Source organism: Micromonospora sp. NBC_01699 (assembly GCF_036250065.1).
GTDB lineage: Bacteria > Actinomycetota > Actinomycetes > Mycobacteriales > Micromonosporaceae > Micromonospora_G.
Genome location: NZ_CP109199.1, coordinates 7,085,923 through 7,143,593, shown reverse-complemented (window position 1 = coordinate 7,143,593; position 57,671 = coordinate 7,085,923). Strand labels below are relative to the sequence as shown.

General features: G+C 71.7%; 42 protein-coding genes (2 of these 42 only partly in view). 32 read left to right on the top strand and 10 right to left on the bottom strand.

Going from position 1 to position 57,671, the window contains the following annotated elements:
* Positions 1-167, top strand: partial view of a (deoxy)nucleoside triphosphate pyrophosphohydrolase gene (locus OG792_RS29325; protein WP_442932515.1) — the 3' end only. It extends 310 nt beyond the left edge of the window; only the last 167 of its 477 coding nucleotides appear in the window; its start codon lies beyond the left edge, outside the window; its stop codon occupies positions 165-167.
* A 187-nt stretch (positions 168-354) separates the two neighbouring features.
* On the opposite strand, the gene OG792_RS29320 is transcribed toward OG792_RS29325, so the two are convergent.
* The 6 genes from OG792_RS29320 to OG792_RS29295 all read right to left on the bottom strand — a co-directional run bounded on the left by OG792_RS29320 (position 355) and on the right by OG792_RS29295 (position 7,907).
* Positions 355-1,395, bottom strand: coding sequence for a succinate dehydrogenase/fumarate reductase iron-sulfur subunit (locus tag OG792_RS29320; RefSeq protein WP_329104311.1), 1,041 nt, complete (start codon positions 1,393-1,395; stop codon positions 355-357).
* Positions 1,395-3,350: a fumarate reductase/succinate dehydrogenase flavoprotein subunit gene (locus OG792_RS29315; RefSeq protein WP_329104309.1), complete on the bottom strand. Its 1,956-nt coding sequence runs from the start codon at positions 3,348-3,350 to the stop codon at positions 1,395-1,397. Before OG792_RS29315 ends, OG792_RS29320 begins: the two co-directional genes overlap by 1 nt.
* Positions 3,351-3,359: 9 nt before the next feature.
* Positions 3,360-4,166, bottom strand: coding sequence for a hypothetical protein (locus tag OG792_RS29310; RefSeq protein ID WP_329104307.1), 807 nt, complete (start codon positions 4,164-4,166; stop codon positions 3,360-3,362).
* 288 nt (positions 4,167-4,454) lie between these two features.
* On the bottom strand, positions 4,455-5,840 hold the full coding sequence (locus OG792_RS29305; RefSeq protein ID WP_329104305.1) for a TldD/PmbA family protein: 1,386 nt from the start codon (positions 5,838-5,840) through the stop codon (positions 4,455-4,457).
* 49 nt (positions 5,841-5,889) lie between these two features.
* Entirely contained in the window at positions 5,890-7,326 is a 1,437-nt protein-coding gene (locus OG792_RS29300) for a TldD/PmbA family protein (protein ID WP_329104303.1), read from the bottom strand.
* A 26-nt stretch (positions 7,327-7,352) separates the two neighbouring features.
* Entirely contained in the window at positions 7,353-7,907 is a 555-nt protein-coding gene (locus tag OG792_RS29295) for a Uma2 family endonuclease (protein ID WP_329111505.1), read from the bottom strand.
* A gap of 441 nt (positions 7,908-8,348) precedes the next feature.
* Here OG792_RS29295 and OG792_RS29290 point away from each other — a divergent pair, with 441 nt between their 5' ends.
* The 5 genes from OG792_RS29290 (at position 8,349) to OG792_RS29270 (ending at position 14,282) form a co-directional block, all read left to right on the top strand.
* Positions 8,349-9,413 (top strand): ABC transporter ATP-binding protein, encoded by a 1,065-nt coding sequence (locus tag OG792_RS29290; protein ID WP_329104301.1) that lies wholly within the window; start codon positions 8,349-8,351, stop codon positions 9,411-9,413.
* Positions 9,410-10,390 carry an ABC transporter ATP-binding protein gene (locus OG792_RS29285; RefSeq protein ID WP_329104299.1) on the top strand — a complete coding sequence of 327 codons (981 nt, stop codon included), beginning with the start codon at positions 9,410-9,412 and terminating at the stop codon, positions 10,388-10,390. Before OG792_RS29290 ends, OG792_RS29285 begins: the two co-directional genes overlap by 4 nt.
* Complete coding sequence (locus OG792_RS29280; RefSeq protein ID WP_329104297.1) at positions 10,387-11,400, top strand: ABC transporter permease; 1,014 nt, start codon at positions 10,387-10,389, stop codon at positions 11,398-11,400. The genes OG792_RS29285 and OG792_RS29280 overlap by 4 nt, the downstream gene beginning before the upstream one ends.
* A 12-nt stretch (positions 11,401-11,412) precedes the next feature.
* Positions 11,413-12,408, top strand: coding sequence for an ABC transporter permease (locus tag OG792_RS29275; protein WP_329104295.1), 996 nt, complete (start codon positions 11,413-11,415; stop codon positions 12,406-12,408).
* A gap of 116 nt (positions 12,409-12,524) precedes the next feature.
* Positions 12,525-14,282 (top strand): ABC transporter substrate-binding protein, encoded by a 1,758-nt coding sequence (locus OG792_RS29270; protein WP_329104293.1) that lies wholly within the window; start codon positions 12,525-12,527, stop codon positions 14,280-14,282.
* Positions 14,283-14,327: 45 nt separating this feature from the next.
* Here OG792_RS29270 and OG792_RS29265 read toward each other — a convergent pair whose 3' ends face one another.
* Positions 14,328-16,505: a S9 family peptidase gene (locus tag OG792_RS29265; protein WP_329104291.1), complete on the bottom strand. Its 2,178-nt coding sequence runs from the start codon at positions 16,503-16,505 to the stop codon at positions 14,328-14,330.
* Between the two features lie 96 nt (positions 16,506-16,601).
* On the opposite strand from OG792_RS29265, the gene mshB reads away from it, so the two are divergent.
* The 3 genes from mshB to OG792_RS29250 all read left to right on the top strand — a co-directional run bounded on the left by mshB (position 16,602) and on the right by OG792_RS29250 (position 18,588).
* Positions 16,602-17,549 carry an N-acetyl-1-D-myo-inositol-2-amino-2-deoxy-alpha-D-glucopyranoside deacetylase gene (gene mshB, locus OG792_RS29260; protein WP_329104289.1) on the top strand — a complete coding sequence of 316 codons (948 nt, stop codon included), beginning with the start codon at positions 16,602-16,604 and terminating at the stop codon, positions 17,547-17,549.
* A 35-nt stretch (positions 17,550-17,584) separates the two neighbouring features.
* Positions 17,585-18,052 (top strand): hypothetical protein, encoded by a 468-nt coding sequence (locus tag OG792_RS29255; RefSeq protein WP_329111503.1) that lies wholly within the window; start codon positions 17,585-17,587, stop codon positions 18,050-18,052.
* Between the two features lie 71 nt (positions 18,053-18,123).
* Positions 18,124-18,588, top strand: coding sequence for a hypothetical protein (locus tag OG792_RS29250; RefSeq protein ID WP_329104287.1), 465 nt, complete (start codon positions 18,124-18,126; stop codon positions 18,586-18,588).
* A gap of 13 nt (positions 18,589-18,601) precedes the next feature.
* Here the strand turns inward: OG792_RS29250 and OG792_RS29245 are convergent, their stop codons facing one another.
* Positions 18,602-19,618, bottom strand: a complete 1,017-nt coding sequence (locus tag OG792_RS29245) for a GNAT family N-acetyltransferase (RefSeq protein ID WP_329104285.1) — start codon at positions 19,616-19,618, stop codon at positions 18,602-18,604.
* 80 nt (positions 19,619-19,698) lie between these two features.
* Between OG792_RS29245 and fdxA the strand changes: the two genes are divergently transcribed.
* From fdxA to OG792_RS29200, 9 genes are all read left to right on the top strand, one after another.
* Positions 19,699-20,025 carry a ferredoxin gene (fdxA, locus tag OG792_RS29240; RefSeq protein WP_170208586.1) on the top strand — a complete coding sequence of 109 codons (327 nt, stop codon included), beginning with the start codon at positions 19,699-19,701 and terminating at the stop codon, positions 20,023-20,025.
* A gap of 77 nt (positions 20,026-20,102) precedes the next feature.
* Positions 20,103-21,188 carry a succinyldiaminopimelate transaminase gene (gene dapC / locus OG792_RS29235; protein ID WP_329111502.1) on the top strand — a complete coding sequence of 362 codons (1,086 nt, stop codon included), beginning with the start codon at positions 20,103-20,105 and terminating at the stop codon, positions 21,186-21,188.
* A 326-nt stretch (positions 21,189-21,514) separates the two neighbouring features.
* Entirely contained in the window at positions 21,515-25,471 is a 3,957-nt protein-coding gene (locus OG792_RS29230; protein ID WP_329104282.1) for a ThuA domain-containing protein, read from the top strand.
* Between the two features lie 120 nt (positions 25,472-25,591).
* Positions 25,592-26,731, top strand: coding sequence for a serpin family protein (locus OG792_RS29225; protein WP_329104280.1), 1,140 nt, complete (start codon positions 25,592-25,594; stop codon positions 26,729-26,731).
* A 50-nt stretch (positions 26,732-26,781) separates the two neighbouring features.
* Entirely contained in the window at positions 26,782-27,933 is a 1,152-nt protein-coding gene (locus OG792_RS29220) for an acyl-CoA dehydrogenase family protein (RefSeq protein WP_329104279.1), read from the top strand.
* Positions 27,934-27,986: 53 nt separating this feature from the next.
* A complete protein-coding gene (locus OG792_RS29215; RefSeq protein WP_329104277.1) occupies positions 27,987-28,658 on the top strand; it encodes an SIMPL domain-containing protein in 672 nt (223 codons plus the stop codon).
* A gap of 11 nt (positions 28,659-28,669) precedes the next feature.
* Entirely contained in the window at positions 28,670-29,308 is a 639-nt protein-coding gene (locus tag OG792_RS29210) for a nucleoside/nucleotide kinase family protein (RefSeq protein WP_329104274.1), read from the top strand.
* 201 nt (positions 29,309-29,509) lie between these two features.
* Positions 29,510-32,617: a putative bifunctional diguanylate cyclase/phosphodiesterase gene (locus tag OG792_RS29205; RefSeq protein ID WP_329104272.1), complete on the top strand. Its 3,108-nt coding sequence runs from the start codon at positions 29,510-29,512 to the stop codon at positions 32,615-32,617.
* Positions 32,618-33,197: 580 nt separating this feature from the next.
* On the top strand, positions 33,198-36,545 hold the full coding sequence (locus OG792_RS29200; RefSeq protein WP_329104271.1) for a S8 family serine peptidase: 3,348 nt from the start codon (positions 33,198-33,200) through the stop codon (positions 36,543-36,545).
* Positions 36,546-36,605: 60 nt separating this feature from the next.
* Here the strand turns inward: OG792_RS29200 and dapD are convergent, their stop codons facing one another.
* On the bottom strand, positions 36,606-37,565 hold the full coding sequence (gene dapD, locus OG792_RS29195; RefSeq protein ID WP_329104269.1) for a 2,3,4,5-tetrahydropyridine-2,6-dicarboxylate N-succinyltransferase: 960 nt from the start codon (positions 37,563-37,565) through the stop codon (positions 36,606-36,608).
* 127 nt (positions 37,566-37,692) lie between these two features.
* On the opposite strand from dapD, the gene dapE reads away from it, so the two are divergent.
* Entirely contained in the window at positions 37,693-38,766 is a 1,074-nt protein-coding gene (gene dapE / locus OG792_RS29190; RefSeq protein ID WP_329104267.1) for a succinyl-diaminopimelate desuccinylase, read from the top strand.
* A 46-nt stretch (positions 38,767-38,812) separates the two neighbouring features.
* On the opposite strand, the gene OG792_RS29185 is transcribed toward dapE, so the two are convergent.
* Positions 38,813-38,995: a hypothetical protein gene (locus tag OG792_RS29185; protein ID WP_329104265.1), complete on the bottom strand. Its 183-nt coding sequence runs from the start codon at positions 38,993-38,995 to the stop codon at positions 38,813-38,815.
* 170 nt (positions 38,996-39,165) lie between these two features.
* On the opposite strand from OG792_RS29185, the gene OG792_RS29180 reads away from it, so the two are divergent.
* From OG792_RS29180 to nudC, 13 genes are all read left to right on the top strand, one after another.
* Complete coding sequence (locus OG792_RS29180) at positions 39,166-40,011, top strand: TIGR00730 family Rossman fold protein (RefSeq protein ID WP_329104263.1); 846 nt, start codon at positions 39,166-39,168, stop codon at positions 40,009-40,011.
* A 4-nt stretch (positions 40,012-40,015) separates the two neighbouring features.
* Positions 40,016-40,561 (top strand): TIGR00730 family Rossman fold protein, encoded by a 546-nt coding sequence (locus OG792_RS29175; protein ID WP_329104261.1) that lies wholly within the window; start codon positions 40,016-40,018, stop codon positions 40,559-40,561.
* 96 nt (positions 40,562-40,657) lie between these two features.
* The gene (locus OG792_RS29170) at positions 40,658-44,248 is read left to right on the top strand and encodes an ATP-dependent helicase (RefSeq protein WP_442932321.1); all 3,591 of its coding nucleotides are present in this window, start codon (positions 40,658-40,660) and stop codon (positions 44,246-44,248) included.
* Entirely contained in the window at positions 44,245-47,658 is a 3,414-nt protein-coding gene (locus OG792_RS29165; protein WP_329104257.1) for a UvrD-helicase domain-containing protein, read from the top strand. Before OG792_RS29170 ends, OG792_RS29165 begins: the two co-directional genes overlap by 4 nt.
* A 225-nt stretch (positions 47,659-47,883) precedes the next feature.
* Positions 47,884-48,087 carry a transcription antiterminator/RNA stability regulator CspE gene (cspE, locus tag OG792_RS29160; RefSeq protein WP_326562658.1) on the top strand — a complete coding sequence of 68 codons (204 nt, stop codon included), beginning with the start codon at positions 47,884-47,886 and terminating at the stop codon, positions 48,085-48,087.
* 192 nt (positions 48,088-48,279) lie between these two features.
* Entirely contained in the window at positions 48,280-49,590 is a 1,311-nt protein-coding gene (locus tag OG792_RS29155) for a DEAD/DEAH box helicase (RefSeq protein WP_329104255.1), read from the top strand.
* A 300-nt stretch (positions 49,591-49,890) separates the two neighbouring features.
* Complete coding sequence (locus tag OG792_RS29150; RefSeq protein WP_329104253.1) at positions 49,891-50,100, top strand: hypothetical protein; 210 nt, start codon at positions 49,891-49,893, stop codon at positions 50,098-50,100.
* Positions 50,101-50,265: 165 nt separating this feature from the next.
* Entirely contained in the window at positions 50,266-51,189 is a 924-nt protein-coding gene (locus OG792_RS29145; RefSeq protein ID WP_329104251.1) for a hypothetical protein, read from the top strand.
* A gap of 174 nt (positions 51,190-51,363) precedes the next feature.
* A complete protein-coding gene (locus tag OG792_RS29140; protein ID WP_329104249.1) occupies positions 51,364-52,890 on the top strand; it encodes an FAD/NAD(P)-binding protein in 1,527 nt (508 codons plus the stop codon).
* A 179-nt stretch (positions 52,891-53,069) separates the two neighbouring features.
* Positions 53,070-54,200, top strand: coding sequence for an LLM class flavin-dependent oxidoreductase (locus OG792_RS29135; protein WP_329104247.1), 1,131 nt, complete (start codon positions 53,070-53,072; stop codon positions 54,198-54,200).
* A gap of 9 nt (positions 54,201-54,209) precedes the next feature.
* The gene (locus OG792_RS29130) at positions 54,210-55,520 is read left to right on the top strand and encodes a M16 family metallopeptidase (RefSeq protein ID WP_329104246.1); all 1,311 of its coding nucleotides are present in this window, start codon (positions 54,210-54,212) and stop codon (positions 55,518-55,520) included.
* Positions 55,517-56,872: a M16 family metallopeptidase gene (locus OG792_RS29125; RefSeq protein ID WP_329104244.1), complete on the top strand. Its 1,356-nt coding sequence runs from the start codon at positions 55,517-55,519 to the stop codon at positions 56,870-56,872. Before OG792_RS29130 ends, OG792_RS29125 begins: the two co-directional genes overlap by 4 nt.
* Before the next feature lie 11 nt (positions 56,873-56,883).
* Positions 56,884-57,671: the 5' portion of an NAD(+) diphosphatase gene (gene nudC / locus OG792_RS29120; RefSeq protein WP_329111499.1), read on the top strand. Its footprint extends 148 nt past the window's final position; only the first 788 of its 936 coding nucleotides appear in the window; the start codon lies at positions 56,884-56,886; its stop codon lies off the right edge, out of view.

Genomic DNA, 57,671 nt, shown 5'->3' with positions numbered 1-57,671 from the left:
GGGTCTACCGGGCCCGCCTCCTCGGCCCCGACCGCCCGCAGCGGCTGGAGCACGCCGAGCTGCGCTGGCTCACGGCCGACGAACTCGACCACGTCCCCTGGCTCCCCGCCGACGAACCCCTCATCCCATCCCTACGCCCCCTCCTCCTCCCCTCCCACCCCCGCTAGCCCCCTCTAGCCCCGCCTAGCCCGCGATCTAGGGCAAATACGTGCTAGTGGATCTCCATCCACCACCATTTGCCCTAGATCGCGGGCTAGAGGGGGCGGCGCGGGGCGCGGGGGAGGGGGCGGGGGAAAACACGAGGGATCGGCGGGTTGGCGCCGATCCCTCGTGACGTGCGAGTTGCTGGGTGGGTTAGTCCTTTTGGTCCGGGTGGGCGTAGTTGAGGTGGTCGGCCGGCAGGGGGAAGGTGATGTCGTCGCCGAAGGGGGACGGGGCGGCCGGCCGGTCGAAGGTGAACTCGCTGAGCGGCATTTTGCCCCGCTCGTCCACCATGGGGGTGGTCGGGTGCGGCACCTGCCGGTGCCAGTTCACCCCGCGCAGCCCCTGCTCCTCGGCGGCCACGTCACCGGACGCGCCCCCGTGGGAGTTCGCGTCGGGGACGGCCGGGTCGGTGCGTGCACCGCTCTCGTCGCCGTCCGTCTGACCTCGTCGGAAGATCTTGCTACCTAGCCACACAAGAGGATCGTACCTGCGATCGACCACGCGTTCCTTCATCGGGATGATCGCGTTGTCTGTGATCTTGATGTGCTCGGGGCAGACCTCCGAGCAGCACTTGGTGATGTTGCAGTAGCCGAGGCCCTGTGACGCCTGGGCGTACTCCTTGCGGTCGGTCTTGGCGTCGAGCGGGTGCATGTCCAACTCGGCGGCCCGGATGAAGAACCGGGGACCGGCGAACGCCTTCTTGTTCTCCTCGTGGTCACGTACCACGTGGCAGGTGTTCTGGCACAGGAAGCACTCGATGCACTTGCGGAACTCCTGCGACCGCTCGACGTCGACCTGCTTCATCCGGTACTCGCCGGGGGCGAGGTCGGCCGGCGGGGCGAACGCGGGGGTCTCCCGGGCCTTCTCGTAGTTGAACGAGACGTCGGTGACCAGGTCCCGGATCACCGGGAACGTACGCAGCGGGGTGACCGTGACCGTGTCGGTCTCCTCGAACGTCGACATCCGGGTCATGCAGCCCAGCCGGGGCATGCCGTTGATCTCCATCGAGCAGGAGCCGCACTTGCCGGCCTTGCAGTTCCAGCGGCAGGCCAGGTCGGGCGCCTCGGTGGCCTGGAGCCGGTGGATGACGTCGAGGACAACCTCGCCCTCGTTCACCTCGATCTGGTAGTCCTGTAGGTCGCCGCCGGTCTCGTCGCCCCGCCAGACCTTGAAGTGGCGCTTCGTACCCATTACTTGCCCGCCTCCTGCGCGTGCACGCCGCCGGTGTGGACGCCCTCGCTGAGGGCGTCGAAGTCGGCCAACTCGTCTTCGGTCAGGTACTTGGACAGCTCCGTGCGGTCGAAGAGCTGGATCAGCTCGGCCCGCATCTTCGGCAGGGGCTTGTGCTCCAGCCGTACCTTGTCGCCGTCGAGCGAGCAGACCAGGTTGACCATGCGCCAGTCCGGCGCCATCTTCGGGAAGTCCTCCCGGGTGTGCCCGCCGCGCGACTCCTCCCGCTCCAGCGCCGCCTTCGCGGTGCACTCCGAGACGACCAGCATGTTGCGCAGGTCGAGCGCCAGGTGCCAGCCCGGGTTGTACCGCCGGCCACCGGTCGCCCCGACCTTCGCCACCCGTTCGCGCAGGTCGGCCAGGCGGACCAGGGCGTCCTCCAGCTCGCCCTTGCGCCGGATGATGCCGACCAGGTCGCCCATCACCGCCTGGAGGTCCTGCTGGAGCTTGTACGGGTTCTCGCCGTCGGGTCGCTCCAGCGGGGCCAGCGCCCGGTCCACCGAGGCCGCGACGTCGGTCGCCGACACCTTCGGGCGCGCGGTCAGCCCATCGGCGTACGCGGCCGCGTGGCCGCCCGCGCGCCGGCCGAAGACCAACAGGTCGGACAGGGAGTTGCCGCCGAGCCGGTTGGACCCGTGCATGCCGCCGGAGACCTCACCGGCGGCGAACAGCCCCTGGATGTGCCCGTGTGCCGCCGCGGTGTCCGGGTCGACCTCGACCCCGCCCATCACGTAGTGGCAGGTCGGACCGACCTCCATCGGCTGCTTGGTGATGTCGACGTCGGCCAGCTCCTTGAACTGGTGGTACATCGACGGCAGTCGGCGCTTGACCTCCTCGGCTGGCAGTCGGCTGGCGATGTCCAGGTAGACACCGCCGGCCGGGGTGCCGCGACCCGCCTTCACCTCGCTGTTGATCGCGCGGGCGACCTCGTCGCGGGGGAGCAGTTCCGGCGGGCGGCGGTTGTTGTCCGGGTCGGAGTACCAGCGGTCGGCCTCCTCCTCGGTCTCCGCGTACTGCTTGCGGAAGACGTCGGGGACGTAGTCGAACATGAACCGCTTGCCGTCGGAGTTCTTCAGTACGCCGCCGTCACCCCGGACGGACTCGGTGACCAGGATGCCCTTCACCGAGGGCGGCCAGACCATGCCGGTCGGGTGGAACTGGAGGAACTCCATGTTGATCAGGGTGGCGCCGGCGCGCAGGGCCAGCGCGTGCCCGTCGCCGGTGTACTCCCAGGAGTTCGAGGTGACCTTGTACGACTTGCCGACCCCACCGGTCGCCAGCACCACCGACGGCGCCTCGAACAGCACGAACTCGCCGGACTCCCGGTAGTAGCCGAACGCACCGGCGACCCGGGGCCCGTCCGGACCGGAGGAGTCGAGCAGCAGCTCGGTGATGGTGGTCTCGGCGAACACCTTGATCCGGGCGTCGTAGTCGCCGAACTCCCGCTTGTCCTCCTGCTGCAACGAGACGATCTTCTGTTGCAGGGTACGGATCAGTTCCAGCCCGGTCCGGTCGCCGACGTGCGCCAGCCGCGGGTACTCGTGGCCGCCGAAGTTGCGCTGCGAGATCTTGCCGTCCTTGGTGCGGTCGAAGAGCGCACCGTACGTCTCCAGCTCCCAGATTCGCTGCGGCGATTCCTTTGCGTGCAGCTCGGCCATCCGGAAGTTGTTCAGGAACTTGCCGCCGCGCATGGTGTCCCGGAAGTGGACCTGCCAGTTGTCCCGGCTGTTCACGTTCCCCATGGCCGCTGCCGCGCCGCCCTCGGCCATCACCGTGTGCGCCTTGCCGAACAGGGACTTGGAGATGATGGCGGTGCGCTTGCCGGCCATCCGAGCCTCGATCGCCGCCCGCAGGCCGGCGCCGCCGGCCCCGATCACGACGACATCGTAGTGGTGCCGTTCGATTCGCGTAGTCATGTCAGGCCCTCAGTTGATGAACCGCAGGTCGCCGAACCAGCCGGCGGACAGCGCCATGATGTAGAAGTCGGTGAACGCCAGCGTGCCCAGCGTGATCCAGGCGAGTTGCATGTGCCGGACGTTGAGCTTGGACACGAAGGTCCAGAAGCGGTAGCGCACCGGGTGCTTGGAGAAGTGCTTGAGCCGACCACCGGCGATGTGCCGGCAGGAGTGGCAGGAAAGCGTGTACGCCCACAGCATGATCACGTTTACCCAGAGAATCACGTTGCCCAGACCGAAACCGAAGCCCTCGGGGCTGCGGAAGGCGAGCACGGCGTCCCAGGTATTGATCAGCGAGATGACTCCGGCGGCGTAGAACGCGTACCGGTGCGCGTTCTGGAAAATCAGCGGGAACCGGGTCTCGCCGCTGTAGGTCTTGTGCCCGTCCGGGACCGCGCAGGCCGGCGGGGAGAGCCAGAAGGCCCGGTAGTAGGCCTTGCGGTAGTAGTAGCAGGTGAGCCGGAACAGCAACAGGAACGGCAGGGTCAGCGCGGCGTCCGGGATGATCCACCAGCCCGGCAGCACCCGGCCGAAGTGCGCCGCTTCGGGCAGACACCGTTCGGTCACGCACGGCGAGTAGAACGGGGTAAGGTAGTGATAGTCGTCGACCCAGTAAAAGTCGTGCATGAACACCCGGACCGTGGCGTAGGTGACCCAGGCGCCGAGCCCGATAACCGTGATCAGCGGTGCGAGCCACCAGCGGTCGGTACGCAACGTCCTCGCCGCAATGGCGGCGCGCGTGCGCGCACCCCCCGGCCTCGTTGCCGTCGTAGTCATTCCTATGTCTCCCTGACAGGGCCCTGTCTGGCTGACGGGCACGGATGGTGTTCCGGCGGGGGCGCGCGGAGGCAGCGATGCGAACCCACAACCGCGCCACCCGCGCGTAGTACACCAGGACCTATGCCTTCCGGCGCAGTTCGGCGTACACGTTACGCCGCACGCCGAGCGCACGATGCGCAAGGGAGTCTCGCGTGTGTCCTACCGGTTACGAAAGTCCCAGCCCCTATTCCGGCCATGGTTGTGCAGAACTTCACTCATGGTCGTGAGCGTGGGTGACGCCGCTGGTCAGCCGGAGGCGCCGCCGGTGAAGTTCCACGAGGCGAGCCGCAGGGCCGGCGCCGACCACCAGGAGGCGTCCCAGCTGTCCGGCAGCAGCGACGCGTACCGGCCGACGCCGAGCACTCCACCGGGGGCGAGCGCCTGTGGGTACGACTGGGTGAAGCGGAAGTTCCGTACCGCCGTGGTCACCTCGCCGTCCTCGACCAGCCACACCCCGTTGCGGGTCAGACCGGTGACGACCAGGGACTTCGGGTCCAGCACGCGGGTGTACCAGAAGTCGGTGACCAGCAGTCCACGCCGTACTCCGACGATCAGGGCGGCGGTGTCGGAGTCGACGACGGGCCCGGCGACCTCGGTCGGCCCGCTGCCGTTCTCGTCCTGCCCGTCGGGCAGCAGGCGCAGGTTGGTCGGCACCGCGCCGAAGGACGGGCCACCGGCGAGCGCGTGCCCGGTCGAGGTCGCGCCGGCCTCGGCCGCGGTCCGGCGGTCGTGCGTGACCGTACGCGTGACGCCCCGCTCGACCAGCGCGACCCGGCGCTTGGGCGTGCCCTCGGTGTCGTACGGCAGGCCGAGCGTGTCGAGCGCGTCGTCGACCAGCGTGATCGCCGGGTCGAACTGCGCCACGCCCGGTTCGGCGAAGGACCGACGCTCGTTGTACGCCTTGCCGTTGAAGCCGAAGATCGCCAGGTTTTGCAGGATGTCGACCACCGCGGTCGGTTCCAGCACGACCTCGTAGCGTCCCGGTGCCAGCTCGATCGGTGCCGCCCCGGCGCGGGCCTTCGCCGCGGCGCGGGCGCCGAGCACCGCACCGTCCAGATCGGATAGGCGGCCGGTGTTGCGCCTGGCCACCCCGTCGATGCCGCCGGTTCGGGCGATCCCGTCCATCGCCGCCTCGGCCGACCGACCGGTCACCGCCTGCCCGGCACTGTTCGCGAACGCGCCGGCCCAGTTCACCGTACGGCAGTAGCCGGCCGTCTCCAGTCCGCCGGCCGCGTCGACGAACGCCCGGACCCGGTCGGCCCGCTCGTCCGGTGACGCGTGCGCGGTGGCGGAGTCCCAGTTGCCCGGTGCGACCGGGGATGCCGGGGCCAGTCCCGGCCAGGCCGGGTCGGGCGGGCAGAGCCGGGCGGCGGCCACGGTCCGCTCCACCAGGACGCGCAGTCCCTCGTCGGTGACGACGGTGCTGGAGCCGGCGGCGGTCCGGCCGTCCACGTGCAGCCGCAGCCGGAGCCCGGTGGTCTCGTCGGCCACGTTCTGGTGGATCGACGAGTTGGCGAACCGGGTCAACGCCCGGTCGGTGTACGTGGCGGCGGCTTCGGCCTCGGCCTCCGGGCCGGCGATCTCCCGGACCAGTTCCACCACTCGACCGGCGAGATCGAGTTCCCGGCTCATCGAGACAGTTCCCTTCGCTTGTCGCGTACCGCCGCTGGTGCCGTGCCGGTCATCCGCGCACCCCCACCCGTACGTTCGTGAAGCGGGCCGGTGCGGCCGGGTGGCCGGTGTGGCCGATCTGGCCGGGCTGGCCCTTGCCGCAGTTGGGGGTTCCCCAGGCGATCGACTCGCCGGAGAGCATGTCCATCGAGCGCCAGAACTGCGGCCCGATGCCGGTGTAGGTGGGGTTGCGCAGCATCCGTCCCCGTCGACCGTTCTTGACCTCCCAGCCGACCTCGCAGCCGAACTGGAAGTTGAGCCGTTTGTCGTCGATCGACCAAGATCGGTTGATGTCCATCAGGATGCCGTCGTCGGTGGCGTCGATGATCTCGTCCAGGCTGTGCGGTCCCGGCTCCAGGCCGACGTTCGTCATCCGTACCATCGGCAGCCGCGACCAACCGTCGGAGCGCACGCTGCCGGCGTAGTCGAGACCGGCGACGGCGGCCGAGTCGCGTCCGGCCAGGACACCGACCCAGCGGCCCTCGCGGACCGCGTCGCGTTTCGCCGCCGGGGTGCCCTCGTCGTCGAAGCCGAAGCTGCCCAGCGCGCCGGGGATGGTCGGGTCGATGGTGATGTTCATCAGCTCGGAGCCGTACCGCAGGCTGCCGAGCTGGTTGAGGTCGAGCCACGAGGTGCCGGCGAAGGCGGCCTCCCAGCCGAGGATCCGGTCGAGTTCGATGGCGTGTCCGACCGACTCGTGGATCTGCAACGCGAGCTGTTCGCCGCCGAGGATCAGGGTCGTCTCGCCGGACGGGCACATCGGCGCGGTGAGCAGCTCGCGGGCCTCCTCGGCGATCCGGGCGGCGTGCGCGCCGAGGTCGAGCGAGTCGATCAGCTCCCAGCCGCTGGTGCCGTACTGGCCGCGGTAGCTGGGGTAGGAGCGGCGCTGGGTCTCGCCGTCGCCGATCACGGTGGCGGAGATGCCCGCGCCGCACTCGCGGATGCGCTGGTCGATCCGGTGTCCCTCGCTGGAGACGAACCACTTGCTGGTGTCCCAGATCTGGTAGCGCCCCTCGGCGAGGTCCGCGCCGTGCTCGTGCGAGAGCTTGGTCGCGTGCACCAGCAGGTCGCCCTTGTCGGCGAGGGCGACCGAGAGCGGGTCCGCCTCGCAGGCCGAGGCCCAGGTGCCGCTCTGCCCGCCGGTCGGGACCAGGTCGACGGCGGGACCGGGCACGCGGGCGCTGGCCGTGGCGATCCGCGCGGCGCGGGTGCCGGCCGCGCGGGCGGCGGCGTCGGAGAGTTCGGGTACGGCGAAGAAGCCCCAACTCGACCCGACCAGTGCGCGTACGCCGATGCCCGCGTCCTCGTCCTGGGTGAGTTGCTCGATCTCGCCGTTGCGGGCGGACATCGACTCGTAGCGCCGGTGCATCACCCGTGCGTCGGCGTAGCGCGCGCCCGCGTCCAGCGCTGCCTGCACCGCGGCCGTGGCCACGTCGAAGTGGGTCATGACCCGACCCTAAACGAGATTGCCGATCAGTGGCGGGGCAGCAGTGCGGTCGGGTTGATCTCGGCGATCACCGGTTCGGTGAGGTGCAGGATGTCGCCGGGCTTGGTCACCGACTGCTCGACGTAGTGGCTGCCCCGGAGCCGGTACAGGTGCAGTGCGCCGGTGTCCTGCTCCACCAGCAGGTACCAGGGGATGGCGGCGGTGGCGTAGTAGTGCATTTTCAGCACCCGGTCGGTGGACGCGTTGCTCGGCGAGAGGATTTCGCAGACCAGGTGCACGGCCGCGGCGTCGACAACCGGCTCGTCGAAGTCGATCTCCCCGGTGATGACCAGGTCCGGGATGGGCATCCGGCCCGGCCGGAGCCGGACGTTGACCGCTTCCAGCACGTGCAGGCCGGCGGTTTCGGCGCCCGGATCGAGGGCGCCGGCCAACCGGCGGGACAGGTGCTGGTGGCGGGGGGTGGGTGCCGGGGTCACGTAGAGGCTCCCGTCGAAGAGTTCCACCCGTTCCGGGGTTTCGCCGAGTGCCAGGTAGTCCGCCTCGGTCCATGGCCCGCCGTGTCCGAACAGTGCCGAGGTCATGGTCACCTCCGACTTCTCCCGGCGATCGGCGCCGCGTAGCGACGTTTCGCTGCCAGTCTCGCACAGGCGCCCGGCCGGTTACGGCATTACGTACGGTAGCGATCAAGCATAGGTCGGGGACGTCGTGGAGTTGGTGTGGGTCGATCCGATCCCGTCCGCGCGATCCCGTTTACGGGTGGTTCGGCGGCCGGTTCGGTCGGGGGTTGTCAGCAGGTCAGCCACTTATGTTAACGGTTTAATTTAGGTTGAATTAGGACGGTGATCGAAGACCGTCCTCGATGCAGAGTCGTTACTGTTTGCCGGCTGACAGTCCTCTATCCGTAGCTTAGTTTCGCCCTCTGACCCCGTCACGGGTTTCCCTCGGGGACGCGCACATGGTTCACCGGCTGTGACGAACGGAGATCCAGTGCCGGCGGGGGTGGAGAGAGGCGGTCGAGGAGCATGTCCGGATCACCCCGGCAGCGCGCGGACGACGGTCCATACCTGCGGGTTCACGACCTCAGGGTGAGCTTCGATACCCCGGACGGGGTGGTACGCGCCGTGGACGGCGTCTCGTTCGCCGTCGACCGTGGCCGCACGCTCGGCATCGTCGGCGAGTCGGGCTCCGGCAAGAGCGTGACCAGCCTCGCCGTACTCGGGTTGCACGACCCTCGGCGGACCACGGTCGGCGGCGAGATCCGGGTCGGCGGGCGGGATGTCGTCGGCCGACCGGAGGAGGAGATCCGCCGACTGCGCGGGCGGGACATGGCGATGATCTTCCAGGATCCGCTTTCCGCGCTGCATCCCTACTACTCGATCGGCCGGCAGATCGGCGAGGCGTACCGGGTGCACCATCCGGGCGCGAGTCGGCGGGAGGCCCGCAAACGGTCGGTCGACCTGCTCGGCCGGGTCGGCATTCCACAGCCGGACAAGCGGATCGACCAGTATCCACATGAATTCTCCGGCGGCATGCGCCAGCGTGCGATGATCGCGATGGCGCTGGTCAATGACCCGGACCTGCTGATCGCGGACGAGCCGACCACCGCACTCGACGTCACCGTGCAGGCCCAGATCCTCGACCTGCTGGCCGATCTCCAAGCCGAGTTCAACTCCGCCATCATCCTGATCACCCACGATCTCGGGGTGGTCAGCCAGGTGGCCCACGAGGTGCTGGTGATGTACGGCGGACGGGCGGTCGAGCACGGCAGCGTCGAGCAGGTGCTCCGCCGGCCGCAGCATCCGTACACCTGGGGGTTGTTGGGCAGCGTGCCGTCGTTGCGCGGTGCGGCGGACGCGGACCTGGTGCCGATCGCCGGCAACCCGCCGAGCCCGATCAACCTGCCGCCGGGCTGTGCATTCCATCCGCGCTGCCGCCACGCCGACCGCACCGGGGACCGGTCCCGCACCGAGGTCCCCGAGTTGCGGCAGGTCGCCGAGCGCGGCCACCTGGTCGCCTGCCACCTGGCCGAGCCCGAGCGCCAACGGCTGTACGCCGAACAGCTCGCCGCCGTGGGGGCCGACCGATGACCGAGCCGTTGCTGCGGGTGGAGGGCCTGACCAAGCACTTCCCGGTACGCGGCGGCTGGCGCTCCCCGGCGTCGGTCCGCGCGGTCGACGGCGTCGACTTCGAGGTACGCGCCGGCGAGACGCTCGGCCTGGTCGGTGAGTCCGGCTGCGGCAAGACCACCACCGGTCGGATGCTGGTCCGGCTGACCGAGCCCAGCGGTGGCCGGATCACCTTCGAGGGGCGGGACATCACCCACCTCCGACGGGGTGCGCTGCGCCCGCTCCGCCAGGACCTCCAGATCATCTTCCAGGACCCGTTCGCCTCGCTGAACCCCCGGCACACGGTCGGTCGGATAGTGGCGATGCCGTTGCAGGTCAACCGGATCTCCCCGCCCGGCGGGATCCGCAACCGGGTACGCGAACTGCTGGAACTGGTCGGGCTGAACCCGGAGCACTACAACCGCTACCCGCACGAGTTCTCCGGCGGGCAGCGGCAACGGATCGGAATCGCCCGAGCACTGGCCCTGCGACCGAAGCTGATCGTCGCCGACGAGCCGGTCTCCGCGCTGGACGTGTCGATCCAGGCGCAGGTGATCAACCTGCTCCGGCGGTTGCAGCGGGAACTGGACCTCGGCTTCGTCTTCATCGCCCACGACCTCGCCGTGGTCCGGCACTTCTGCCAGCGGGTAGCGGTGATGTACCTCGGAAAGATCGTCGAGATCGGCGACCGGGCCGACATCTACACCCGGCCGCAGCATCCGTACACGCGGGCGCTGCTGTCGGCCATCCCGGACGTCAACCGGCTGGGCCCGACCGGGCGGATCCGGCTCACCGGTGACGTACCGACCCCGCTGGACCCGCCGTCGGGGTGCCGGTTCCGGACCCGGTGCTGGAAGGCGCGGGAGATCTGCGCGTCGACCGAACCCGAACTCGTCGAACGCGACGGCGGCCGGCAGCTCACCGCCTGCCACTTCCCGGAGCAGGGGGACCTGGCATGAGCGAGCAACCGGTGGTCGCACAGGCGGCCGTGGTCGAGGGGGCCGGCGGGCTGGAACCGGGTGCCGTACGGGCCGGGGCGAGGGAGTTCGTCGGTCGCTCGCCGGGGCAGCTCGCCTGGCTGCGGCTGCGCCGCGACCGGGTCGGCATGGCCAGCGGCGGCGCGCTGCTCTTCTTCGTCCTGCTGGCGCTCGCCGCGCCGCTGGTCGAACGGCTGTATGGCAAGGGCCCGCTGGAGCGGTTCCCGGAACGGCTGGACCGCAACGGCTTCCCGCTCGGCTACGCCGGGGTGGACGCCGAACACTGGCTCGGGATCCAGCCCAACGTGGGCCGGGACATCTTCATCCAACTCGTCTACGGGCTGCGTACGTCGCTGCTGGTGGCGTTCACCGCCGCCCTGCTCACCATCGGGCTCGGCATTCTGGTCGGGGTGGTCGCCGGTTACCTGGGCGGCCGGGTCGACGCCGTACTGACCTGGTTCATCGACCTGACCATGGCGTTCCCGTTCTTCATCTTCTGCTTCGCGTTCATCCCGGTAGCGGTCAACCAGTTCTACGGCGTACGCGACGCCGAGGCGACCTGGTTCCGGCCGATGCTGCTGATCGTCATCTTCGTGCTGTTCAACTGGACCTACACCGCCCGGTTGGTCCGGGGGCAGGTGCTGTCGCTGCGCGAACGGGAGTTCGTCGAGGCGGCCCGTGCGGCCGGGGCGGGGCTCGGGCACATCCTGTTCCGGCAACTGCTGCCGAACCTGTGGGCGCCGATCCTGGTCACCTTCTCGCTGAACGTACCGGCGTTGATCACCGCCGAGGCGGCGCTGTCGTTCCTCGGCATCGGCATCCTCGAACCCACCCCGGACCTGGGTCGGCTGATCAGCGACAGCGTCGACTTCATCCGCGAGGTGCCGACCTTCACCATCGTCGGCGGCACCACGCTGTTCCTGCTCGTGCTCTCCTTCAACCTCTTCGGTGACGCGCTGCGCGACGCGCTCGACCCGAAGTCGACCCGGTAGGGGGCGGCGACGATGTTCCGTTTCTTCGTCCGGAAGCTGCTGCTCGCGGTGAGCACGCTGTTCGCCGTCAGCGTGCTGACCTTCGGACTCTTCTTCGCCGTACCGAACAACCCGGCCGAGTTGATGTGCGGCAACGGCAAGGTGTGCAGCCCCGAACGGCTGGAGATGATCGAGCGCCGGATGGGCCTGGACGTGCCGGTGCCGCAGCAGTACGGCGCGTTCATGAAGGGGATCTTCGCCGGTCGTACGATCGGCGAGGGTGCCGCCGCCCGCGACTGCCCGCGTCCCTGCCTGGGGTTCTCCTTCCGCAACGACGAGCCGGTGTCGCGGATCGTCGGGCGCACCCTGCCGGTGACGCTGAGCCTGGTCGCCGGGGCGGCGGTGGTCTGGCTGCTGATCGGGGTCTCGGTCGGGATGATCTCGGCGCTGCGCCGGGGGACCGTGTTCGACCGGCTGGCGGTCGGCTTCTCGCTGGTCGGCGCGTCCATGCCGATCCTGCTGTTCGGGCCGCTGCTGCTGATTGTCTTCGTCTACGAGACCGGCTGGCTCGGCTACCCGCGCTACGTGCCGATCACGGAGAACCCGCTGGCCTGGGCGAGCGCGATGATCCTGCCCTGGCTCGCGCTCGGCTTCCTCAACTCGGCCTCGTACGCCCGGCTGTCCCGGGCCCAGATGCTGGAGACGCTCACCGAGGACTTCGTCCGTACGGCCAGGGCCAAGGGCCTGCCGAAGGTCACCGTGTACGGCCGGCACGCGCTCCGGGCGGCGATCACCCCGATCGTCACCATCGCCGGGCTGGACCTCGGCGCCTACCTGGGCGGGACGGTGATCACCGAGACCATCTTCGGTTTCACCGGCCTGGGCAAGGCGTCGCTGAACGCCGCGATCAACCTCGACATGCCGGTGGTGATGGCCACCGTGCTGCTCGCCGCGGTCTTCATCGTGGCCGCGAACGTGCTGGTCGACGCGCTCTACGCGGTGATCGACCCGCGAGTACGACTGGGCTGACCCGGCCGGCGTCGCGATTGTCGCCGCTCGCTGCCCGTTGCCCGAAAGAAAGTTCTGTCAACCAACGGTGGAGGCGCAGTTTTCCTCCATCGGAGTCGAAACGGGAGGACCGACTGATGAGAACAGGACGTGCGGTGGCCGTGACGGGCGTCGCGCTGCTGCTGGCCTCGGCGCTGGCGGCATGCTCGGAGAACACCGGGGACACCGACGCAGGGCCCGATGACGGCAGCACCCGGCAGCAGACCAGTGCCATCGCCACCGACCCGAAGGAGTCGCAGGGACCGGCGCCGGCGATCGCCGGCGCCAAGCGGGGCGGCACCATCCGGACCATCGTGCAGCAGGACTTCGAGCACCTCGACCCGCAGCGCACCTATCTCGTGGGCGCGATGGCCGCCGAGCACCTGCTGGTCCGGACGCTGACCCAGTTCCGCGAGGATGGCAAGGGCAAACTCACCCTGGTTGGTGACCTCGCCGAGACGCCCGGCAGGGATGTCAACGGCGACTGCAAGGTCTGGGAGTACAAGATCAAGCAGGGCGTCAAGTATGAGGACGGTACGGACGTCAAGGCGGCCGATGTCGCGTACGGCATCGCCCGCTCGTTCGAGGAGTCGATCGACGGCGGTCCGACGTACATCCAGGAGTGGCTGGCCGACAACAAGTCCTACAACGCGACCTACAAGGGGCCGTACACCTCCGGCAGCACCGCCGTGCCGGGGCTGACCATGCCGGACGACCGTACCCTGGTCTTCACGTTCGCCAAGCCGCACTGCGACCTGCCGTTCGCGGCCTCCCTGCCGACCACGGCGCCGGTGCCGCAGGCAAAGGACACCAGGACCGAGTACGACCGCCGGATCTTCTCCTCCGGCCCGTACAAGATCAAGGAGTACCTCAGGGACACCCGGCTGGTGCTGGAGCGCAACCCGCACTGGAAGGCCGAGACCGACCCGCTGCGGCACGACTACCCGGACAGTTTTGTCTGGGAACTCGGCCCGGACGACACCGCGCAGACCGAACGGATCATCGCCGACGCCGCTGACGACGCGTACGCGATCAGCAGCGACGGCGCCCCGCAGGCGCTGGTCAACCAGGTGTTGAACAACCCGGCCCTGAGGGAACGGACCATCTCCGCGCCGCAGCCGTTCGTGCACTACCTCAGCATCAACAACGAGCGGATCACCGACATCAACATCCGCAAGGCCATCGCGTACGCGATCGACAAGCAGGGCATCGTGCTCACCCAGGGCGGTGACGCCGGTGGCCGGGTCACCAACACCCTGCTCGCCGACAACACGATCGGCTGGAAGAACTACCCCAACCCGTGGGACGGCGGCCCGAACGGCAACCCGGAGAAGGCGAGGGAACTGCTCGGCGGACAGAAGATCAAGCTTGTCTTCATGGCCCGCAGCAATGCCTTCGGCCAGGTCACCGCCCCGGTCGTGAAGGAGAGCCTGGAGAAGGCCGGCTTCGAGGTCGTGGTGAAGACCGTCGATACAACCCAGCACAACCCGACCGCCCGCACCCGGGGCAACGAGTACGACATCTACATCTCCAACTGGGGCGCCGACTGGCCCAGCGCGGCCTCCACCATCCCGGTCCTCTGGGACGGCCGCACCCTCGGCCCGAAGGGCAACTCGAACGTGTCGTACTTCAACTCCGACGAGGTCAACCAGCGCATCGACGAGGCGAGCCTGCTGCCGGACGGTACGGCCGGACCGAAATGGGCCGAGATCGACCAGCTGATCAATGAGAAGTACGTGCCGGTGGTGCCGCTGTTCCGGGCGTACTTCACCGGTGTGGTCGGCTCGAAGGTCGGTGGGGTCTTCTTCTCCGAGGTCATCGGCACCCACGTGCTCTACAACGCCCACGCCAAGTAGGCGTACCCGGTCGGGGAGGGGCCACCCGGGCTCCTCCCCGACCGCTCACAGGTGCCGGCGGAGGAAGTCGAGTTCCAGCCGGAGCAGCCGCTCGGCCGCCCCGTCCGCCGCCATGTGGGTGGCACCGGTCAACGGGATCACCGCGTGCGGGCGGCCGGTCGCCAGCATCGCCGCCGACAGGCGCAGCGTGTGCGCGGCCACCACGTTGTCGTCGACCATCCCGTGCACCAGCAGCATCGGCCGGGCGTCGTCCGGCGTCACCGGCGGCTCACCGGCGACGTCCAACAGGCAGTGGTGGGCGTACACCTCCGGGCTGTCGTCCGGCAGGCCGAGATACCGCTCGACGTACGCGGTGTCGTAGAGGGACCAGTCGGTCACCGGCGCCCCGGCGATGGCACAGCGGAACAGGTCGGGGCGGCAGAGCGCGGCCAACGCCGCCAGCCAGCCCCCGAACGACCAGCCACGGATCGCCACCCGGCCGAGGTCCAGGTCCGGGTGCTTGCCGGCGAGCGCGGTCAACGCGTCCACCTGGTCGAGCAGGATCACGTCGGCGAGCCGCCGGTGGATCACCTTCTCGAACGAGGGCGCCACGCCCGGCGTACCCCGGTTGTCGATCGTGACCACGGCGAACCCGGCGTCGGCCCACCACTGCCGCTCCAGCCACCTGGACCGGGCGGCCAGCACCTCCTGGTGCCCCGGCCCGCCGTAGACGTCCACCAGCACCGGCAGCCGGCGGCCGGCGACGTGGCTGCGCGGGTACAGCACGGCCGTCGGCAGCCGGCGGTCGGTGACCCGCTCCAGCACCGGCCGAGGCGCGTACGGCGGGTTAGCCGCCAGCGAGACCAGCGTGCCCAGCTCGCGGTCGCCCTGCCAGACGGCCCACCGGGTCCCGGCGTGGTCCAGGGAGGCGGTACCGACCACCAGCACGTCGCCGCCGACGACGCCGGTGTGCCAGCCCGGATCGGCGGTCAGCCGGCGCGACTCGACCCCGCCGCCGATCGCCGTCCGGACCCGGAACAGGTGCTGCTGGCTGGGCTCGCCGTCGCTCGCCTCGACCAGCAGGTCGGTTACGCCCGGTCCGGCCGGCAGCGGGCCGACCACCCGGCGGACGTAGAGCGACGGCGGGGTGAGCAGGGTGCCGTCGGCGAACAGGCAGCGCGCGTCGTAACCGTCGTGGGCCAGCTCGCCGCCGACCAGCACCCGGCCGTCGGGCAGGTGCCTGGGCGTACCGGCGACCGGCTCCACCCAGCGCGGATCGGCCAGCTCGGCGTGCACCTGCGTCTCCCCGGTACGCGGGTCGACGGCCAGCACCAGGCCGTGCTGTTGCAGCCGGCGCAACACCGTGATCAGCGGCCCGGTCTCGGCCCAGCGCACCGAGACCAGGTACGGATAGGTCTCCCGGTCCCAGTGCACGTCCACCCAACCGCCGTCGAGGTCCAGCAGGTGCAGGCTGACCTCGGCGTTCGGCCCGCCCGCCCGTGGGTACGCGACACTGCGCGGCAGGCTGGCCGGGTCGGCGGGATCGTGCAGGTGCCATCGGGGCAGCCGGGACTCGTCGACCCGGGCGGCGAGGATCGACCGCCCGTCCGGGGCCCACCAGTAGCCGCGGTAGCGGGAGAACTCCTCGGCCGCGATGAACTCGGCCAGCCCCCAGCTCACCCCGGCCTCCTCGCCGGCGAGCAGGTTGTCGGTGCCGTCCGCCTCGATCACCCGCAGTTGACTGCCGGTGCCGGCGATCCGGCCGGGGCGGTCGCGGCCGGTGGGGCCCTCGGTGACGTACGCCAGCCGTTCCCCGGTCGGGTCGGGGCGGGGGTCGATCACCGGACCGCTGACCGCCACCTCCACCACGTCGCCGTGCAGCAGGTCGGCCCGGAAGAGTCGACCGGCCAGGGCGAAGACCGCCACCCGGGCGGCCGGGTCGGTCGCGTACCCGCCGATGCCGCCGGCCTGGAGGCGCTGCCGCTCGCGCAGCGCCCGTTCGGCGGCCGGCAGCGGCACCGTCCCGACCGGGGTCGCCGGATCGGTCTCCAACAGCATCGCCGGGTCGGCGACCAGCCGTTCCGTCGCCGTGGCGACATCGAACAGCCACAGCGCGTCGGCCGGGTCCTCCGGGCCGGCGGACCGGAGGAAGACCACCCGGGAGCCGTCACCGGCGACCGTCACCGCCCGTGGCGCGCCGTGGCTGAACCGGCGGGTACGGGCGGCCAGTTCCGGATACTCCACATGGCCGATCGTAGAGTGGCGCGATCGATGATGGGGCTGAGCTGCTTATCGTGTCCGCTCCTCGACTCGCTGGGCCCGCTCGGACGCACGCGTAGAGTGACTGGCGTGACGAACCCGGCCGCACGGCGGCTTCTCCTGGTCCACGCACACCCCGACGACGAGGCGATCGGGACCGGCGCGACGATGGCACGCTACGCCGCCGTCGGGGCACACGTGACCCTGGTGACCTGCACGCTCGGCGAAGAGGGCGAGATACACGTACCGGCGCTGGCCGGACTGGCCGCGGACGCCGCTGACCAGCTCGGCGGGTACCGGGTCGCCGAGCTCGCCGCCGCCTGCGCCGCGCTCGGCGTGACCGACCACCGTTTCCTCGGTGGCGCCGGCCGCTACCGCGACTCCGGGATGATGGGGCTGGCCACCAACGACCACCCGCGGGCGTTCTGGCAGGCGGACCTGGACCAGGCCGCCGGCTACCTGGTCGAAATCATGCGAGAGGTACGGCCGCAGGTGGTCGTCACGTACGACCCGAACGGCTTCTACGGGCATCCGGACCACATCCAGGCACACCGGGTGGCCATGCGCGCCGCCGAGCTGGCCACCGAGCAGGGCTTCGGACCAGCCAAGATCTACTGGACGGCGATCCCGAAGAGTGTGCTACAGGCGGGCATGTCCGCTTTCGGGGAGGCGGCCGACAACCCGTTCGCCGGCATCGAGCACTTCGACGAACTGCCCTTCGGCACCCCGGACGAGGAGGTCGCCGCCCGGATCGACGCCACCGACATGCACGCCGAGAAGGAAGCGGCGATGCGGGCGCACGCCACCCAGATCCCGGAGGACTCGTGGCTGTACTCGATCGCCCGTAACTTCGGCAGCGAGTTCATGGGCGTGGAGTGCTACAGCCTGGCGGTCGGCGAGCGCGGCCCCGGCAGCGGCCCGTACGGCTGGGAGGACGACCTCTTCGCCGGCCTGGCCCCCGACCCCGTCGACCCGACCGCACCCGCCGGTACGGACACCGACGCGCTGGCGGAGAGCGGAGCGCGGTGACACTGTCCAGTCCGCCGGTGCCCGAGTCCCCGCAGTTGTCGCCCGAGCCGCAGTCACCGCGCCGGGCGGCGCTCGACGGGATCCTCGACCGGCTGCTCCGGATCGCCGGTGGCGCGGTGGCGGTCGTCGCCGCGGTGGTGACCGCCACGCTGGAGCTGCTGCTGTCCATGCTCCGCGTCGGCGGGCACCTGATCGGCGTGTCGGTGCTGGTCGCGGTGCTGGCCAATCTGTTCCTGAGCTGGTTCGCGTACCGGACTGTGGGCCGGCGGTGGGCGGTGGCGCTGCCCGCCGTGCCGTGGTTTGGGCTGATGGTGGTCGCCTCCGGCAAGACCAGTGAGGGTGACATCCTGCTCGCCGGGGACAACTGGGTCGGCATCGTCATGATCTTCGCCGGGTCGATGGCCTTCGCCGTGATGGCGTTCCGGCTCATGCTCGCCCCCCGCCCCGGCACGTACCCGCGCCGCCCCGGCCCACTCCCACCGCCGAGTCGCCCGGCCGGCTGATGGAACCTCCCAGGTCGGGATGGTAAATATCTGTCAGCGGTACGGGTTCGGCTGTTCTCTGGAGGCGTGCGATGAAGGACCGTTGGCTGCCGGTCGGGATCCTCGCGGCGGTGCTCTTCCTGATCAACGTGGTGGCCCGACTGGTGATCCGGTTCGGGTTCGACGATGACGTGGAAGCCTCCGATCGGCTCTCGCTGGGCATGTTCGCGCTGATCGGGCTGATCCTGGCGACGATCGCGTTCGTCCGGGGCCGCCGGGAGCCGGTCGCCCGCTGGGGTGGGGACGTCTCGGTCGCGGTGCTGAGCGCGATGGCGCTGACCGTGATCGTCGGGCCGTTCGTGAGCGGGAGCTACCCGTTCGCCAACGGCGCGGGGGAGTTCTTCTCCCAGATCTGGCTCTATGCCGGGTTCGCCGGTGCCGGCACCCTGCTCGGTTTCCTGCTGCTGACCGCGTTCGGCCTGGACCACCGCTCCCAGTCCCTCAAGCGGTACGCCGAGACCAAGCTCGCCAAGCCGCGCCGGGTGGTCCGCCGCTGAACGGCACACCCGCTCACCCGCCGGGTTCCACCCGGGTCAGGTAGGTGTGGTGGGTGGTGAAGCCGAGCCGCCGGTAGAGCGCCACCGCGGCCGTGTTGCGCTCCTCGACCTGGAGGAAGACGTCGGTGGCGGCGAGCCCGTCGGCCCACCGCGCCAGTGCCCGGACCACGTGCTGGGCGAGCCCGCTGCGGCGGGCGTCGGGTACCACCTCGACGCTGGTCAGGCCCAGCCAGCGGCCGTTGCCGGTGACCGTGCCCCGGCCGGCGGCGAGCAGTGTCCGGCCGGTGTCGCCGGCCGGCCCGTACAGGTGGGCGAAGCGGACCCGGTCCACGGCGGTGAGCAGGTGCCGGGCGGCGGCCGGGAGGCGCTCCAGCGGGTTCGGGCCGGGATCGGTGCCGGCGTGGACGGCCTTGCGGGCGGCGGCCAGGGCGAGCCAATCGTCGGACGGCGCGGCGGCCAGCTCGACCTCGGGCAGGTCGGCCCGGTCCGGGGTTCGGCCCAGGACCGTGGCCAGCGGCGCCGTCTGCATCAGGGTCGGCGGTCGGGTGCTCCAGCCGCGTTCGTCGAGCGCCACGCCGACCGGTGCGGCGAGCGGCAGCGGCGTGTTGACGATCGCGGGCCGGCCGAGGTCGGCGTACCAGCGTTGGACGGCGTCGATCGCGGCCTCCAGGGGCCGGTCCGGATCGCCGATCGGCAGGGCGGAGTTGCCGCGCCCGGTCCACCCGTCGGCGGAGCGCAGCAGCCAGCCGCCGAGCCGGTCCTGCACCGGCGCCGGCCAGGCCTCGTTGGCGGCGAGTTCGAGGGCGACGACGGCCGCCGCGTTGGGGCGTCGGGCCGGCGGCACCCGCTTGGCCCGGTGCACCTCGGCCAGTGGCACGTGCAGCTTCCCCCGGTCGGTGGCGAGGGTGAGATGGGTCTCGGTCAGGTCGACCAACTCACCCAGAGCATCCGTGAAGAGCTGCCGGTCCCCACGAACCCCTACAATTCGACGGACTACCACCCGGTGTCCCACATCCTGCCGTCGGAGCACGATCGCCCCCCTCCTCGGCGAGATACTAGGCTCTAACCCGTCGCGGTTGATCGCGGCGTAGCTTGCGGAGGAGAGATTCGGTGACCTACATCATCGCCGAGCCGTGCGTCGATGTGCTCGACAAGGCATGTATCGAGGAATGCCCCGTCGACTGCATCTACGAGGGCAACCGGATGCTCTACATCCACCCCGACGAGTGTGTCGACTGTGGCGCCTGTGAGCCGGTCTGCCCGGTGGAGGCCATCTTCTACGAGGATGACGTGCCGGAGCAGTGGAAGGACTACACCTCGGCGAACTACGAGTTCTTCGAGGATCTTGGTTCGCCCGGCGGCGCTTCCAAGATCGGCAAGGTGGAGAAGGACGCGACGTTCGTCGCGGCGCAGGAGCGGCGCGGAGAGGGACACTGAGCGGCGTACCGACCGGTGGGGGCGCGGCCCCCGGTGGTGGGAGCGGAGGTGGGCCGTCGGGTTCGGCGAGGAACCGGATCGACGGTCTGCCCGACTTTCCCTGGGACCTGCTCGCACCCGCCAAGGTGGTCGCCGGCGGGCACCCCGACGGGATAGTCGACCTCTCCATCGGTACGCCGGTCGACCCGGTGCCGGAGCTGATCCGGGCGGCGCTGGCGGGTGGCTCGGACGCGCCGGGTTACCCGCTGACCGCGGGTACCCCCGCGCTGCGGGCGGCTATCGCCGCCTGGGTCGGGCGTAACTGCGGGGCCGACGCGGCCGGGATCGGCGTGCTGCCCACCCTCGGCTCGAAGGAGCTGGTCGCCTGGCTGCCCACCCTGCTCGGCCTCGGGCCGGGCGACGTGGTGGTGATCCCCCAGGTGTGTTACCCGACCTACGAGGTCGGCGCCCGGCTCGCCGGGGCCACCGTGGTCCGGGCCGACTCGATGACCGCGGTCGGTCCGACCTCCCGGGTACGCCTGGTCTGGGTCAACTCCCCGTCCAACCCGACCGGCCAGGTGCTGCCGCAGGCGCACCTGCGCAAGGTGGTCGACTGGGCCAGGGAGCGCGGTGCGGTGGTGGCCAGCGACGAGTGTTACCTGACCCTGGGCTGGGAGTCGGAGCCGCTCTCGGTGCTCTCGCCGGAGGTCTCCGGCGGGTCGTACGACGGCTTGCTGGCGGTGCACTCGCTGTCCAAGCGGTCCAACCTCGCCGGCTACCGGGCCGGGTTCGTGGCCGGTGACCCCGCGCTGGTGAGCGGACTGCTGGCGGTACGCAAGCACGCCGGCATGATCGTGCCGGGGCCGGTCCAGGCGGCCATGGTCGCCGCGCTGGGCGACGAGACACACGTGGCGGCGCAGCGCGACCGCTACGCGGCCCGGCGCGAGGTGCTGCGGCCGGCGCTGCTGAAGGCGGGTTTCACCATCGGCCACTCGGTGGCCGGGCTCTACTTCTGGGCCAGCCGGGACGAGGACTGCTGGACCACCGTCGACTGGCTGGCCGAACGCGGCATCCTGGCCGCTCCGGGCGCCTTCTACGGGCCGGCGGGCGAGCGTCACGTCCGGTTCGCCGTCACCGCGACCGACGAGCGGATCGCCGCCGCCGCGGAGCGCCTCGCCGGCTGACCGGCCGCCGACGGGGCTCGGCGGTGGCGGCGCGTCCGCACGCCCGGTCCGAACTTCGGCCTTCGTCAATTCAGGCCCGGAAAATCTGTAATCGGGTACGGGTCCTCCGGTCCATTTCGCCCCGCTGGGAGAGCGCTCTCAGGATTGCCGAAACAATCCTTGACGAGCCCGCAATCCAACCGTAACGATGTATGCGCATACCTCGCTCAGCCACCGACCGTCGGCGTGTCGGTCTCGGGCGGGAGAGCGCTCTCGACGGCACCACCCCCCCCGGCAAGGGCGTGATCGGCGCACGCCGTCCTCATCGCACCAGGAAGGGACTTTCCGTGCGTAGATCACTGCGATCGTGGCTCGGCGCTGTGCTGAGTGCGGTCCTCGTGGTGGGCGGCATTGTCGCCATACCACCGGCGGCCAGCGCAGCCGCGTTCAGCGTCCTCGTCTTCTCCAAGACCGCCGGCTTCCGGCATGGCTCGATCACCCCCGGCATCGCCGCCATCCAGGCGCTCGGCGCGGCCAACGACTTCACCGTCGAGGCGACCGAGGACGGGGCCCAGTTCACCGACGCCAACCTGGCCCGGTTCCGGGCGGTCATCTGGCTCTCCACCACCGGCGACGTACTGAACGCGGCGCAGCAGGCCGCGTTCGAGCGCTACATCACCGCCGGCGGCGGCTACGTCGGCGTACACGCCGCCTCCGACACCGAGTACGACTGGCCCTGGTACGGCGGGCTGGTCGGCGCCTACTTCGCCTCGCACCCGGCCGAGCAGACCGCGACGGTCAAGGTGGCCGACCAGGTGCACACGTCCACCGCCGGCCTGCCGCAGCGCTGGTCCCGGTTCGACGAGTGGTACAACTACCGGACCAACCCGCGCGGGACCGTGCACGTGCTGGCCACGCTGGACGAGACCACGTACACCGGTGGCAGCAACGGGTCGGACCACCCGATCAGCTGGTGCCAGAACTACGGCGGCGGCCGCTCCTGGTACACCGGGATGGGACACACCGACGCCTCGTACGCCGACGCGAACTTCCGCAAGCACCTGCTCGGCGGCATCCTCGGCGCCTCCGGCACGGTGGCCACCGACTGCGGCGGCACCGTCACCAGCAACTTCCAGCGGGTCGAACTGGCCAAGGGGCTGGCCGAGACCGGCGAGCCGATGACCCTCAGCGTGCTGCCCGACCGGGGCGTGCTGCACACCTCCCGCAACGGCGTGGTCCGGCACACCGACGTCGCCGGCAACACCAAGATCGCCGGTACGCTGCCGGTCTACACCGGCGACGAAGAGGGTCTACAGGGCATCAAGGCCGACCCCAACTTCGCCACCAACCGCTGGGTGTACCTCTACTACGCCCCGCCGCTGAGCACCCCCGGCGGTGGCGCGCCGGCCACCGGCACCCCGGCGCAGTTCGCCCCCTGGAACGGCGTCAACCGGCTCACCCGGGTCACCCTCAACGCCGACAACACCCTGAACCTGGCCAGCGAGACGCTGATCCTGGAGGTGCCGACCAGTCGGGGCATGTGCTGCCACGTCGGCGGTGACATGGACTTCGACGCCGCCGGCAACCTCTACCTGTCCACCGGCGACGACACCAACCCGTTCGACTCGGCCGGGTTCAGCCCGATCGACGAGCGGGCCGACCGCAACCCGGCGTTCGACGCCCAGCGCACCTCGGGCAACACGAACGACCTGCGCGGCAAGGTGCTGCGGATCAAGCCGAGCGCGGCCGGCGGTTACACCGTCCCGGCCGGCAACATGTTCGCGCCGGGCACCGCCCGGACCCGTCCCGAGATCTACGCGATGGGCTTCCGCAACCCGTTCCGGATGAGCGTCGACAAGGCCACCGGCGTGGTCTACCTCGGCGACTACGGACCGGACGCGGGCACCGCCGACCCGAACCGGGGACCGGCGGGCAACGTGGAGTTCGCCCGGATCACCCAGCCCGGCTTCTACGGCTGGCCGTACTGCACGGCGCGCAACGACGCGTACAACGAGTACACGTTCCCGAGCGGGCCGTCGGGCGCGAAGTACAACTGTGCCGGCGGTCCGATCAACAACTCGCCGAACAACACCGGTCTCACCCAGCTGCCGCCGGCCATCCCGGCCTGGCTGCCGTACGGTGGCTCGGGCAGCCCGCCGGAGTTCACCGGTGGCGGCCTGTCCCCGATGGGTGGCCCGGTCTACCGGTACAACCCCGCCTCCACCTCGGACGTGGCGTTCCCGCAGTACTACGACGGCACCTACTTCGCGGGTGAGTTCGGCCGTCGCTGGATCAAGAACATCAAGCTCGACGCGGCCGGCGAGCCGCTGAAGATCAACCCGTTCCCGTGGACCGGCACCCAGATCATGGACATGGAGTTCGGCCCCGACGGCGCCCTCTACGTGCTCGACTACGGCACCGGCTGGTTCAACGGCGACGCGAACTCGGCGCTCTACCGGATCGAGTACGCCCGCGAGGGCCGGGCACCCATCCCGAAGGTCACCGCGACCCCGACCAGTGGAACGGCACCGCTGACCGTGGCGTTCTCCTCGGCCGGCACCCTCGACCCGGACGGCGACCCGTTCACGTACGCCTGGGACTTCGACAACAACGGCACCACCGACTCCACGGCGGCGAACCCGACCTTCACGTACACCACCAACGGCGTACGGAGCCCGACGCTGACGGTGCGGGACACCACCGGCAAGACCGGCACCGCGAGCGTGGTGGTGACCGTCGGCAACAGCGCCCCGGTCGTCACCGTGAACACCCCGCTCAACGGCTCGACGTTCAACTTCGGCGACGCGGTGCCGTTCAACGTGACCGTCACCGACGCCCAGGACGGCGCGATCAACTGTGCCCGGGTCAAGGTGAACTACGTACTCGGCCACGACTCGCACGGTCACCAGCTCGGCAGCGTGCAGGGCTGCACCGGGGTCATCCAGACCTCGGCCGACGGCGAGCACGACACCGCGGCGAACATCTTCGGCATCATCGACGCCGAGTACACCGACCTCGGTGGCGGCGGCCAGGCACCGCTGACCACGCACACCCAGGCGGTGCTGCAACCCCGTACCCGCCAGGCGGAGCACTTCGGTGACTCCAGCGGCATCCAGGTCACCGCCCCGGGCAACGCGCAGGGCGGCGGCGCGATCGGGTACGTCGACAACAACGACTGGATCTCGTACACCCCGTACAACCTGACCGGCATCCAGTCGTTCAGCGCCCGGGTCGGCGCCCCGGCCGGCGGTGGTGGCACCCTCGAACTGCGGGTCGACTCACCCACCGGACCGCTGGTCGGTTCGGCCACGGTGGTGCCGACCGGCGGATACAACACGTGGGCCTCGGTCACCGGCGGCGTCACCGCCCCGAGCGGCACCCGCACGCTCTACCTGGTGTTCAAGGGCACCGGCCCCTACTTCGACGTGGACGAGTTCACCCTCTCCACCCAGCCCGGCGGCGGACCCGGACCGGACCCGGATCCCGACCCGGAGCCGAGTGCCAACCTGGCGCTGAACAAGCCGGCCCGGTCGTCCAGCGTCCAGGACGCCTTCGTCGCCGGGGGCGCCTTCGACGGGGTGGCCGGCACCCGCTGGGCCAGCGCGTTCACCGACCCGCAGTGGATCGACGTCGACCTCGGCGCCTCGTACAACATCAACCGGGTCAAGTTGACCTGGGAGGCGGCGTACGGCAGCGCGTACCAGATCCAGACCTCGCCGGACGGGGCCACCTGGACCACCATCCGGAGCGTCACCGGCGGTGACGGCGGGGTCGACGACCTCACCGGCCTGACCGGCACCGGCCGGTACGTGCGGCTCAACGGCACCACCCGGGCCACCGGCTGGGGCTACTCGCTGTTCGAGTTCGAGGTGTACGGCGGCACCGGCGGCGGCGGCGGTCCGGGCCCGCAGCCCGGAGCCAACCTGCTGCTGAACAAGCCGACCCTCGTCTCCAGCAGTGAGGGGGCCGGCATGTCCGGCGCTCAGGCGGTGGACGGCAGTCTCACCACCCGCTGGTCGTCGCTGTTCGCCGACCCGCAGTCGCTCCGGGTCGACCTCGGCACGCCCACCGCGATCGGCCGGGTCAAGCTGAGCTGGGAAGCGGCTTACAGCAGCGCGTACCAGATCCAGACCTCGAACGACGGCACCACCTGGACCACCGTTCGCTCGGTGACCGGTGCCGACGGCGGAGTGGACGAACTGACCGGCCTCGGCGCCAACGGCCGCTACATCCGGGTCAACGGCACCGCGAGAGGCACCGGCTACGGCCACTCCCTCTGGGAGTTCGAGGCGTACGCCAGCTAGCTCACCACCACCAGGGATGTGGCCGGTACGGGTTCCCCGTACCGGCCACATTCGGTTCGGGTCCGGTGGCGCCGGACGGGTACCGTGCGGCAGCATCGACCGACGATCGGGAGACCCGCTGTGAGTGTCCGAGCCGCCAACACCCTGACCGCCCGATGGACGTCCCTGCTCGACGGGCGGCAGACGGTGCTCTCCGGCGCCGGTGTCTACCCGCTGCTGGCACTGCTGGCCCCGTACGCGGCCGGTCCCGCCCGTACGGAACTGCTCGCCGTCGCCGCCAGCCCCGCCGACTTCGGCCTCGACAACTCGCCGACCACCCGCCTCGCCCTGGGCTTCTGGTCGAGGGCGGAGCTGCCGTTGACCGAACAGTGGCTGCGCGCCGTACCGGAGTCGCTGCGCGGGGAGCTCACCGGTGATTCCGAGGTGGACCAGCCGGTGCTCGACCGGTGGGCGGCGGAGCGGACCGGGGGTCTGATCCCGGCCATGCCGGTCGCCGTGGACGCCGACACGGTCATGCTGCTGGCCAGCGCACTGCTGGTGCTGACCGACTGGGTCGAACGGTTCGAGGAGGACTCGCGCAGACCACAGGCGGGCCCGTGGCGGGGGCGGGACCTGGTCGGCCTGCACCGCAGGACACGCGATCTGAGCGTGCTCCGGGTCGCCCGAACCCCGGCCGGACCGGTGACCCTGCTGACCGTCGTCGGACGCGACGACGTCGACGTGGTGCTCGTCCTCGGCGAGCCGGCACGTCCCGCCCCGGAGGTGCTGCCCGCCGCGATCGGCGCACTCGCCGGACGCTCGGCGCTGGCGATCGAGGCCGGGCCCGGTGTCCGGACGGAGATCGTGGCGGCGGCGGACGACCGACCCGAGCTGGTCGTCTCGACCGTCGGCTTCACCGTCAGCGGTGACCACGACCTGTCGGCACACGCCACGCTGTTCGGGCTGCGCAGCGCCATGGACGCGAGCGACGGACACTTTCCCGGAATCAGCCCGGTGCCGCTGTTCGTGTCGCAGGCGCGGCAGAGCGCGACGGCCACGTTCGGCGCCACCGGGTTCAAGGCCGCCGCGGTCACCGCGATGTCCATGATGGCCGGTTCCGCCAGGCCGGTGACGACGAAGCGGAAACAACTCGTACGCGTCGACTTCGACCGCCCGTTCGGCTTCCTCGCCGTACACCGGCCCACCGGACTGGTGCTCGTCGCCGGCTGGGTGACCGACCCCGAGCCGTACCCGGACACCGCCAGCAGCTCCGAGAGCTGACGTCGGCGCCGGCCTCGTCCGGGGGGAGACCCGCACCTATGCTGGCTGTCATGTCGCCGGTACTGATCGACGAGGTTCGTGCTCTCTCCACTCGGATCCGGGCGCTCGCGCCGCAGATCGAACACGACCGGGCGCTGCCGGAGGAGCTGGTCTCCGAGCTGGTCGGGCTGGGCCTGTTCCGGCTCGCCGCGCCGCAGGGGATCGGCGGCGGCGAGACCGACCCGCTCGCCATGTTCGAGATCTTCGAGGAACTGGGCCGGGCCGACGGCTCGGTCGGCTGGTGCACGATGATCGCCGCCGCCACCGGAATCACCCTCGGCTACCTGGACGAGCCCACGGCGGCGGAACTGCTCGCCGACCCACGGTTCCTGATCGCCGGGGTCGCCGCCCCCTCCGGCCGGGCCACCATCGTGCCCGGCGGATACCGCGTACGCGGCCGCTGGTCGTTCGCCAGCGGCAGCCGGCACTCCACCCACCTGGTCGGCGGCTGCGTGGTGGTCAACGAGGCGGGACCGGTCCCCGGACCGGGCGGAATGCCGCAGGTACGGCACGTGATCATGCCCGCCGCCGAGGTGACCGTGCACGACAACTGGGACGTCGTCGGGCTGGCCGGCACCGGCAGCCACGACATCGAGGCGGTGGACCTCTTCGTGCCGGAGGCGTACGCGTTCTCGATCTTCGGGCCGGCGCGGCTCGACCGGCCGCTCTACCGGTTCCCGGTGTTCGGGCTGCTCGCGTTCGGCATCGGCGCGGTGGCGCTCGGCATCGCCCGCGCCGCACTCGACGAGTTCGCCCGGTTGGCGGGGGACAAGCGCGACCCGTTGACCGGGCAGCCGCTGGCCGCAAAGCCGATGAGCCGGACAGTGCTGGCCGAGGCGGAGGCGATTCTCGGCGGCGGGCGGGCGTACCTGGTCGGCGAGATCGCCGAGTGCTGGCGGCTGGTGTCGGCCGGCGAGGCGGTGTCGGTGGGCCGGCGGGCCCGGCTGCGACTGGCCGTCGCCCAGGCGACCAGGAGCGCGGCCCAGGCCGTCGATCTGGTCTACCACGCCGGTGGCGGAGCCTCGGTCCGGCTGGCGAGCCCGCTGCAACGCTGCTTCCGGGACGTGCACGTGGCGACCCAGCACGCCATGGTCGGCCCCGACCTGTTCGAGACGGTCGGCGGGGTGCTGCTCGACCAACCGGTCCCCACCGTACGGCTGTGATCCGCCGGGCCGATCGCTCGCCCGATCGAGCGGCGGCGCCTAGGGTTGGGGCCATGGTCGATGGTCCGGTGGTGGCGGTACGCGGCGAGGCGTTTCGTGAGGTGCCGCCGGAACTGGCGCGCTTCCAGGTGACCGCGACCGCGCGGGACAAGGACCGGCAGGCCACCCTGACCCGGCTCGCCGAACGGGCCGAGGGCGTACGCGCCCTGATCGACTCGTACGGGGCCGCGATCGAGCGCCGGGAGAGCGGTCAGTTGCAGGTGTACCCCGAGGTCAAACGCTCCGGTGAGCGGGTGGTGGCGTACCACGGCAGCGTGAGCACGACGGTGACCGTCACCGACTTCACGGTGCTCGGCGAACTGATGCTGCGGCTGGCCGACCGGGACCAGACGCAGGTCGCCGGGCCGTGGTGGGAACTGCGGCCGGGCAGCCCGGTCTACCGGGAGGCGCGCCGGGCCGCGATCGGCGAGGCCGTTGACCGGGCCCGGGAGTACGCCGATGCGCTCGGTGCCCGGGTGACCGCCCTGGTCCAGCTCGCCGACGCGAGCTCCGACCAGCCCCGGCCGATGATGATGGTCGGCTCGACGCAGAACTTCCGGGCCAAGGGCGCGATGGACGGCGTCCCCGAACTCGACCTCGATCCGCAGATGCAGAGCATCCAGGCCAGCGTCGAGGCGCGGTTCACCATCAGCGAGCCGACGGTGCTCGCGCAACCGCGCGACTGAGCGGGCGAGCCGTGGCGGTACCGGCGCAGCCGTACACCTTCGACCAGCTCGTGGCGCGGGCCCGCGCCCTCGTCGTCGCCGGTCCCCGGCGGCTGCTCGGTATTACCGGCGCACCCGGCGCCGGCAAGTCCACCCTGGCCGGTCGGTTGGTGGCCGCGCTCGGTCCGACGGCCGCGCTGGTGCCGATGGACGGCTTCCACCTCGCCGAGGCCGAACTGCACCGCCTCGGCCGGCACGCCCGCAAGGGTGCGATCGACACCTTCGACGGGGCCGGCTTCGTGGCCCTGGCGCACCGGTTGCGTACGGTCGTCGACACCACCGTGTACGCGCCGGAGTTCCGTCGCGACCTGGAGGAGTCGATCGCCGGGGCGATCGGGGTGCCGCCGGAGGTACGGCTCGTGGTCACCGAGGGCAACTATCTGCTGGTGCCGACCGCGCCCTGGGGTGAGCTGCGCGGGTTGCTCGACGAGGTGTGGTTCCTCGATCTCGACGCGCGCGAGCGGTTGCGCCGGCTCACCGAACGGCACGTCGGGTTCGGTCGCGCGGCGACCGAGGCGGCCGCTCGGGCGCGGGGCACCGACCAGGTCAACGCCGACCTGATCGAGACCACCGCGCTCCGTTCCGATCTGGTCGTACGACTCTCGGAATGACACGGTCGGGCGGATCAGTCGGTGACACGTGCCCACCGGGTGAAAATCCTCGTGGAGAGTCGGGTACCCGACGCCGGCACCCATCGTCGTGAACCACTACCCGGCGGGGCGATAGCGAAGCGGATCGAGGACTGGTAAACCGGGCGGACAACGTCGTTTCGACGGGTTCGGGGAGTTGACTCCCTCATCGACAGGAGGCTCGTGTCAGCACGGAAGGTATTGGCCTGGTACGTCGCCGTAATGGGCGTGCTGGTCGGCTGTTTCTTCGTCGTGCCGGTGCTGCGTACCGTCCTGTCCGGGCTGGTGGGCCTGGGTGGAGTGGTAGCCGTCGTGGTCGGCGTACGGTGGCACCGCCCGCGTCGTGGATACACCTGGTGGCTGCTTTCCGCCGGCATGGCGCTGCTGGCCGTCGGCGATGCTCTTTACAGTGTGGACGCCGGTTTGCCGAGCGACGCGCCGGCCTCGGCGGCAGATGTTTCCTATCTGTTGATGTTCCCCTTGATCGGCGCGGGACTGCTCGGACTCACCAGGTCGAATATTGTCGCCCGTGACCGCTCCCAGTTCCTCGACTTTCTGATCTTCAGCACCGCCGCCGGCTTCCTGCTATGGATCTTCGCCCTCGCTCCCCACCTGACCGAACCCGGCGTGAGTACGTTCAGCAGCTCGACGGTGGCCGCATTCGCCCTGGCCGACCTGCTGGTGCTGGCCACCACCGTCCGGCTGCTGACCGCCACCCGGATCAACCCGGCCGCCGTACTGCTGATGATCGGTGCGACCGGACTGCTCGTCGCCGACGTGGGCTACGGCATCGCCCTGCTCGGCGACGGCTGGCAGCCGGGTGGGCCGGTCGAACTGGGCTGGTTCACCTTCTCCGCCTGCTGGGGCGCCGCCGCCCTGCACCCGGACATGGCGCAGCTCACCGAACCGGCGCAGCCACGGCAGATCGAGGTCGGACGGCTGCGACTGGTGCTGCTCGGCCTGGCCGCCGTACTCGCCCCGGCGGTGCTGCTGTTGCAGGCCGTGACCGGCGACGTACGCGACGGCACGGTGATCGCGGTGGTCTCCGGGGTGATGTTCGTGCTCGTGCTCAGCCGGCTCGCCGACGCCGCCGACGCCCACCGGCTGGTCGTCGCCCGGGAACGCAGCCTCCGCAAGGCCGCCGCCGACCTGGTCTCGGCGACCGCCGCACGCGAGGTCGACCGGGCCGTACGCGCCGCCGTCGCCCGGCTGGTGCCGAAACACGCCGCACACCGGGTGGTGTTCACCGTCAACCGGGCCGACGGCGTACCGGCGGTGGCGACGAGTATCTGGGGCCCCGCCGTCACCGAACCGTCCGCGTACTACCCGGCACCGAGCGCGGCGACCGCCCGCCGGACCCGGGTGCTGCGGATCGGCGCGCTCCAACCGGCACTCGCCGAACAGTTGGGACAGTTCAAGACCGCCGTGCTCTGCCCGCTCGTGCTCGACGAACGGGCCACCGGCCTGCCCCGGGTCGGCGCCCTGCTGGTCGCCGCCGACTCCGAGGTGCTCGCCGGGCTGCGCGACTCGCTGGAGGTGCTGGCCGCGCAGGTGGCGCTGGCGCTGGAACGGATCGGGCTGAGTCAGGAGATCAGCCGACGGGACAGCGAGGCGTACTTCCGCAGCGTGGTCCACAACGCCACCGACGTCATCCTCGTCGTCGACGACGACCGGTCGATCCGGTACGCGAGCCCGTCGGTCCGGACCGTGATCGGCATCGAGCCGACCGACTGCGCCGAGCTGACCTCGGTGGTGCATCCCGACGACCACGACCTGCTCGTGGACCTACTCGAACCGAGCCGGTTGGCGGCGGGGGAGTGGGCCGACTGGACCGTACGGCGCCCCGACGGCGAGCGGATCCACCTGGAGGTGAGCTGCCGGGACCTGCGCCGGGACCGGACCGTCCGGGGAGTCGTGGTGACGATGCGGGACATCACCGAACGGCGGCGGCTCGAACGCGAACTGACCCACCGGTCGATGCACGACGTACTGACCGGGCTGGCCAACCGGGCGTCGTTCCAGGACCAGGTGTACGCCGCCGTCGGCCACGCCCGGCGCAGCGGCCGTACGGTCGGGGTGCTCTGCGTCGACCTGGACGAGTTCAGCTCGGTCAACGACGCGCACGGACACGCCGTCGGCGACGGGCTGCTGATAGCGGTCGGTCAACGGCTGCGGGACCTGGTGGGCGCCACCGGGCTGGTGGCCCGGCTCGGCGGCGACGAGTTCGCCGTCCTGGTGCCGGACGCGGAGAGCCCGGAGCGGGCCGAGCAGGTCGCCGACGAGATCATCCGGGCGCTCGCCGAGCCGCTCGCCGTCGGCGACATCCCGGTCAACGGGTCGGTCAGCGTCGGCGTGGCCACCAGCGCCGACGCCACCGACGCCGGTGAACTGCTCAAACACGGCGACCTGGCACTGTACGTGGCGAAGGGCGCGGGCAAGGGCCGCTGGTGCCGCTACCAGTCGGAGCTGCACACCGCGATCGTGCAGCGACTCGAACTGCGTACGGCGCTGGCGGAGGCGGTCGAGCGGCGCAGCTTCGTGGTCGAGTACCAGCCGATCGTCGACCTCTACAGCGGTGCCGCCACCGGATTCGAGGCGCTGGTCCGCTGGCACCATCCCGGCCGGGGAATCGTCCCGCCGGACCAGTTCATCGCACTGGCCGAGGAGACCGGCCTGATCGAGCAGATCGGCGACTGGGTGCTCCGCCAGGCGGTCGCCGCCGTCGGCCGCTGGGGTCAGGACCGTACGCCGGCCACCACGCCGTACGTCAGCGTCAACGTCTCGGCCCGGCAACTGCGCGCCGGCGGTTTCGTCGACCGGGTACGCGACGCGTTGTCGGCGGCCGACGTACCGCCGACCCTGCTCATGTTGGAGATCACCGAAAGCCTGCTGCTCCGGGACGACGACCGGGTGTGGGCGGAGCTGACCGAGCTGCGGACCCTCGGCGTACGGGTGGCGATCGACGACTTCGGCACCGGGTTCTCCTCACTGAGCTACCTACAGCAGGTGCCGGCCGACGTACTCAAGATCGATCGCTCGTTCACCGCCACCGTCGCGTCCTCCCGCCGGCAACTCCTGTTGCTGGAGGGCATCGTCCGGCTGGCCGGAACGCTGAGCCTGGACGTCGTCGCCGAGGGGGTGGAAACCGAGGAGGTACGCACACTGCTGATGAACCTCGGCTGCGCCTCCGGCCAGGGCTACCTCTTCTCCCGCCCCCTCGCCGAAGACGACGCCACCCGCTGGTCCCCCCACCCCCGCACCCCCACCCCCACCCCCACCCAACGCGCCTAACCCCCCGCCCCCCGCCCCCTCCCTCCTCCCCCCAGGGCCCCCTGCTCGTGGATCTAGGGCAAATACGTGCTTGTTGATCTCCAGCCACCACCATTCGCCCTAGATCGGCGGGGGAGGGGGGCCTGGGGGGAGGGGGTGTGGGGAGGGGGGTGGGTGTTGCTGTTGTGGATCGAGTCGAGTGGCTTGGTCGGTAGTTGTCGGGGCGGTCCCTTTTGTGGGGCTGCTTGTGTTGATGTGCTCCGGTGGTAGGTGCTTTGGCGGGAGTGTTGGCCGCTGTGTGTTCGTGACGGAATCTGGATCGTCGGCGAGGTAGGGGTCACCCGCGAGCGTCCATGCTTGGGTGAGGTCATGGTCCCTCTTCCGAGGGGGCGACCGGCGCCGATTGGCCCGCCAGATGATCGACCCTGTCGAATGTGGGTGGAGCGTCGGGAATGATCACAAGCGATTGATTGGTCGAATTCTAGATAGTCTCAGGGGTATCAGATGCATACCCGGTATGCAATGCTGACCCGTGTCCATGCAGGACCTGGCATCCATGAGATGTCGAACGGGGAGGTTTGTGTTGCACGTACCGAGGAGATTGACCGCGGTCGCACTGGGGATCGGGTTGGTGCTCGGCACCGGCTCGGCCGGACTGGCCGCACCAACGGCGGCGAAGCCGCAGCCGGCCGCACCGACCGCGCGGGCGCAGGCCAAGCCGGTCACCGTGACCCTGTTGACCGGTGACCGGATCACGCTCGCGTCGCCCGAGGCCCGTACCGGGTCGGTGCAGCCGGGCAAGGGGCGCGAGCAGATGCAGTTCGTCGCCAACCACGAGCCGGACGGGCTGTACGTGGTTCCCCGGGACGCCCAGCGGCTGATCCGGTCGGGACAACTCGACCGGCGCCTGTTCAACGTCACCGGGCTGGTGCAGGCCGGCTACCACGACGCCGCGCGGGACAACCTGCCGCTGATCGTGACCTACCGTGCCGGGGCCGTCGCCTCCGCCGCCGGCACGCTACGCGGTGTCGGCGCCCGGGTCACCCGGGAACTGCCGGCGATCGGCGGTGCCGCGGTGGCGGCCACCAAGGCCGGGGCCGGCGCCTTCTGGGCCGGCGTCACCACCGGTGAGGGCGGCGCCGCCCGCGCCGACACCGCCGGTGGCATCGAGAAGATCTGGCTGGACGGCAAGCGGCAGCTGAACCTCGACCACAGCGTGGCGCAGATCGGCGCCCCGGCCGCGTACCAGGCCGGTTTCACCGGTCGGGGGGTCACCGTCGCGGTGCTCGACACCGGGGTCGACGTGAACCACCCCGACCTGGTGGGCCGGGTCGCCGAGGCGCGGAACTTCAGCGAGGAGGCCGAGCCCGGCGACATCGTCGGACACGGCACCCACGTCGCCTCGATCATCGCCGGTAGTGGCGCCGCCTCCGGCGGCAAGTACCGGGGCGTCGCGCCCGACGCCACCCTGGTCTCCGGCAAGGTCTGCGAGCTCTACGGCTGCACCGAGTCGGCGATCCTGGCCGGACTCCAGTGGGCGGCCGTCGACAAGCAGGCGGACGTGGTCAACATCAGCCTCGGCGGCTACGACACACCCGAGATCGACCCGCTCGAAGAGGCCGTCAACACCCTCACCGCGCAGACCGGCACGCTCTTCGTCATTGCCGCCGGCAACGACTACACGGACGCCTCGGTCGGCTCGCCGGGCAGCGCCGACGCCGCCCTGACCGTCGGCGCGGTGGACCGCGACGACAAGCTCGCCGACTTCTCCAGCCGGGGCCCGCGAGTCGGTGACGACGCCGTGAAGCCGGACATCACCGCGCCCGGTGTCGAGATCGTCGCCGCCAAGGGCGCCGGCACCGAACTCGGCACGCCGGTGGGCGAGCACTACGTGAGCGCCTCCGGCACCTCGATGGCAACCCCGCACGTGGTCGGAGCGGTCGCACTGCTCGGCCAGCAGCACCCGGACTGGAGTGCGGCACAGTTCAAGGCGACGCTGATGGCCTCGGCCAAGCCCGACCCGACGCTCACCGCGTACCAGCAGGGAGCCGGCCGGGTCGACGTGGCCCGCGCCATCACCCAGCCGGTGACCACCGACCCGGCCAGTGTCTCGTTCGGTCGCACCAGCTGGCCGCACACGGACGACACGGCGGTCACCCGGACCGTCACCTACCACAACCCCGGCACCGCCGAGCTGACCCTGGAGCTGGCTCTCCAGGCGAGCGGCCCGGACGGGGTTACGGCACCGGCCGGCCTGTTCCGCACCAGCGCGGACCGGGTGACCGTGCCGGCCGGCGGCCAGGCGGCGGTCACCGTGACCGCGAACACCAGCGTGGCCAGCGCGGACGGCTACTGGTCCGGTCGGCTCACCGCCACCGCCGGGGCGACCGTGGTGACCACGCCGGTCGGCGTGCACAAGGAGGTCGAGAGCTACGACCTGACGCTCACCCACATCGACCAGGCCGGCAACCCGGCCGTGGAGTACAACAGTCTGCTGGTCGGGCTCGACTACTTCCTCTTCGCCGGCGTGTACGAGGAGGACGGCACCCTGACCACCCGCCTGCCGAAGGGGCGGTACGGGCTCAACACCAACATCTTCCGTGAGCGGGCCGAGGAGGAGTACGACGCCACCATCCTGGTGCAGCCGGAGCTGACCGTCGACCGGAACACGACTCTCACGCTCGACGCCCGTCGGGCCCGACCGGTCCAGGTGACGGTGCCGAAGCGGTCCGCCGCACCGGCGCTGATCGACCTCTCGGCCAACTGGGTGACCGACGACGGCAGCTTCGGTACCACCCTGCTGGCCGACTCGTTCGAGGGGCTCACCGCCGGTCCGATCGGCAGCGGGACGGCGACGGCGGGCTTCAGCTCCCAGATCGGCAGCCAGTGGGCGGAGCCGGGTCCGGAGAACGACTTCGCCGCCAGCCCCTACCTGTACGCGGTCGCCGACCTCTTCCCCGGTCGGTTCCCGAACGGGTACGTCCGCCACTACCGGGACCGGGACCTGGCCACGGTGCGCAACGACCTCCGGGGCAGCCTGAACGGGCAGGACGCGTACCGCGTGCTGTTCCCAGCCTTCGTGGAGAACACCGGCGGTTGGGCGATCGTCCTGCCGGTGGACGTACCGGGGCAGCGGGTCGAGTACCTCGGCACCGACGCCGGTGTGCGCTGGGAATCGACGTTGGAGTTCAGCGTCCCCGACGACGAGGGCTGGCCGCTGACCCAGGCGGTGTTGGCGTCGCCGCCGACGGCGTACCGGGCCGGGCGGGACTACCAGCAGGTGTGGAACGAGGCGCCGTACGGGCCGTTGTTCCCCGATTCGCGTTGGCCGGACGAGGGTCTCGTGCGGTGGGGCAACTTCATCGGGGTCAGTCTGCCGGTCTACGGCGACGCCGCCGGGCACGGTGGCGGTTCGCTCACCACCACCGCCCGGACCGCGCTCTACCGCAACGGCGAGCTGGTCGGCGAGGCCCCGGATCCGGGCTTCGGTGGGTTCGAGGTGCCGGCCGGCCGGGCCGACTACCGGTTGGCCGTGTCGGCGACCCGGACCGTCGCGGAGCTGGCCACCTCGACCGAGGTGGCGTGGACGTTCCGCTCCGGGGAGGTGCCGGGCGACGAGTACGTCAAGCTGCCGGCGATGGCGATCCGGTACGCGCCGAAGCTCGACGTGACCAACGCGGCCCCGGCCGGTCGGCAGTTCGACATCCCGGTGACCGTGCAGCGGCAGCCCGGTGCGCCGGGCGCGCAGGTGCGGCGGCTGACCGTCGAGGTGTCGTACGACGACGGGCGTACCTGGCGGGACGCGGACGTCCGGTCGACGAGGTCCGGTTGGGTGGCCGGCGTACGGCACCCCGCCGGGGCGAAGTACGTGTCGCTGCGGGCGAAGGCGACCGACTCGGCCGGTAACACCGTCACCCAGCAGGTGATCCGCGCCTACAAGCTGAAGTAGCACGGGTACCCGCCGGTGCCGGCTCAGGACGAGTCGGCACCGGCGGTACCGCGTCCGGGGTCAGTCGTTCGCGTGCAGGGCGGCGTTGAGTTCGATGCCGTGCCCGGTGCGGGGCCGGGCCTCCAGGGCGCCGGTCACCGAGTTGCGCCAGAACAGCAGCCCGGCCACGCCGGAGAGTTCGCGGGCCTTGACCACCGTCCCGTCCGGCAGGCTGATCTTGGAGCCGGCGGTGATGTAACAACCCGCCTCGACCACGCAGTCGTCGCCGAGCGAGATGCCGATCCCGGCGTTCGCGCCGAGCAGGCTGCGCTCGCCGATGCGCACCTTCTCGGTGCCGCCGCCGGAGAGCGTACCCATGATCGAGGCACCGGCACCGACGTCGGAGCCGTCGCCGACCACCACCCCGGCCACGATCCGGCCCTCCACCATCGAGGTGCCCAGGGTGCCGGCGTTGAAGTTGCAGAAGCCCTCGTGCATGACGGTGGTGCCGGGCGCCAGGTGGGCGCCGAGCCGGACCCGGTCGGCGTCGGCGATCCGGACCCCGGACGGCACCACGTAGTCGGTCATCCGGGGGAACTTGTCCACCCCGTACACGGCGAGGTGGCGGCCGGCGGCCCGTTCGATCACCCGCAGCTCGTCCACCCGGTCCGGCGGGCACGGCCCGGCCGAGGTCCAGGCCACGTTCGCCAACTGCCCGAAGATGCCGTCGAGGTTGAGCTCGTTGGGCCGCACCAGGCGGTGGGAGAGCAGGTGCAACCGGAGGTACGCGTCGGGGGCGTCCTTGATCGGGTCGGCCAGCGAGCCGATTTCCGTGATCAACACCACCGTACGCAGACCGGGCAGTGCCCGTTCGCCGACCGCTCCCGGCGGCAGGTCGAGTACGTCCGCCTGCTCCTCGCCGGGGACCAGCGGCAGGGCGCCCAGGCCCAGCTTGCCGGTCGGGTACCAGGTGTCGAGCACCTGGTCGTCGGCGGTGATGGTGGCCAGTCCGATACCCCAGGCGGGCTGCGCGGTCGTCACTTGGTCATCCTCTTCGTTCGGGAACGCGGGCTCGGCCGTAATGGTGAAACGCGGCTCGCGAGTCGTGGACGGCACAGGTCGCCCGCTCGGTCCGCGCCCGCACATTCCTGACGGTACCGTGCCGGACATGGAGAACCCGCTGACCCCCGAGGTGTTGGCCGATCCGGTCGCGTTGACCCGTGCCCTGGTCGACATCGAGTCCGTCTCGCTCAACGAGAAGGAGATCGCGCACCACGTCGAGGAGGTGCTGCGCTCGGTACCCCACCTGGACGTGCGGCGGCACCAGAACACGGTGATGGCCCGTACCGACCTGGGTCGTTCGCAGCGGGTGGTGCTGGCCGGGCACCTGGACACGGTGCCGTTGAACAACAACTTCCCGTCGACCCGGGAGGGGGATCTGATCTACGGCTGCGGCACCTCGGACATGAAGTCCGGCGTCGCGTACGCCCTGCACCTGGCCGTGAGCCTGGCCGATCCCCGGTACGACGTGACGTACCTGTTCTACGAGGCGGAGGAGATCGACAGCCGCTACAACGGGCTGACCCTGGTCGCGCGGGAGCATCCGGAGTGGCTCAGGGCCGACTTCGCGGTGCTGCTCGAACCGACGTACGGCGTGGTCGAGGCCGGCTGCCAGGGCACCCTGCGGGCGGTCGTGACGACCACCGGCCGGCGGGCCCACTCGGCCCGATCCTGGCGCGGGGTGAACGCCATCCATGCGGCCGGCGAGGCGCTCGACCGGTTGGCGGCCTATCAGGCGCGGACGGTCACCATCGACGGCTGCGTCTACCGGGAGGGGCTGAACGCGGTCGGCATCCACGGCGGAGTCGCCGGGAACGTGGTGCCCGACCGGTGCGAGATCGAGGTCAACTACCGGTTCGCGCCGGACCGGTCGCCGGCCGAGGCGGAGGCACACGTACGCGAGGTGTTTGCGGGTCTGGAGCTGAATCTGGTGGACGTGGCCGCCGGGGCGCTGCCCGGTCTGGGCGCGGCGCCGGCCCGGGAGTTCCTGACGGCGGTCGGTGAGGAGCCGGTGGCGAAGCTGGGCTGGACCGACGTGGCCCGGTTCGCCGCGCTCGGCATCCCGGCGCTGAACTTCGGACCGGGCGACCCGAACCTGGCGCACGCGCCGGACGAGCACGTGGAGATCGGGAAGATCCGCGACGGGGCGGCCACCCTGCACCGTTGGCTCGCGCCGGCCTGATCGGGCGGATCGGCGGGCTGGCCGGGCCGGTCCGGGCCCGGCCGGCCTAACCGCCGATCAGCGAACCGTCGCCGGCACCGCCGGGTGTTTCCGCCGCCACGGTCGAATGGTCGAACCCCGTGTCGTCGGCCGGATCCTGCTGGCGGGCCACGCGGCGTTCGGCCACCACGGCACGGATTCGCTGGTGCATCTGTCGCCGGAGCCGGATGATCTCGTTGTTGTTGATCACGGTGCGCCTCCCCCCAAAGGTGTCCGGCGGCGCTGCCGGACCCCGTGCATACCCGGTATGTGAATAGTAAGACGCATCCGGACTCCGCCGGGTTGCACCCGGCGCGCGCACTTTTCCGACAGCCGGGGTGAGTTGCCGACGCGGCCGGGCCGTCCCACTACCGTGGACGCATGAGCCACAGCAAGGGACGCACCGGCAGGGTCCGGGGGCCGGAACGGCACGGCGGCGGGGTCACCCTGCGCCGCGACGCCATCCCGTTCAGTACGGCCGACCAGCGCCTACTCGACTCGCGCAGCCGGGGCGACTGGAAGACCAAGGACGCCTGGCGGGCGCTGCGGATCCTCTCCGAGTTCGTCGAGGGCTTCGACACCCTGGCCGACCTGCCGCCCGCGGTGAGCGTCTTCGGCTCGGCCCGCAGCCTGCCCGACAGCGACGAGTGCCGGCTCGCCGAGGAACTCGGTGCCGCCCTGGCCCGCGCCGGGTACGCGGTCATCACCGGCGGTGGCCCCGGCGTGATGGAGGCGGCGAACCGGGGCGCCACCGACGCCGGTGGTCTCTCCGTCGGGCTCGGCATCGAACTGCCGTTCGAGCAGGGCATCAACGACTGGGTCGACATGGCGATCGACTTCCGCTACTTCTTCGCCCGCAAGACCATGTTCGTCAAGTACGCCCAGGCGTTCGTCGTACTGCCCGGCGGGTTCGGCACCATGGACGAACTGTTCGAGGCGCTGACCCTGGTCCAGACCGGCAAGGTCACCCGCTTCCCGGTCGTACTGATGGGCGAGGCGTACTGGAGTGGGCTGCTCGCCTGGCTGCGGGACACCCTCGCCGCGACCGGCAAGATCGGTGCGGCCGATCTCGAATTGATACTGGTCACCGATGATGTGACCACCGCCGTCGGGCATATCATCGACGCAGACGCCGCGCTCGCCGCGGAACAGGAAGCGCTCCAGGAGACGGCCATCGCCCAGGCGGGGGCCGACCAGCAGGCCGCTTCCACCACTCGTGAAGGGTGAGTCGATGGCCGCCATCTGCGTTTTCTGCGCCTCCTCCCGTACGCTCGACCAGCGCTGGCTCGACCTCGCCACCGAGACCGGTGTTGAACTCGCCCGACGTGGCCACACCCTGGTCTCCGGCGGCGGCTGCGTCGGCATGATGGGGGCGCTCGCCGACGGCGCCCGCGCCGCCGGTGGGCACACCCTCGGCATCATCCCGCAGGCGCTGGTCGACCTGGAGGTCGCCGACCGCAACGCCGACGAGTTGGTGATCACCGACGGCATGGCCAGCCGCAAGATCGCGATGATCGACAAGTCGGACGCGTTTCTCACCCTGCCCGGCGGGCTCGGCACCCTCGACGAACTCTTCGAGGTCTGGACCATGGCCACGCTGGCCATGCACCACAAGCCGGTGGTGCTGCTCGACCAGGACGGCTTCTACACCGGCCTGCTCGACTGGCTGTACGGACTCGCCCCCAGCCGCTTCGCCCACCAGCGGGCGATGAACCTGCTGGTAGTGGTCGACTCGGTGGGCGCCGCGCTGGACGCCATCGAAGCCCGCCTCAACTGAGGCGCAACCGCCCGGTGACCCGATCGGGTCGGCCGACGGCAACAGGCAGCCCCTGCCTACCCACGAGCGTCGGGGCGGCATGGTGTGATGGGCGGCGTGCAGGCGTACCAGCTGGTTCGCCGGCCGGCCGAGGCCGTGCCGGCGCGGATTGCCGACCCCCGGCAACAGCAGGTGGTCGAGCACGTCGACGGGCCGCTGCTCGTACTCGGCGGGCCGGGCACCGGTAAGACCGGCACCGTGGTCGAGGCGGTGGCCGCGCGGGTGGCCGAGGGGGTCGACCCGGAACGGATCCTGGTGCTGACCTTCGGCCGGCGGGCCGCCACCGCGCTGCGCCACCGGATCGAGGCCCGGGTCACCGGCATCGGCGCCCGCGTCATGCACGAACCCCTGGTACGCACCTTCCCCGGTTACGCCTTCGGCCTGCTGCGCCGGGCCGCGGCCGAACGCGGCGAGCCGTCACCCCGACTGCTCACCGGACCCGAGCAGGACCTGATCATCCGTGAGCTGCTCGACGTGGTCGGCGAGCAGAGCCCGGCCGACCCGGACGCACCGGCCGACCGGATCGGCTGGCCCGAACAGCTCCGGCCGGCGCTGCGCACCAGGGCCTTCGCCGGCCAGCTCCGTGACCTGATGCAACGCGCCGCCGAACGCGGGGTCGGACCGGTCGAGTTGGCCCGGCTCGGCGAGCGCCTGGGCCGGGCCGACTGGCCCGCCGCCGCCCGCTTCCTGCGCGAGTACGTGGCCGTACTGGCGCTGCGCGACGCGACCGGCCGGGGCTCGATCGCGTACGACCCGGCGGAACTGGTCCGAGCCGCCAGCGGACTGCTCGCCGACGACCCCGAACTGCTGGCCGCCGAGCGCCGCCGGTTGACGTACGTCTACGTCGACGAACTCGCCGACACCGACCCGGCCCAGCTCGAACTGCTGAACCTGGTGGCGGGAGGTGGCAAGCCACTGGTTGCGTTCGCCGACCCGGACTCCTCCACGTACGCGTTCCGGGGTGCCGACCCGGCCGGCGTCGCCGCCTTCCCACACCGGTTCCGTACCGCCTCCGGCGCGCCGGCCCGAACCGTCCTGCTGGGCACCGGTTACCGGGGCGGTGCCGGTCTGCTCGGTGCCGCCGCCCGGGTGTCCCGCCGGCTGCGCGGACCGATCGCGCACCGGCAACTGGCACCACTACCGGACACCGACCCCGGCACCGTCGAGGTCCGTACGTTCCGTTCCGCAACCGGCGAGGCGGCGTACCTGGCACACGCGCTGCGCGCCGCCCACCTGATCGACGGGATGCCCTGGTCCCGGATGGCGGTGCTGGTCCGCTCGGCGCCCCGGCAACTGCCCTCGCTCCAGCGGGCGCTCCAGGCCGCCGGGGTGCCGACCGTCGTACACGCCGAGGATCTGCCGCTGCACCTGCAACCGGCGGTGGCGCCGCTGTTGCTGCTGCTGCGCTGCGCGCTGGAGCCGAGCCGGCTGGACGAGGAGGCGGCGGTCGCGCTGCTGCACTCGCCGCTCGGCGGGGCCGACCCGCTGGCGCAACGGCGGCTGCGGCAGGGCCTGCGCGCACTCGCGCTGGCCGCCGGTGACCGCCGACCCTCGGGGGAACTGCTGGTCGAGGCGCTGCGCGACCCGGCCGAACTGGCCGCGATCGAACGACGCTGGGCGGCACCGGCCCAGACGGTCGCCGGGCTGCTCGCCACCGCTCGAACGGCCGCGGCCGCCCCCGGCGCCACCGCCGAACAGGTGCTCTGGGCGATCTGGCAGGACAGCGGGCTGGCGGAACGCTGGTCGGGCGCGATCGGCCGGGGCCGGACCGCCACCGGCGAGGGCGAGAACGCGCCCCGCTGGCGGGCTGCCGCCGCCGACCGGGACCTGGACGCGATAGTGGTGCTCTTCGACGCCGCCGCCCGGTTTGTCGACCGGCTGCCGGGTGCCCGTACCGAGGTGTTCCTCGACCACGTGCTGGGTCAGCAGTTGCCGGCCGACACCCTGGCGCCGAGCGCCGATCCCGGCGAGGCGGTCCGGCTGCTGACCGCACACGCGGCCAAGGGACTCGAATGGGACCTGGTCGCGGTGGCCGGCGTACAGGAGGGGACCTGGCCGGACCTGCGGCTGCGCGGCAGCCTGCTCGGCTCGGAGCGGCTGGTCGAGGTGCTCGCCGGCCGGTCCGACGGCACCGGGCTGGCGGCCAGCCTGGTCGGGCAGACCTCGGCGTTGCTGGACGAGGAGCGCCGACTGTTCTACGTGGCGGTCACCCGGGCCCGGCGCCGGCTGCTGGTCAGCGCGGTCGCCTCGGCGGCGGTCGGCGGGATGGACCACGAGGAGCAGCCGAGTCGGTTCCTCTACGAGCTGGCCCCTCCGGCCGACCCCGGCTCCCGCCCGGTCGGTTCGTCCGCCCCGGATCCTTCCCCGTCGCCCGCCCCGGACGGCCCGCCGGGCCCCGCTCCGCAGGGCTCGAACGGCCCGGTTCCGCAGGGCTCGAACGGCCCGGTTCCGCAGGGCTCGAACGGCCCGGTTCCGCAGGGCTCGAACGGCCCCGCTCCGCAGGCGACGGCAGTGCCGCAACCGGTGGTGCCGCAACCGGCGGCGGTAGCAAAGGCAGCGGAGGCATCGCAGGCGGAGGCATCGCAGGCGGGGGAGGAGCCGGGGGAGTTGCCGGTGGAGCGGGCACCGAGGGCGCTCACGCTGCCGGCGCTCGTGGCGGAGCTGCGTACGGTGGTGGTCGACCCGGCCGCGTCCGACCAGCGGCGGCAGGCGGCTGCGGCCCAGCTCGCCCGGCTCGCCGTAGCCGGTGTGCCCGGCGCCCACCCGGACGACTGGTGGGGCCTGCGGGCGCTCTCCGACGACCGGCCGCTGGTCGACGAGGGCGAACCGGTCCGGGTCACCCCGTCCACCATGGAAAGTGCGCTCCGGTGCAGCCTGCGCTGGCTGCTGGAACGGCACGGCGGCGCGGCCCCGGCCAGCGGTGCGCAGGGCGTGGGCAACCTGGTGCACGCCGCCGCCATGCTGGCCGAGGACGCCAGCGCCGACCGCTCCCAACTCATCGAGTACGTCACCGCCCGGTTCGACGTGATCGACCTGGCCGCGCAGTGGATGGCCGGTCCGGAGCAGCAGCGGGCCGAGGCGATGGTCGACAAGCTGCTCCGCTGGCTGGCCAGCAACCCGCGTCGGCTGCTCGCCATCGAGCACGAGTTCGCGGTCCGGCTGGACGACCCCGTCCGGCCGATCGAGCTGACCGGGCGGGTGGACCGGCTGGAGGTCGACGCCGACGGCCGGCTGGTGGTGATCGACCTCAAGACCGGCAAGTCCACCGCGGTCACCGGCACCGAGCTGGCCGAACACCCGCAGCTCGGCGCGTACCAGGCGGCGGTCGAGGCGGGCGCGTTCGCCGAGTTCGGCGACTCCTCCGGCGGAGCGGCCCTGGTGCAGCTCGGCACCGGCACCAAGGACGCCAAGGAACAGGGCCAGGCTCCGGTCGGGTCGGCCGACGAGGCCGGCTGGGCGCGGGCGATGGTCCGACGCACCGCCGATACGATGGCCGCTTCGACCTTCGCCGCGGTCGCCAACAGCAAGTGCCGGGTCTGCCCGGTCCGGACCAGCTGCCCGGTCTCCGGCAAGGGCCGCCAGGTGGTCGAACCGCCCGCCCGGCGGCCGGGGATGACGCCGCCGACCCAGCGTGGAGAGCAGGATTGAGCCAGTCGTCGCTGTTCGCCGCGCCGGCACCGCCGCCGACGCGGGCAGCCGACGCCGGCCCGCGCTACACCCCGTTCGAGCTGGCCAAGCTGCTCCGGATGGAGCACGCACCGACCCGGGAACAGGCGGCGATCATCGCCGCGCCCGTCGAACCGTTGCTGGTCGTCGCCGGGGCCGGCTCGGGCAAGACCGAGACGATGGCCGCCCGGGTGGTCTGGCTGGTGGCCAACGGGTACGCCCGACCCGAGCAGGTGCTCGGGCTCACCTTCACCCGTAAGGCGGCCGGTGAACTCGCGCACCGGATCCGTACCCGGCTCGACCAGTTGGTGCGCAGGCTCGGGCGGGACGGTCGGGACCCCGACGGCGACCCGCTCGGTGGCGAGCCGACGGTGGCCACGTACCACTCGTACGCGGCCCGGATCGTCACCGAGCACGGGCTGCGGGCCGGGTACGAGCCGTCCACCCGGCTGCTCACCGAAGCCTCCCGGTGGCAGCTCGCCGACCTGCTGGTCCGCACCTACGACGGCGACATGTCCGACGTCGACCGGATGCCGAGCACCATCACCGACGCGGTGCTCGCCCTCGCCGGTGAACTGGCCGAGCACCTGGTCACCCCGGACGAGCTCGCCGCCTGGACGGGCAGGTTCTACGCCGAGGTCAGCGCCCAGCCGGGCAGGATCTACGCCGACGTCCGCAAGGCGCTCACCATCCAGCAGATCCGGCTCAAGCTGATGCCCCTGGTCCGCGCGTACGACCAGCGCAAGGACGACTTCGAGGCGATGGACTTCGGCGACCAGATGGCCCGAGCGGCCCGGGTGGCCCGGGACCACCCGGAGGTCGGCGCGATCGAACGCGAGCGTTTCCGGGTGGTGCTGCTCGACGAGTACCAGGACACCAGCCACGCCCAGGTGGTGCTGCTGCGGGCGCTCTACGGCGGCGGGCACCCGGTCACCGCCGTCGGCGACCCGTGCCAGTCCATCTACGGCTGGCGCGGGGCGAGCGCCGGCACCCTGGACCGGTTCCCGACCGAGTTCAACCACACCGGTGGCCGCCCCGCCCGTACCCTGACGCTCACCACGAGTTGGCGGAACCGGCCGGAGATCCTCGGCGTGGCCAACGGGCTCGCGGTTCCACTGCGGGCCGCCGGTGCCCGGGTGAGCGAGCTGGCCGCGGCGATGCGGGTGAAGGACCCGATCCCCGGCCGGACGGCACGCGGGGCCGCCGGCGGGACCGTGCACTGCGCGCTGCTGTCCACGTACGAGGAAGAGGCCGACTGGATCGCGGACAGCCTGCTCGCCGCCTGGCGGGGGGCGGCCCGGATGCCGTCGGCGCTGCCCGAGCACATCCCGGTCGACCGGCGGCCGACCAGCGCCGTGCTGGTCCGGGTACGCAGCCAGATCCCGGCCATCGAGGCGGCCCTGCGCGAGCGGGGACTGCCGGTCGAGGTGGTCGGCCTCGGCGGCCTGCTGGACACCCCCGAGGTACGCGACGTGGTCTGCACCCTGCGGGTGCTCGCCGACCCGACCGACGGTGCCGCCCTGCTCCGGCTGCTCACCGGCGCCCGGTGGCGGATCGGCCCGCGTGACCTGGTGGCGTTGCACAAACGCTCCCGGGCCATCGCCACCGCCCGGCGGGAACTGCCGCGCGCCGACGGCGACGCCGAGCCCGAGATCAGCACCGACCGGCTGGACGACGCCACCCTGGTCGAGGCGCTGGCCGATCTCGGGCCGCCGCAGTTGTACTCGGCCGAGGGCTATGCCCGGCTGCGCGCGTACGGCCTGGAACTCGGCCTGCTCCGGCACCGCCTCGACCAGTCGCTGCCCGACCTGGTCGCGGACGTGGAGCGGACCATCGGCCTGGAGGTGGAGGTCGCCGTCCGGGCCGGTACGGACGGCCGGGGCGGCGACGCCGGCCTGGCCCGCGGCCACCTGGACGCCCTCGGCGACGTCGCCGCCCGGTTCTCCGGTGACTCGACCAACGCCTCCCTCTCCGGCTTCCTGGCCTTCCTCGCCGCCGCCGAGGAGGAGGAGCGGGGACTGGCACCGGGCGAGCTGGAGGTGATGGAGGGCGCGGTGCAGATCGTCACCGCGCACGCCGCGAAGGGCCTCGAATGGGACGTGGTCGCGGTCGCCGGGCTGACCCGTGGCGTCTGGCCCGGACCGGTCCGCAACTCCGACCACTACCTGCTCGGCCTGGGGGTGCTGCCGTTCCCGCTGCGCGGTGACGCCGACGGGCTGCCGGTGCTGGACCTTGACGAGGTGGCCGACCAGAAGGGCGTGATGAAGGCGCTGACCACCTTCACCGAACGGTGGCGGGCACACGACGAACGCGAGGAGCGCCGGCTCGCGTACGTGGCGGTCACCCGACCCCGGCGGCTGCTGCTCTGCTCCGGCTACTGGTGGGGAGACGGGGCGAAGCTCGCTCGCGGTCCGTCGGTCTTCCTGCGCGAGGTGTACGACCGCTGCCTGGCCGGCGACGGTTACGTGATCGACGCCTGGGCGCCCGAGCCGGCCGGTGACGCGGTCAACCCGACCACCGAGGTGGTGCTGAAGGCCGAGTGGCCGGCCGACCCGCTGGGCGGTCGACGGCCGGCGATGGCCGACGCGGCGGCCCTGGTCCGCCAGCAGATGGCCGCCGACACCGCTCCACTGTCGCCGGCCAGCCCGGCCGCCGAGCCGGCTGCCGACGTTGGCGCCGATCCGGATGGTGATCCCGTTGCCGATCCGGATCCCGACCGGTGGCGGCGGGAGGCGGACCTGCTGCTCGCCGAGCGGGCCGAACTGGCCCAGCGGGTCGGGCCGATCGAGGTAACGCTCCCCGGTCACCTCTCCGTATCGCAACTGGTGGCGTTGCGTCGCGATCCGCACACGCTGGCCCGTACGCTGCGCCGGCCGATGCCGGCCCGGCCGGACCCGTACGCCCGCCGGGGGACCGCCTTCCACGCCTGGCTGGAGCAGCGGTTCGGGGCCGGCCGGCTGCTCGACATCGACGAGCTGCCCGGAGCGGCCGACGAGGACGCCGCCCCGGACGAGGCGCTGGTCGAGTTGCAGCAGCGGTTCCTGGCCAGCGAGTGGGCCGACCGGGTGCCGACCGAGGTGGAGGTGCCATTTGCCACAGTGGTCGCCGGGGTGGTGGTCCGGGGGCGGATGGACGCGGTGTTCAGCGGGCCCGGCAGCCGGTTCGACGTGATCGACTGGAAGACCGGGCGGGTCCCCGAGGGGCCGGCGGCGGATGCGGCGGCGGTGCAGCTGGCCGCGTACCGGCTGGCCTGGGCGGAGTTGGCCGGCGTGCCGTTGGAGCAGGTCCGGGCCGCCTTCCACTACGTACGCGAGGGGGTCACCGTGCGCCCGGTCGACCTGCTCGACGCCGACGGTCTGGCGGCGCTGATCACCGAACTGCCGGTGGCTTGATAGATGTTCCGGCCGGTACGTGCTAGGCTGACCAAGTTGCAGTTTTGGTTCCCAGAGACTCTGTGTGCGCCTGCGGGATTGTAACCCAGGCGCTCTTTGTTATGTCCGGAGTTCTCCGGGCGGGGCGACCAGGGGGCGACACCGATCCGCGCCTGCCGGGCGCGGGCGATTCTCTTCGGCCCGCAAAAGTGCGGGACCGATCGTTCCGTCAAGGAGACGAAACAAATGGCAATTGGCACCGTCAAGTGGTTCAACGCTGACAAGGGCTTCGGCTTCATCACCCCGGACGGCGGCGGCGCCGACGTCTTCGCCCACTTCTCGGCGATCCAGTCCTCCGGCTACCGGAGCCTGGACGAGAACCAGCGGGTCGAGTTCGAGGTGACCCAGGGCCAGAAGGGCCCGCAGGCCGAGAACATCCGGCTGATCTGAACCCAGTTACACCCCACTGCGCCCGCCGGGCGCGGTGACGTGACCGGCCCGCGCCATGCTGGCGCGGGCCGGCCCCGCGTATTCCCATCGGTTCGTGCTTGCGATCGCTGGTGGAGCCATTCACGGCTCCCGGCGGCCAGTGCCCCACGGGCACCTTCCTCGACACGTGCCGCCTTGAGGAAGGTGCTATCCATGACCCATGCCATCGCGTCGTTCACCGACGCCCCGCTCGCCCCCGCGCTGCGTACCGCGCTGGTGGCGAATGGCATCACCGAGCCGTTCCCGATCCAGTCCGCCACCCTGCCCGACTCGCTCGCCGGGCGGGACGTGCTCGGCCGGGGCCGCACCGGATCCGGCAAGACGCTCGCCTTCGGGCTCCCGCTGCTCTCCCGTACCGCCGGCCGCCGGGCCCGCCCCGGTCAGCCGCTGGCCCTGGTGCTGGTCCCGACCCGCGAACTGGCCCAGCAGGTGACCACCGCGCTCGCCCCGTACGCCCGCGCGGTCAACCTGCGCTGTGTCACCGTCGTCGGCGGCCTCTCCCTGCAACGCCAGGCGGACGCCCTGCGCGCCGGTGCCGAGGTTGTCATCGCCACGCCGGGTCGGCTCGCCGACCTGACCAACCGGGGTGACTGCCGGCTCGACCAGGTCACCATCACCGTGCTCGACGAGGCCGACCAGATGGCCGACATGGGCTTCCTGCCCCAGGTCACCCGGCTGCTGGAGCAGGTCGCGCCGAACGGGCAGCGGATGCTCTTCTCCGCCACCCTGGACCGTGGCGTCGACCGGCTGGTACGTCGCTTCCTGACCGACCCCGTGTCGCACTCGGTGGACCCGGGCACCGCCACGGTCACCGCGATGACGCACCACGTACTGCACCTCGACGCCGCCGACAAGGCCGCCACCACCACCCAGATCGCCGCCCGCGAGGGCCGGACGATCCTGTTCACGGGTACGAAGCACCGCGCCGACCGGCTGGCCCGGCAACTCCTGGCCAGTGGCGTACGCGCCGCCGCCCTGCACGGTGGCAAGTCGCAGCCGCAGCGGACCCGGGTGCTGGAGCAGTTCCGCAACGGCCAGGTCACCGCGCTGGTCGCCACCGACGTGGCGGCCCGTGGTATCCACGTGGACGGGCTGGACCTGGTGGTGAACGTGGACCCGCCGACGGAGGCGAAGGACTACCTGCACCGTGGCGGTCGTACGGCCAGGGCCGGCGAGTCCGGCGCGGTCGTCACGCTGGTCACGCCCGACCAGCGCCGGGACATGGCCCGGCTGATGGCAACCGCCGGGATCCGGCCGGAGTCGGCACAGGTCCGACCGGGCGATGCGGAACTGGTCCGGGTGACCGGTGCCCGCGTCCCGTCCGGCGTACCGGTGACCGTCGCCGCCCCGAAGCCGGCCCAGCCCGCCCCCGCCCAGCCCGGCGGCGCCTCCCCCCGAGCCCAGCACCGCAGCTCCGGCCGCACCCGCCGCCCCCGCCGCCCCACCACCCCCCGCCCCGCCTAACCTCCACCCCTCCCCCCTTCCCCCCTCCCCCCTCCCCCCTCCGCGCGTCCCCCTCCCCCCGCCACCCCTTTCGCCCGCGATCTAGGGCGAATGGTGGTGATCGGAGATCAACAAGCACGTATATGCCCTAGATCGACGCGTGTGGGGGTGGTGGGGGCGCGGTGGGTGGGGGTGGGGGTGGGGGCTGGTTGGGGTTGGGATTGCGTCTGATGGATGACTGTGTTGTGTCCGGTCATGGGTGATCCTGTTTCCTGGGGAGCTGGCGGGTTGGTCGACGGGTTCCCCGATGGGGAGGTCGTCATGATCTTGACTGCCGGTCCGGGGGCCGTACGGGAATTCCTCGTCGTGCTCGCGGTCGCCCTCAGTGGACTGCTCCTCGCCCTGCTTGCCGCCTTCACGCCCTGGTACGACACCTTGACCGACCCCGGCCGTCCACACGTGGTCGAGTTGCAGGCTCCGCCGCCCCGCGCGGCCGGCAGCGTCGAGCCGGACCTCGTCGGCTCCGGCTGAGGGGTCGAGGGACACCGCAGCCCGTCCCCGCGCCGGGAGCTGGCGTAGGGCTGGCGTGCCGGGAGCTGGCGTAGGGCTGGCGTGCCGGGAGCTGGCGGGCGGCGGGCCGAAGGCTGGGGCAGGGCTGGTCGGCAACTTGGCCGTTGCTGGTGTTGACTAGAGGGGATGCCTGCTGCGATGCCACCCGAGCCGCCGTCCCGGCCCACACCGGGCACGGCATGGGCGGCCGGCCCGGTAACCCGGCTCGGCGGCCTGCCCGTTGGTGGCTCGCCCGTTGGCGGGCCGTCCCCGGTGGCGCTTCCGGCACCGGGGATGCGCGAGCGACGCGAGCGGCAGCGGCTCTGGTGGTTCGGTGGCGCCGCCGGAGCGGTGCTGGTCACCGGCCTGGTCGTGGTACTCACGATGACCCTCGGCTCGGACCCGCACCTGTTCGGTGACGACTTCTCCGCCCCGGCCGACACCCGGCCGCCGCTCGCCAGGATGTGCCCGCCGTCAACCGGCGTACCGACGGCGCCCACCCCGGCGCCCTCGAACACCCCGCCACCGCCGACCGGGTCACCGTCGGTCGGGCCCCGCACGGTGGACGAGGAGGCCGGCATTTCCTACACCGCGTACGGGGCGCCCTGGCTGCCGTGGGAAACGGTGTGGAACGCCGGCATGCTTGAGGTGCCGTACAAGACGGGGCAGCATTTTGTCACCGAGACGGCGTACGACGGGTTCAGTGACTACCATGCGTCGATCCTTTCCGCCGCCGTACCGGCTGCCGAGAACGACGCTCTCACCTTCGACCTGGAGTGCGTCGGGCGGCAGGTGGCGGCCGACGTACGGGCCGAGTACTACCCGCAGCCGAGCCGGATGGAGCTGCTCCGCGACGAACGGGCCATGTTGGGCGGTCGGCCCGCCTGGGTCACCGTGTTCCGGCTGCACTTCAACCGGCCGGGGCTGAAGGCGACCGACGAGTTGGCAGCGGTCGCCTGCATCGACGTCGGCCGTGCCACCGCCGCGATCTTCTACGTCTCCATCCCGGGCACCCACCGCCAGCTCGACTGGGTGGTCGACGACGCGCTCGCCTCGGTCCGCCCGATCTGACCTGCCGCCGTCGCGGACCTGCCGCCCTGCCGTCCCAGATCTGTCGTCGCCGTCCGGAGTGTCCGGCATTCGTCTTCGGATCCGGCCGAATATGTCACGCTCGCTAGCGGCCGAGGTAGATCATCTCCTACTTTCAACATAGGATTTTGCGGATCAACGGCGAGGGGCGGCGGCATGAGCCGGACGGTGCTGGTGGTGGGTGGTGGCTGTGGCGGCGTGCTGGTCAGCCGGGAACTACTGCGGCACACCGCCACGTCGGTGACGCTGGTCGACCCGTCCGCGTCCCCCGGCACGGGAGTGGCGTACGGACCCGCGGCCCGACCATGGCACCTGCTCAACTCCCCGGCGGGCACGATGAGCGCCGACCCGGACGCGCCCGGCGACTTCCTCGACTGGTGTCGGGTCCGCCGCCCCACCACCACCGCCGGTGACTTCATGCCCCGGAGCTGGTACGGCGACTACCTGCGGGACGTCCTCGAAGCGACCGAGCGGGCCGCGCCGGGACGGTTGCGAATCGTCCGCGACCGGGTGACCCGGATTGTCGACACCGCCGCCCCCGAGTTCGATGCCGCCGGGCCGGTCGCCGCAGGACTCGGATCCGTCGGACGAGGCGCTACCGATCTCGGACCCGGCGGACGAGGCGCTACCGAATTCGGATCCGTCGGACGAGACGCCGCCGAACTCGGATCTCGTGGGCGGGTCCGGGTTCGGCTCGGGTCCGGCGAGTGGCTGCCGGCGGACCGGGTCGTACTCGCGATCGGTCCGCCCGCCTCGACGGACCCGGCGGCCCGCTGGCCCGCCGCGGCCGAGCCGAACTCCGGGTACGTTCGCGACCCGTGGCTGCCCGGCGCGCTGGACGAGGTCCCGGTCGACCAGCCGGTGCTGCTGGTGGGGACCGGTCTCACCGCGGTCGACGTGGCGTTGAGCCTGGCCGCCGCCGGACAGCGCGGTCCGATGGTCGCCGTCTCCCGACACGGTCTACTGCCGAACGCCCAGCATCGGCCGGGCCGGCCGGTGGCGGTGCCCACCGCGCTGCCGCAGTCGGCGGAGTCGTTGCGCCGGCTGGTCCGGCAGGTACGCGCGCTGGTCGAGGCGGGTGCCGACTGGCGGGCCGTGGTCGACGGTCTGCGCCCTCGGCTGGACACCTACTGGTCGGGGTTTTCTCCGGCGGACCGGGACCGCTTCCTGCGGCACCTGGCCCGGCACTGGGAGGTGCACCGGCACCGGATGGCTCCGGAGATCGCCGACGAGATCGGGCGGCTGCGGGCGGCCGGCCGGCTGGCGGTACGGGCGGGCGTGGTCGAGGCCGTCGAACCGAGGCCGGGGGGCGGGCTGTACGTCCGGCTGGGGCACCGGTCCCCGGTGGCCGAGGACACCCGCCTCGACGGGTACGGCGCGGTGGTCAACTGCACCGGTCCCGGGCGGCTGCCCGCGTCGGCTGATGCCCTGGTGGGACAGCTGCTGACCGACGGGCTCGCCCGTACCGGACCGTACGGGCTCGGGTTGGACGTGGACGACACCGGTGCCGTCCGGGGCCGGGACGGTACGCCCACCGCACCGCTCTGGACCCTCGGGTCGGCGCGCCGGGGCCGGCTCTGGGAAACCACCGCCGTACCGGAGATCCGTGGCCAGGCCAGGGGTATCGCCGCCCGGTTCGCCGCGCTCGACAGCGAGACCGGCTCGTACGTCGCCACCGCCTGACCTCCGGCTCGAACCAGTCTGACCTCCGGCTCGAACCAGTCTGACCTCCGGCTCGAACCAGTCGGAATGGTCGGTCGGGGAGCGCCGGATGCTGGACAAGATCCCTATCTGACTAGTAGGACTTACCGGGATAGGGATCCGAGCATCGAGCGCGCCCCGGCGCGGGAGGCGAGCAGACCGTGACCTTCCACTGGTTCCTTCCCACCTCCGGCGACGGCCACCAGGTCGGCGCCGCGACCGTACGCGCGGGGGCGGCCCGGCACGACCGGGTCGCGACCATCGACTACCTGGGTCGGGTGGCCGCAGCGGCGGAGGAGTCCGGCTTCACCGCGGCGTTGACGCCGGTCGGCTCCGGCTGCCCCGACCCCTGGATCGTGTGCGCGGCGGTTGCCCGGCACACCACCCGGCTGCGACTGCTGGTCGCGGTGCGGGCCGGGTTTGCCCTGCCGACCCTGTTGGCCCAGCAGGCCGAGGCGTTCCAGGCGATCTCCGACGGCCGGCTCGCGATCAACATCGTCACCGGCGGCGACCCGGCCGAGCAGCGGGCGTACGGTGATTTTCTCGACCACGACGCGCGCTATGCCCGGACCGCCGAGTGCCTGGAGGTGCTGCGGCTGGCCTGGCGGGGCGAGCCGTTCGACTATTCAGGCGAGCACTACCGGATCGAGCGCGGCGGTCTGCTCACCCCGCTGGCCGAGCCGCCACCGATCTACTTCGGGGGTGCCTCCCCGGCGGCCGAGGCGGTGGCCGCCCGACACGCCGACGTGTACCTGATGTGGGGTGAGCCGCCGACCGCCATCGCCGAACGGGTTGCCCGGATCCGCGCGCTCGCCGCCGGGCACGGCCGGGTGCTGCGTACCGGTCTGCGGTTGCACGTCATCGCCCGGGAGACCGCCGAGCAGGCGTGGGCCGAGGCGGACAGGCTGCTGGCCGGGATGGCTCCGGACCGGATCGCCGCCGCGCACGCCCGGTTCGCCCGGATGGACTCGGTCGGTCAGGCCCGGATGGCGGCCCTCAACGGCGGGAACACCGGCGGACTCACCATCGCGCCGAACCTCTGGGCCGGTGTCGGCCTGGTCCGCGAGGGCGCCGGGACCGCGCTCGTCGGCAGCTACGCCGAGGTCGCGGCTCGGATCGACGAGTACGCCGAGCTCGGCGTCGACGAGTTCGTGTTCTCCGCCTGGCCGCACCTGGAGGAGGCGTACCGGGTCGGGCGGGAGGTGCTTCCGCTCACCCGCCTCGGCGCGGCGGCCGATCCGGGGTCCCCGGTCGGGCCAACGGCGCCGCACGCGGGCGTGGGGACGCGCTAGGGTCGGGGCGTGGCGGCGCGGAGATCAAAGATTCCAGCAACGAAGTATCCGGTGGAGCGGTTCACCCTCGACAACGGTCTGCGGGTGGTGCTGACGCAGGACCGCAGCGCCCCGGTGGTCGGTGTGGCGGTCGTCTACGACGTCGGCATCCGTTCCGAACCGGAGGGCCGGACCGGCTTCGCCCACCTCTTCGAGCACCTGATGTTCCAGGGCTCGGCGAACCTGGAGAAGCTGGCCCACTTCAGGTACGTGCAGGGTGCCGGCGGGACTTTCAACGGCTCCACCCACCTCGACTACACCGACTACTTCGAGACGCTGCCCAGCAACGCCCTCGAACGCGCCCTCTTCCTGGAGGCCGACCGGATGCGCGGTCCCCGGCTGACCGAGGAGAACCTGCGCAACCAGGTCGACGTGGTCAAGGAGGAGATCCGGGTCAACGTGCTCAACCGTCCGTACGGCGGTTTCCCCTGGCTGCGGCTGCCACCGATCATGTTCGACACGTTCGCGAACGCGCACGACGGCTACGGTTCGTTCGACGACCTGGAGAGCGCCACCGTCGAGGAGGCGGCCGACTTCTTCGACCGCTACTACGCCTGCGGCAACGCCGTGCTCGCGATCGGCGGGGACCTGGACGTGGCGCAGACCAGGGAACTGGTGGGCCGGCACTTCGACTCCGTACCGGCCCGGCCGGCGCCGGCCCGGCCGAGTTTCGCCGAGCCGGACCTGACGGCGGAGCGGCGGCAGTCGTACGCCGATCGGTTGGCGCCGCTGCCCGCGGTCGCGGCGGCCTGGCGGGTGCCGGACCCGGTCGCCGACCTGGCCGGCTACCTGCCGTACGTGGTGCTGGCCGAGGTGCTGACCGACGGCGACGCCTCCCGGCTGGTCGAGCGGCTGGCGCTGCGCGACCGTACGGTGACCAGCATCGGCGGCTACCTCGGCTTCATGGGTGAGCCGTTCGGCGTACGGGACCCCACGGCGCTGCTGGTGGAGGCGCACCTGCCGCCCGGCGGTGACGTGGAGAAGGTGCTGCGCACGATCGACGAGGAGACGTCCCGGGTCGCGGTCGACGGGCTGGTCGACGGCGAGTTGGCCCGGACCCAGGCTCGGATGGCCACCCACCTGCTGCGGGGCACCGACGCGGTGCTCGGCCGGGCGTTGCAGATGGCCGTACTCGAACAGCAGCGCGGCGCGCCCGACCTGATCAACGACCTGCCCCGGCTGATCGGCGAGGTCACCGAGGAACAGGTACGCGCGGCCGCCGCCACCCTGCGTCCCGAGCGCCGAGCGGCCGTCGAGGTCGTCCCCGGAGGAGCGAAGTGAACGGCACCGTCAGCTCCGCCAGCAGCGAAGCGAAGCTCACCCTGCCCGCGCTGGGCCCGAACCGCAAGCTCAAGGTGCCGACCCAGGCGGAGCGGACGCTGCCGAACGGGCTGACCGTGATCGCCGTACGGCGGCCGTCGGTCCCGCTGGTCGAGGTGCGCCTCTGGGTCCCGTTCGGCCGGGCGCCGCTGGCCCGAGCGGTGCTGCTCTCGCAGACCCTGCTCTCCGGCACCGGCACGATGTCCAACCTGGACATTGCCGCCGAGTTGCAGAAGGTGGGCGGCGGGCTGGCCGCCGGTGCTGACCCGGACCGGCTGATGATCTCCGGGAACGGGCTGGTCACCGGCCTGGACCGGATCCTGGAACTGCTCGCCGAGGTGCTCACCGACGCGGCCTACCCGTCCGGCGAGGTGACCAACGAGCGGGACCGGATGATCGATCACATCCAGGTCGCCAAGAGCCAGCCGTCGCACCTGGCCCGGGAGGCGCTGCTGCACCGGATGTACGGCAAGCACCCGTACGCGGTGCAGACCCCGGAGCCGGAGCAGGTGCGGGCGGTTCGGCCGGGCCAACTCCGTACGCTGCACGCCGACCGGGTGCACCCCAACGGCGCGGTCCTGGTGATCGTCGGTGACGTACGCCCGGAGCGGGCGCTGGATGCCGCCGAGGCCACCCTCGGCCGGTGGAAGGGTGCGGGGCGGGCACTCGAACTGCCGCCCGCGCCGGCGCTGACGTCGGGGCCGCTGGTGCTGGTCGACCGGCCGGACTCGGTGCAGTCGTCGCTGCGGATGGCGCTGCCGGCGGTGCCGCGTACCCATCCGGACCATGCCGCGTTGCACCTGGCGAACCTGATCTTCGGCGGGTATTTCTCCTCGCGCTGGGTGGAGAACATCCGGGAGGACAAGGGCTACACGTACGGGCCGCACTCGGTGATCGAGCACGGTGTCGCCGGCTCGGCGCTGGTCGTGGCGGCGGACGTGGCGACCGAGGTGACCGGTCCGGCGCTGCTGGAGACGCTCTACGAGTTGGGCCGGCTGGCCTCGTTGCCACCGAAGGAGGACGAGCTGGAGCAGGCCCGCCAGTACGCCCTGGGCACCCTCCAACTGGGCGTGTCGACGCAGGCCGGGCTGGCCGCGGTGGCGAGTGTCTACGCCGGGTACGGGCTGCGGCTGGACTTCCTGGCGGAGCACTCGGCGAGGTTGGCGCGGGCCACCCGGGACGAGGTTGCCGCCGCGGCGGCGAAGTACCTGGCTCCGTCGGGGGCCGTCACCGTCGTACTCGGTGACGCGGCGCGGATCGCCGGGCCGCTCGCCGCGCTGATCCCGGTCGAGCCGGCGGCCCTGCCGTCGTGACCTGGATGGAGATGGCCGACGGGCCGCCGCTGGCCCGCACCACGCTGGACCGGGCGGCGCACCGGCGGGCCGACCCGGAGTGGTTGGCTTCCGCGTGGCAGCAGGCCCGGGTGCTGGTGGTGGACATCGCCGGTGGTGGTCGGGCGCTGGTCGGCGCGGGTGCCGGCCGGCCGGCGCTGGTGCTGTTGGCCGCGCCGGACGTGCCGGCGGAGGCGACCGGTCGACTCTTCCTCGGGGTGGAGCCGGACGGGACCCCGGTCTTCGCGGTCGACGCGTCGCTGCCGGTGCTGCCGGAGACCCGCGCGGTGTCCCTGCGCGACGTGGGGCACCTGCTCGACGACTCCGACGCGGGGCTGTTCACCACGGCGGTCGCCCTGGGCAACTGGCACGCGCGGCACGCGTACTCGTCGACCACCGGGCTGGCGACGGCGGTGATCGAGGCGGGCTGGTCCCGGGTCGACGACGGCGGCACCCATGTCTGGCCGCGTACGGATCCGGCGATGATCGTGCTGGTGCACGACGGCAAGCCCGGTCCGGAGGGGCTGTGCCTGCTCGGCAACAACGCCGCCTGGCGTCCCCGGGACGGGGTCCGCCGGTTCTCCTGCCTGGCGGGTTATGTCGAGCCGGGGGAGTCGGCCGAGGCGGCGGTGCACCGTGAGGTGACCGAGGAGGTCGGCATCGGCCTGGACCACCTCGCGTACGCGGGCAGCCAGGCGTGGCCGTTTCCCGGCTCGCTGATGCTGGGTTTCCTGGCTCGGGCCGATCCGGCGCAGCCGGTGCGGGTGGACCCGACCGAGAT

Bases quoted from the DNA above. Each gene is read 5' to 3' on its own strand.
- OG792_RS29270 (WP_329104293.1), top strand. From the start codon at position 12,525: ATGAGAACAGGACGTGCGGTGGCCGTGACGGGCGTCGCGCTGCTGCTG.
- OG792_RS29180 (WP_329104263.1), top strand. From the start codon at position 39,166: ATGAGCCACAGCAAGGGACGCACCGGCAGGGTCCGGGGGCCGGAACGG.
- OG792_RS29140 (WP_329104249.1), top strand. From the start codon at position 51,364: ATGAGCCGGACGGTGCTGGTGGTGGGTGGTGGCTGTGGCGGCGTGCTG.
- cspE (WP_326562658.1), top strand. From the start codon at position 47,884: ATGGCAATTGGCACCGTCAAGTGGTTCAACGCTGACAAGGGCTTCGGC.
- OG792_RS29295 (WP_329111505.1), bottom strand. From the start codon at position 7,907: ATGACCTCGGCACTGTTCGGACACGGCGGGCCATGGACCGAGGCGGAC.
- OG792_RS29305 (WP_329104305.1), bottom strand. From the start codon at position 5,840: ATGAGCCGGGAACTCGATCTCGCCGGTCGAGTGGTGGAACTGGTCCGG.
- OG792_RS29320 (WP_329104311.1), bottom strand. From the start codon at position 1,395: ATGGGTACGAAGCGCCACTTCAAGGTCTGGCGGGGCGACGAGACCGGC.
- OG792_RS29310 (WP_329104307.1), bottom strand. From the start codon at position 4,166: ATGACTACGACGGCAACGAGGCCGGGGGGTGCGCGCACGCGCGCCGCC.
- OG792_RS29150 (WP_329104253.1), top strand. From the start codon at position 49,891: ATGATCTTGACTGCCGGTCCGGGGGCCGTACGGGAATTCCTCGTCGTG.
- OG792_RS29280 (WP_329104297.1), top strand. From the start codon at position 10,387: ATGAGCGAGCAACCGGTGGTCGCACAGGCGGCCGTGGTCGAGGGGGCC.
- OG792_RS29275 (WP_329104295.1), top strand. From the start codon at position 11,413: ATGTTCCGTTTCTTCGTCCGGAAGCTGCTGCTCGCGGTGAGCACGCTG.
- OG792_RS29290 (WP_329104301.1), top strand. From the start codon at position 8,349: ATGTCCGGATCACCCCGGCAGCGCGCGGACGACGGTCCATACCTGCGG.
- OG792_RS29250 (WP_329104287.1), top strand. From the start codon at position 18,124: ATGAAGGACCGTTGGCTGCCGGTCGGGATCCTCGCGGCGGTGCTCTTC.
- dapE (WP_329104267.1), top strand. From the start codon at position 37,693: ATGGAGAACCCGCTGACCCCCGAGGTGTTGGCCGATCCGGTCGCGTTG.
- OG792_RS29175 (WP_329104261.1), top strand. From the start codon at position 40,016: ATGGCCGCCATCTGCGTTTTCTGCGCCTCCTCCCGTACGCTCGACCAG.
- OG792_RS29300 (WP_329104303.1), bottom strand. From the start codon at position 7,326: ATGACCCACTTCGACGTGGCCACGGCCGCGGTGCAGGCAGCGCTGGAC.
- OG792_RS29220 (WP_329104279.1), top strand. From the start codon at position 26,782: ATGTCGCCGGTACTGATCGACGAGGTTCGTGCTCTCTCCACTCGGATC.
- OG792_RS29155 (WP_329104255.1), top strand. From the start codon at position 48,280: ATGACCCATGCCATCGCGTCGTTCACCGACGCCCCGCTCGCCCCCGCG.
- OG792_RS29315 (WP_329104309.1), bottom strand. From the start codon at position 3,350: ATGACTACGCGAATCGAACGGCACCACTACGATGTCGTCGTGATCGGG.
- OG792_RS29215 (WP_329104277.1), top strand. From the start codon at position 27,987: ATGGTCGATGGTCCGGTGGTGGCGGTACGCGGCGAGGCGTTTCGTGAG.
- OG792_RS29145 (WP_329104251.1), top strand. From the start codon at position 50,266: ATGCCTGCTGCGATGCCACCCGAGCCGCCGTCCCGGCCCACACCGGGC.
- OG792_RS29285 (WP_329104299.1), top strand. From the start codon at position 9,410: ATGACCGAGCCGTTGCTGCGGGTGGAGGGCCTGACCAAGCACTTCCCG.